The following is a 49,942-nucleotide window of genomic DNA, read 5'->3' on the forward strand; positions in this document are numbered from 1 at the left end:
TGTGTCAGCAGCTGACCGACACCGAGACGACCTATCCTGGCACGAACCTCAAGATCGTCTACACCGTCAAAGACCAGCCTGACAACTCATGAACGATCCCACCATGTCCAGACCCCTGGGCCCTTGCCAAGGAGTACACAGGCAAGATCACGGTGACTGGCTACACCGATATTGGGAATGACTGGTCGCTGAGCAAGTCGCTCAGCATCAGGCGGGCGGAAGCTGTCTCAAAATGGCTCACGGGACACAGCGTTCAGGGAAGTCGCCTCAACACAAATGGTGCCGGATGGGCGCATGCCGTATACCCGACCCCGGCGACCAACGCGGAGCACAGTGCGAACCGGCGGGTGACTGTCACGATCCGGACGTCGTGATGGACGTACGAGCGTTTGATTCACGCACGTAGTGGCACTAAGTGTTTGACGTAGTCGCGCACCTCATTGGGAAACAGGGCGATCGCTTCGGCCGCATCACGCACGCTGACGCTGGTCCCCCCGCCATACATCACCTTCCGAAGCAACTGTGACGTCTCGGGGACGATGCCGCCTGGCTCAGCGCGGTTGTAGCCACGCTCGTTGAGTGTGATGTATGCGGATCGATGCTGCCAGTCGCTGAGGAGCCCCAACTGGTGGAGCCGGTGGGTCATGGCCTTGGCTGAGACCTTCCAGTAGGAGCGTGCGACAAGGATTCGCTCGATGCTGGCCGCACGCATGGACTGGCTGAGCACGGCGCTGGCGGGCATCAGGAACGATGCCGCGAAAGCGTGAGCTTGTACCTCGCGCTCCTTGGAAGTGGCGGCTTCCATATCGACGTCACTATGTAGCACCAGGTGACCCAATTCATGTGCCAGATCGAAGCGCTGCCGTTCGGCTGTCTTCGAGGTGTTGAGGAAGATGTAGGGCACGTCATCGCGGTAGAAACAGAAGGCGTCAATGTCGATGTAGTCGTGGTTCAGGGAAGCGATTCTCACCCCCTTCGACTCCAGCAGATGCACAAGGTTCCCAATTGGCCGGTCCCCGAGGCTCCAAAGTTGTCGCAGCGTCTCTGCTGCCTCGGCGGGCCCAAGCTTGTCGTAGGTCGGGATGCTCGGTTCCGGCAGCCGGAAGCGTTCCTCGATGGCCGCGTAAAACTCCACCGTCAGGGCAGCTGTCGCCAGCACAGCGTCGCGCCGTCTCGCGCTGGTCTTACTGAGCTTGCGGAAGCTCGCCGCCTCGATCGGTACTGGATCGACAGGGTCGCGCTCGAAGAATGCTGGAGCCACCGCAAGTACCTCCGCCAACTTCCGCACGTTCTCATCGCTTGGCGGCTGGTGACCGTTCTCGTACGAGGTCAGGGAGCGCAGTGAGATGCCGCTCTCCTTGGACAGCCCCGTAAGGGAGAGGCCCTTGCGGAGGCGGGCAAGCCGAAGTCTGGCTGGAGTGAACATTAGGGAGCGATCCGGGTTGAGGGAGCGAAGTTGATGATTCAGCGCGGCTCGATCGGCACGTCGTAGTCGGCATCGTCCTCGGGCGGCTCGAATGCTGACAAGTCCCCATCAATGTCGAGAAACTGTACGGGGATGCGTTCGCGCCACTCGTTGACGCTGCCCCCATCGCTCATCTCCGCCGGCCGCGCAAACTCAAGGTATAGCCCACCGCCATGGCTCGCGCGCTCGTAGATCAGGAGCCACAGCTCGGAAGCTCGAGCTGTGGCGACGACCTCTTCACTCGTCTCGAAGTCTGTGCCCTCGAACAGCGTCGCGAGTGGCTGGGGCGCAGCAAGTGCCTTGCGGGTCGAGGGCCCCTTCCGTCCGGTGCGGGGGACGAGTCGGTTGGTGTGATCGACGTTCTTGGCCGCCGCAATCGTGAAAGAGATAGTCCCGTCCGGGTGGAGAAGACGAGGCTGCTGGTCGACAAGGACGGAACGCCACCCGGACGGCGCGAGCAGTCGACCGAAGTCTTCGATGCCGTCGTGATAGATGTCGGTGCCGGGAGAGGACTTGAGTGCGGTCGATGTTCGGTTGGCTGCTCGCGATGCGCCTCTACGGAGCGCGTTGTGGATCAGCTCCGACGAGAGTCCGAACGCATGCAAGCGGCCGTCGTCGTCGGACTCGGCAGCAGTGACGCTCATGGTAAACCTCCAGGCAGCAGACCAGACCAACTGCGTGAAACAGTACCACAAGTGTGGTCTTGTTATGCGCAGGGCACAAGCTAGGGGTCGTGTCCCTACTGGCGTGGCCAGGAACAAGCTTTGAACGCTGTAGTCATCGGGAGAGGCCAGCGCTGTCGCTATGGTCGCCGTCCCTCACATCTGGCGGCTCCAGACTCAGCTTGCGCAGCAGCCGTCAGACGCGCTGGGCATCATATCCGTCGTTGGGATGTCAGTGTTCCCCGATAGTCTCAGACGAGGTGCCAAGCCGCAACCGTGTTTGCTTCTAGTTGTTATAATAATTGGAGGGAAAACCAATGACACGTGCCAAGAATACATCCAAAGCTAAGCCATCCCTTATTAAAGTCGTCTACTTCGACGAAGAGTCCGCATCGGATTATTTGGATATCTCTGCTGGCGGTAGGGAAGCCTCGACCAGTGAGGAGGTCAAGGAACGTACAAAGAATATGCAGGCAAGGGTCGAGACTAGTGTGGCGGCAAAACTTAGTTGGCTGCCATTCATCGGAGCATCAGCCGAGACTGGCGCGGGAATCGATGTGTCGAGTGCTGGGCGAAGCCTGCTCAACAAGACTTTGTCTAACACCATCTTGACGGACTATCTCGTGCAAGTTGCCAAAGACGATCGAATTGTGCGCATGCAGGACTTGACTATGACCGCACCCACCGACTCCATGGCTTACGCGAAGATGTTCACGCCTTACATGGTTATTGCAAAAACTGAGGATCAGGGTGTTGATTTGGCACGCCTCGATGAAGCTTTGGCTAGCGCAAAGGGCTACTACGAACTTCTCGGCAGCAACAAGAACGGTTCGAAGCGCGTCCTACGTTTCAATATCAAGGCATTTCGAAACAATTACGGCCTCACCGACCTTGGACGGATGCGTCTCGTGTTCCACGGCGTTCTCGTTGGGCAGACCTTAGAGCGTAGTCTCGGCATAGAGGCCGAGATGTCCTCGGAGGTTAAGGATAAGCCGGTGACTGCAACCGAGCTCGTCGACGGCAAGCCATCGGAGAACAAGGACCTCCTGGATGTCTATGACGTGGTCCTTGCTGGGGTTGAGTATGTCGGATGACACGAAGGTAACGATCTACTACGGCCCGCTGTCGTGGTTTGAAGAGCAACTCGGGGATGATGAGCACGAGTACCTGCTCGATATTGTCAATGAGCATGACGAGGCCATGCGTCAGTTCGTCCATGTCGTGCCCGGGCAGGAGTCCGACATAGAACCGGAACCTGCGCAGAGACCTGAACGAGTGGTTGCTGAGTCGAGCGACTACGCCAGCATGCAGGAACACGCGATTATGAACTTCGTAGGACTGATACGCTCCATCAACCCCAAGCATCTTCTGCTACACAATCCGCCCGCCCATATTCACAGTCAACTTGAGCGAGAGTTTGGAACTGGGGTGGAGCGTTATTCGTATCCGGCCGTGACGCGAGACACGCTCATTAAGTTTCGCGACGGTTTCGCGAAGCATCTTGTCGGCCAGGAACGCGTGAAGGACTCACTGTTAGCCGCACTCTACCCACTGACAACTCCACAACGTACAAAGCCCATCGTTCTGATGTTCTATGGTCCGTCTGGTGTCGGAAAAACCGAGACGGCCCAGTTCGTCAATGGCCTCCTTGGCGGCACCCTGCTGCGGAAACAGTTCTCCATGTTCCACAGCGATAAGTTCGCCTCGTATCTGTTTGGTGGGGCGCACTCGGAGTCCTCATTTGCGCATGACCTGCTCGATCGTGAGTCCGGCGTGATCCTGATTGACGAGTTCGATAAGGCGAATACTGTCTTTCACAGCGCGTTCTATCAGCTCTTCGACGGTGGCGAGTTCGAGGATAAGAACTATACGGTCAGAGTCGGACCCTCGCTCATCATCTGCACGTCGAACTACAACTCCGAAAATGAAATCCGTGATGCGCTTGGTGATGCCCTCTATTCCAGATTTGATGCCGTTGTGCCATTCGCCCCGCTGTCGAGGGCCGAGATCTTGAAGGTCATCGAGCGTATCGTCGACGAACGCTTCTCACATCTCGCATCTGACGAGCTAGAGCGACTGAATATTGACGACGTCAAGTTGAGGCTACAACCTCTGGTCAATCAGCCCGGGAATGTGCGCAAAATCGGCAAGCTGATCAACGAGGCGATCTCTTTAATGCTCGTCCGGTCGATACTTGACGAATCCGCGATGCCAGATTTTTAATCGTGTATTGACTATATTTGCAAAGCGTGGTCTACTTAAAAACAGAAAACTAAATAGAGGAATTTGCGCATGTCAGAAAGAGAACGTGGGGTTGATCGGTCCATCTCAATCAATCGGGACGTAGTTGCTGCGGCCGAGGAGCTCGTTCCGCTATTGGCGACAGAAGGTACAGATGATGTCGAGGGCGTCGTGACACATGCTGTATCGGTCCTGCATCAGGCGATTGGATATCAGGTGATCTTGGTAGATCAAAGCGGTCAGGAATATTGTCTTCAGCTGTGGAATGAGTCTTAGTTGTTTTTATCTCGCGATTTGAAGTAATAGCCAACGACAAAACCCATGACCCCGACAAGACTGCCCATCGCGCTCGAGATTGCGACGATCAAGTCTTTGGTGTCAGATACGGTCACCGATTGGTGCGGGCGAAACGCGATATATAGCCCTAGTGGAACTCCGATGTTGATGACTAGCAGGGCAAGGTAGGCGCCCAGTACCCAATATGCGATATGTTGCCGCGCATCCTCCTGGCGGTGCTTAATGGGCTTTCGTGTTGCCGGGATCAGGCCTGCGACGACTGGCCTCGTCGTGTCAGGGCTGGCCACTGTCCCAAACGCCTTCAAGCTCAAACTCCTGGCCCGATCCATCGACCAGGATTAATTTGTACCCGATTGCTTGATGCATGATACTGATTGCACGGATAACTGCTTGCTCACGTGAGTCGATTCGCGCAAACGAAGTACGGAGGTCGTCTACTGCGTCAACGACCGCCTTGGGGCCGATAGTCATCTTGAATCCATGGTCACGTGGCACCATCGGGGCCGTCTCGAGTTCACCTTCGCTTGGTGCCACTGCTACCTCCAGCCTCATGAACGTACCCGCATAAGAGCGGCAACACACGTGACCAATGATGTACGAGAGTCCTATGTTGTGGTAACGGGAGTGTAGCAGCGCAGTCAGATCAGGTCTCGGCCGTGACTATCACGAGTCTGTACGCCTCGAGAGATGAGGTGGGCCCGAACAGTGGCGGCGTCGCAGCCGACCCGCTTACCAACCCTGACCAGTGACAGCCCAGACTCGTACAGCTGGACCATGTGATCAACCTCGGCCCTGCTCGGCGACTGTCTGCGCATAACGACGCCGTTGCGCTTGAGGTGCCGCGAGATGGTGCTCCGGTTGATTTTGAATTGGTCCGCCAGGTCGTAGATCGTGGCACCACGCTCGTAAGCGGTGACGAGTCGATCTAGTTGATCTTGTGTCAAGCGATACGCAGTGTTGGCAGGAGGTCGGCACGATGCACGCTGTTGTGCGGACGATAGGTCGAGTCGGTGGTAGGCGCGCAGTGCTCGGGCCAATAGCGATCCCGACGGAGAGTTCGACACGAGAGCGGTCAGGACCACCAAACGGCAGAGGACCGAGCATGCTTTTTCGCTCGGTCCTCTGCCGTTTATTGAACTCAGGGATTCGGGAGGAACCGGAGCGCAGCGGAGGCGACGGTTCTCCTATGCTTCACCAAATGAGTGAGGACCGGGCATGCTTTTCGCCCGGTCCTCTGTCGTTTATTGAGCAGGTGACCTGTCACGCCAACAGGAGTCGACGCGACGCGCTCGCCTGGTGCCGCGGATTCTGGCGTGGGTCGCGCCTCGACTCCTGTTGGTGGAGGTCACTGCGTGCAGGCTCAACCACGATGAACCACAACGGCATCCGCCCGCCCGACCCCGTGCGTAACGCCCAGCCAATCGAACCGAATCTTTGCGCACCACAGGGCGCCCGAAGGCGGCGCCGCCCTGCTCAAATCTGACGAGCCACTATTGCCCGTTGGGAAAAGCCGCGGTAACGTGCAACGTCTACCGATCACCTGGCAAAATCCTGCCGATGTACCGGCCAATGTGGATTGGCGGTGCCGTGTCATGCACGAGCATGATCGAATCTTGACTCCGCGGTGCGTCCTGAGGCGTCGGCCGCGCGGCTGTCACCCCTAGCGCTGCTCCAGTTCCGCCCGTTCGGCGGCGTTGCCGTCACTACGCCGTATCCCGCTCGCGTCCACCCGCATCCGTCTTGGCGACGGACCCCTGGGCGGCCGTTGAAGCTGACCAGACAACGCCTCCGGCTGTTCTCGTGGTCCCCCAACGTCGCAAGCCCCCGACCTCGTAGCACACCCCAAAGGAGCACCAACGATGAGGCGACACCGTACAGTCTTGATGACCGTGGCCGCAGCGGCGACCGCGGTACTGGCGGTTGGCGCGCTGTCCGCCGCGTCCGGCTATCCGGCGGCGGCCTTGCCGGCGGCGAGCTCGACAGCGTCCGGAGGGTCCGCGTGGCGTGGCGGGGGCAGCCAGCGGTTGGACCACGTGTTCATCATCATGGAGGAGAACCACTCCCAGGACCACACGATCGGTGATATCAATCCGGCCACGGGCAAGCTGAGCATGCCGTTCCTGACCAAGTTGTCCAGCGAGTACGGCCAGGCGACCAACTACTACGGCGTGACGCACACCAGCGAACCGAACTACATCGCGGCGACCAGCGGCAGTATCTGGGACGTGAACAACGACGACGAGTGGTACCCCGACGCCAGTTACAAGTTCGGTGTGAACCATTACGACCACACCAACATCGTCGACGAACTGGACGCGTCCCACATTCCGTGGGCGGCCTACATGCAGGCGATGCCGAAGGCCGGGTACCTGCCGGACAGCTGGCCCACCACGGGCTCTGCGTTGTATGTCACCAAGCACAACCCGTTCATCCTGTACAACGACATCCACGACAATCCGACTGTCGCACGCAATATCCAGCCCTACAGCAACATGGCGAGTGAGCTGAACAGTCGGCACGCTCCGAGGTACGTGTGGATCAGTCCGGATCTGTGCACCGACATGCACCTCGGCGTCTACAACGCAGTGAAGGGGTTTCCCGAAACGCCCTGCCAGTACTCGAATTCGATCAATGACCCGATCGATGAGCACTCCAAGACGGTGGCGGACAACTTCATCAAGCACGCCGTCACGACGATCACGCACAGCCGGGCCTGGACCGGAAACAGCGCAATCTTCATCACCGCCGACGAGACCGACTTCGACGCCGCCAACGGCTTCAACGGGCAGTACCTGTCCACCGCGGGATGCTGTGACTCGCCTTCACTGCCCGCGGGTGACCCGGAGATCAGCGCGAGCTGGCCCGGCGGCCTGTACGGCGGCGGCCTGGTCCCGATGGTGGTGATCAGCCGAAACGGTCCGCGCCACGTCACGGACACGACCGCCTACAACCACTACTCGATGCTGCTGACCATCGAGGAGGGCCTCGGACTGGGCAAGCTGGGCAACACTTCCGACGCCGCCCAGGTCAAACCGATGTGGTCGCTGATCACCGGCGGCCACCGTCGCTGAGTCACCCCCGGGCGACTCTGATCAGGAGGGTTTCATGTCACCGAGAACGATGTCACCCAGAGCATCGGCGCGCCGACTCGCCGGAGTCCTCGTGGCCGCGGCCACTGCATTGAGCGGGCTGGCGGCGTTCGCGCCGGTGGCCAGTGCCACCAGCCCTGCACACCGTTCCGGCGGTTCGGGCTGCCAGTTGGGCAACGGCATCCGGCACGTTGTCGACATCCAGTTCGACAACGTGCATCTGACCCGCGACGACCCCAACGTTCCCAGCGATCTGGAGCAGATGCCTGCGCTGTACGACTTCCTCAAGGACAACGGCGTGGTGATGGCCGACGACCATGACGTGCTGGTACACACCGCAACAAACTTCATCGCCAACCAGACCGGGTTGTACCCGGACCGCACGGCTGTCACCCAGTCGAACTCCTACAACTATTTCGACTCCTCGGGTCAGACACACTCGGGCGGGTCCTTCGGCTACTGGACCGACCCGGTCTCGAGCATCGACACGAACTACAACATGCAGTACACCGCCAACCGCGCAGACGTGCCGAACGCCAGCAATGTCAACGTTCCAGCGCCCTGGGTGCCGTTCACCCGCGCCGGCTGCAATGTGGGTGCGGTCGGCATGGCCAACGAGATGCTGGAAAACACCGGCAGCGACATCACCACCGTCTTCGGCGCGAACTCCCCGCAGGCCGCGGAGGCCAAGGCGGATCCGACCAAGGCGCAGGCGGACTACGTCGGCTTCGGCATCCATTGTGCGAGGACCTCGACCCTCTGCGCCACCGGCGAGAACGACGTGCTGCCCGACGAACCGGGCGGCTATCACGGCTACCAGGCGCTGTTCGGCAACGCCCAGATCCAACCGGTGATCAGCCCGTCCGGCCCGGTCAAGGCGCTCAATGGCAGCCCCATCGCAGACAGCTCCGGCAACCCCGGCTTTCCGGGTTTCGACTCCGAGACCCCCACCAACTCCCTCGGCTACGCCGCGCAGATGCTCGAACACGGCGTGCAGGACGTCAACGTGTACATCTCCGACGCGCACGGCGCACACCCGCCGTTCAGCGGCAACGACCTCGGTCCGGGCTCGCAGACCTACGAGCAGCAACTCGCTGCCTACAACACGGGGTTCGAGCGGTTCTTGGCCCGACTGCACAAGGACAACATCACACCGCAGAACACCGAGTTCGTGGTGACCACCGACGAGGGCGACCACTTCTCCGGCAGCGTGCCGACTCCGGCCGGCTGCACCGGACTGCACGGCAACTACTGCAACTACACGACACGGTCGGAGGTCAACGTCAACCTGGACGGGCTGTTGAGGCTCACGGACAACAACACCACGCCCTTCGCCATCCACTCCGATCCGGCACCGGCGCTGTCGGTACAGGGCCGGCCGGCGCGCACAGACCCGAAGGTGCGCCAACTGGAACGAAACATCGGGCGGCTGACGATCACCAACCCTCTGACCGGGGCGAGGGACAAGGTGGCCTACCAAATGGCCGACCCGGTGGAGGAGAAGATCCTGCACTTCGTCAGTTCGGATCCGGCCCGCACGCCCACGATGACGCTGTTCTCCGGCGAGGACGAGTACATCGGAAGCGGCTCGTGCAACTCTCCGGCCGACTGCGTCTACACCGTGAACGGCTACGCCTGGAACCACGGCGGCAGCTGGCCGGACATGCAAGACATCTGGTCGGCCTACGTCGGCCCCGGCATCTCCGCCCGCGGCGTCGACGACTCAGTGTGGACCGACCAGACGGACATGCGCCCCACCCTGATGGCGCTGACCGGGCTACGGGATGACTACCCGGTGGACGGCCGCGTGCTGGTGGAGATCGCCGCACCGAATGCGCTGCCGCGTTCGCTTCGCGCCCACTACCAAGCCGTAGTGGAACTCGGCCAGGTCTACAAGCAGATCCTCGGCTCCACCGGGCAGTTCGCCGAGGACACGCTGGCCATGTCCACCCGCGGGCTGGAGAGCGGCAACGCCGGCCATGACCTCAGGTACGCGATCACGGAAGCCGCCCTCAATCGGTTGGACGCCCGGCGAGATCGGATCGCCGGCCAGATCAGCAGCCAACTGCTGGGTGCCGCCTTCCACGGCACGCCCGTGAACCAGCGTCGAGCGTCGTCCCTGGTGACACAGGCCAAGCTACTGCTCGCGCTGACTCCGTGACCTGTCGGTGGAGGTCACTGCGGCGGATAGTGGCCTCAGTGGCTCGAGATGTTCAAGGTCAGGCCCTCGTGGCGCTTGCCGACGACGAGGTAGGTGAGGTCCTCGCCCGGCTCGGCGGCGAAAGCCTGTTGTGACCGGCGGGGGAGCCAGGCGAGCGCCCCCGGTGCGAGTTCGACCTCACCGAGCTCGGTGATGATCCGGCCGACGCCACGCAGCACGTGCACCAGCAGGTCGTGGTCCGGGCCTCGATGGGTGTCCTGCGTGGTCCCCGCGGGCACCGTCACGATCGCCGAGTCCAGGTCGCGCTGGGCGGCAGACAGACTCCATACGGCACCGGTCACGTCCGGCTCGGAGAGCGCCTTCGTCGAGGTTGTGTCGCAGGTGACACGGGGCAGTGCGGTCTCGGCGAGCTTGCCGATGCGGACCTTCCACTCCTTGGGCTCCTGCTGCTCGTAGTCCCAGCTGTAGCCTCCCGGGTAGTCGCGGTCGAACTCGTCGTGCAGATGCTTCGGGTCGTGGTTGTTGACCAGGACGAGTGACTCTCCTACGGCAAGCTTCTCGTAGGTGCCGAAGATGGCGGGGTGCTTGTCCGGCTTGCGCAGCGGTCGGACGTCGAGCTCTTGGTCGGGCATGAATGAACCTCTCATTTTTTTCAATGTGCCTTGGCAAAACTCTAGGGCATTCGCCGGTGATCCATTTCTGTGCCGGCCGCGAGGCGCTGGATTTATCTGGCTGATGGCCCATCGCCCGGACAGACTGTCGTGAGGGGGCCAGCCGGAAGGACGAAGCCGCATGACCACAGAGACACGACCACAGTCCACTTCCCTGCGCACCGACCTTGCCGCCGACGTCCGAGGGCGGCTACTCGACGTCGGTGATGCCGGATATGCCGAGGCGGTGACCGGCTTCAACCTGCTGGTTACCCATCGACCCGCTGTCGTGGTGGTGCCCGAACGGGCGGAGGACATTGCTGCGACCGTCCGGATCGCCGCCGAGCACGGCGTACCGGTGGCGGTGCAGGCCACGGGCCACGGAGCCCACGAGGCGGTGATCGAGGGTGTGCTGATCAACACGAGCCGGATGAACGGCGTGTCGATCGACGAGGTGCGCCGCACCGCCACGGTCGGCCCCGGCACGAAGTGGCGTGCGGTGTTCGATCGGGTGCCTTACGGGCTTGGTGGCCTGTGCGGGTCGACGAGCGACGTCGGCGTCGTCGGGTACACCCTCGGTGGAGGGCTGCCCGTGCTCGGCCGGGTCCACGGATTTGCTGCCGACCACGTGCGGTCGATGCAGGTGGTGACCGGGGACGGTGTGCTGCGCACTGTCGATGCGGAGCGCGAGCCCGAGCTGTTCTGGGGATTGCGCGGTGGGGGCGGGTCGCTGGGCATTGTGACGTCAATGACATTCGATCTCGTGCAGGTGGGAGACATTTACGGAGGTGGACTCTTCTTCAGCGGAGTGGATGCGGCCGACGTGTTCGGTGCGTACGCCCGATGGGTGGCAACCGTGCCGGACGACATGTGCAGCTCGATCGCGTTCCTGAGGCTGCCGCCGCTGCCGGAGATACCCGCTCCGTTGCGTGGGACGTTCACCATGCATGTGCGCATCGCGTGGTCCGGGTCGGCCGAGGACGGGGAGCGGTTGGTCGCTCCGCTGCGCGACTGCGCGCCGGTGCTGATGGATTCGGTGCAGATGATGCCGTATGCCGCGCTGGACTCCATCCACCTGGATCCGCCCGTGCCGACCCCGTTCCTCGAGGCCGGTGCCCTTCACCGTGCGTTGACCCCGCAGCTGGCACAGATGCTGCTCACCGAGGCAGGTCCGGGCTCGAACTGCCCGTTCCTGCTCGTCGAGCTGCGACACCTGGGCGGGCGACTCAAGTCCGCGGAACCGGCGAATGCCGTTGGGGGACGGCATGCCGAGTTTCACACGCTGGCGGTGCAGGTGCCGATGGGGCCCACGACGGGCGACGACCCGCTGGCCGGGTTCCGGCGATCGATCGAGCCGTTTACGGATGGCCACTTCGCAAACTTCGAACGCATCGGTGCCGATGACGTCGGGGCGCAGCAGTGCTGGTCCCCTGAGCAGTGCGCGCGGCTGCAACGTGCGCGGGCCGCCTACGACCCGCAGGGTGTGTTGGTCGGCTGAGACGGCCGGTCGGCCAATCTAGTTTTCACAATCGACATTGTGTAAACTAATTGCATGACGTACGTGATCGCCCAGCCCTGTGTTGATGTGATGGACCGGGCCTGCGTCGACGAGTGCCCGGTCGACTGTATCTATGAGGGCGCTCGCACGCTCTATATCCATCCGGACGAATGTGTCGACTGCGGTGCATGCGAACCGGTGTGCCCCGTCGAGGCGATCTACTACGAGGATGATCTGCCCGACGAGTTCATGCCCTACCTGAAGGACAACGAGGCCTTCTTCACCGACGCCCTCCCCGAACGGGACGAACCCCTCGGTTCACCCGGGGGAGCGGCCAAGCTGGGTGCCCTCATGGTCGACACCCCGCTGGTCGCCGGGCTGCCCGTGCAGGTCACCACCTCGTAGGCGGAGCGGTCGGGTCCGCCGGGCTCAGTGCCGGGTGCTGAGGTCGTGGGCAAGGCGATCGACGGTGACCGCGACGAAGGGGTCGTCCATCTCCAGGTACGCCAATACCGTGGCCACGGCGTGTTCGAGCGAACTCGCCCGGACCGTCCGAACCAGCCGGTCGGCACCCTTGTCGTCAACGGGCGCCCCCAATCCTCGCAGGTGGCACACCCACGCGGCGACGATCCGCGCGGCGCCCTCACCGGAGCGCCGCTCAGTTCGCTCGCGACGCAGAGTCTCACTGACCCGCACTGGGACCTTCTGGGAACCATCCATCGCAATCTGCGCCAGCCGGTGAGACATTCGCGGGTTCTCCCACCGGCGAAGCAATGCCTCCCGGTAGGCCGTGATCTCCCCGCCGGGAAGCGTGAGCCCACGGGCGGCCTCGTCCCACCACTGCTCGACCCACCCGCGGCAGAGCGGGTCACCGGCGGCCTGGTCCACGGTCTCGAGTCCGAGGATGCTGCCGGCATAGGCGAGGAGGCTGTGTGCGCCGTTGAGCAGCCAGAGCTTGCGCTGCTCGTAGGGCGTCACATCGTCGACGACTCGGGCACCAGCGCGGGTCCACTCCGGCCGTCCGGCCGGGAACCTCCCTTGCAGAGTCCATTCGGAGAACGGTTCGCTGACCACTACCGCCGGATCCGCCACACCGGTGTCGTGGAGCACCTGCGCGCGGTCCGCCGCGGTCGGCCTCGGCGTGATGCGGTCAACCATGCTGGTCACCCAGGAGACCTCTCGTTCGATCCATCTGGCGAGATCGCCGTCGACCTGCTCCGCGACGGAGGTCACGACGTTGGCGGCGACACGCCCGTTGGACGGAAGGTTGTCGCACGGGACCACGGCCAGAGGTCCGGCGGCTGCAGCACGGCGGGCGGCAAGGCCGGCCACCAGCCTGGCCGGCACCGTGCCTACCGGGGCACGAACATCGCGGCGCAAGGCTCGAATATCCTGCTGCACAGCGGTATTGGTCAGGTCTGTGCCGGTCGACGTGTGTAGGTACGCGGCCTCGGTGACGGTGAGGGTGACCAGGGCCAGGTCGGGTGAGGCGAAGTAGCGCAGCCACGCATCGTGCTCGCCGGCGCCGTGCACCGCCACGACACTGGAGATGACGTCGGCGGTGAGCCGATCGGGATACTTGGTGACCAGGGTGTAGAGGCAGTCCTGGCCGGACATCGCTTCCACGATCTCACCGCGGCCGTCTTCGTGGGAGCGGCCGGCGAAGGCCGCGATACCCCATTCACCTGCGTCATCGACCCGGTCGGTGTACCACGCCTGATGTGCGCGAAAGAAGTTCCCGAGACCGACATGGAGGATGCGCACGGGCGCAGGTGGCCGACCGTCTCCGATGCTGCGAGACAGACGTCGTGGCAACTCGTTCGGCAGCATCGGGTGCGCTTAGATGACCCCGAGTGCGAGCATCGCATCGGCGACGCGGATGAAGCCGGAGATGTTGGCACCGACGATGTAGTTGCCCGGCGCGCCGTACTCATCGGCGGTCTCCGCGCATCGCGCATGAATGCCCTGCATGATCTCGCCCAGACGGGTCTCGGTGTATTCGGCGCTCCAGGAGTCCCGCGAGGCGTTCTGCTGCATCTCGAGACCGCTGGTGGCGACGCCGCCCGCATTGGCGGCCTTACCGGGAGCGAAGAGCACCTTGGCGTCACTGAAGACCTTGACCGCGTCCGGTGTCGTCGGCATGTTGGCACCCTCGGCGACGGCACGGCAGCCGTTCTTGACCAGGGTGACGGCGTGGTCGGCAGCGAGCTCGTTCTGAGTCGCGCAAGGCAGCGCGATATCGCAGGGCACGTCCCAGATCGTCCCGCCGTCAACGTAGGTTGCGCAGTTGCCGCGGGCGGTGGCGTACTCGTGGATCCGTGCTCGGCGAACCTCCTTGACTTCCTTGAGGAGATCGAGGTCGATGCCGGACTCGTCAACCACGTAGCCGCCGGAGTCGGAGCACGCGACCACGGTTCCACCCAGCTGGTGGACCTTCTCGACTGCGTAGATGGCCACGTTGCCCGACCCCGAGACCACGACCCTCTTTCCGTCGAATGAGTCGCCCTGAGCCTTCAGCATCTCGTCGGTGAAGAAGGCCGCGCCGTAGCCGGTTGCCTCCTTGCGCACCTGGGAGCCGCCCCAGGTGAGCCCCTTGCCGGTGAGCACACCCGACTCGTACCGGTTGGTCAGGCGCTTGTACTGCCCGAAGAGATAACCGATCTCGCGTCCGCCGACACCGATGTCGCCGGCGGGCACGTCGGTGTACTCGCCGATGTGCCGGTGCAGCTCGGTCATCATGCTCTGGCAGAACCGCATGATCTCGGCGTCGGAGCAGCCCTTCGGGTCGAAGTCCGAGCCGCCCTTGCCGCCGCCCATCGGGAGCCCGGTCAAGGAGTTCTTGAAGATCTGCTCGAAGCCGAGGAACTTGACGATGCCGAGGTAGACGCTTGGGTGGAACCGCATACCGCCCTTGAACGGCCCGAGCGCGGAGTTGAACTCCACCCGGAACCCGCGGTTGACCTGCACCTGCCCGGCATCATCCACCCACGGGACACGGAAGATGATCTGGCGTTCCGGCTCGCAGAGTCGTCGGAAGACGGCCTCGTCCGCGTACTCCGGGCGCTTGTCGATGACGGGCGCGAGGCTGTCGAGCACCTCATGGACCGCCTGGTGAAACTCTCCCTCACCGGGGTTTCGGTGCAGGACCTCCGCGTAGATGTCGTGCAGCCTGTCGTCCAGGTTCGGCATCGGGCAACCTCCACGCGTCGTCGGGGCGCTCCTCGGGGTCACCGTGACGGGTGACGGGGGAGCGCGGCCAGTCCAGCGGACGGCGGCAGTCGCCGACCACTGTCAGGCTAACGGACACCCGGATCCCGGTGAGATGACAACCATCATTCAGACGAGTTGGGCCGGTTGGCGCGACAGCCCGGCGGAGTCCGGGCGGTGCGTGGCAAGATCGGAAGGGTTCGTTGGCGTCGCCGCGACATGGTCTGCGACGCCGCACCTGCAAGGAGAGGATGCTTCCGATGGCTACAGATCGAGGATGCGTTGTGGTCGGAGCCGGGCTGGCTGCGGCAAATGTTGTACAGACGCTGCGCGAAGGGGGCTTCTCCTCGCCGATCGTGATGGTGGGTGAGGAGATCCATCGTCCGTATGAGCGCCCGGGCCTGTCCAAGGAGTATCTGCAAGGCAGCGCGGAGGCCGGTTCGCTCTATGTGCACGAGGACGGCTGGTATGCCGAGCACGACGTGCAGACCCGCTTTGGCACTCTGGTCAAGGGGCTTTCGACATCCGACCACGAGGTGACGCTGGCCGGCGGCGAGGCCCTGGCCTACGAGCACCTCGTGCTGGCCACCGGCGCCAGCCCGCGAACCCTGCCGATTCCCGGACTGGATGCCCCGGGTGTGCACACCCTCCGCCGGCTGGAGGACAGCACGGCCCTCAAGGCGGTCCTGACCGAGAACGCACGCGTGGTAATCATCGGGGCCGGCTGGATCGGGCTCGAGGTGGCGGCGGCGGCGCGGAAGGCCGGCGGCCGGGTGACGGTGCTCGAGCAGGCGCAGCGGCCTCTGCAACCGGTGCTCGGCGACCGGATGGCCGACTACTTCGCCCGGCTGCACCGAGACCAGGGTGTCGACCTGCGCACCGGCGTGTCCGTGAGCGAGGTCGTCGTGAGCGGGGGCAAGGCAACCGGTGTGCTCGTCGACGGTGAGACGGTCCCGGCGGATGTTGTGGTCGTAGGCGTGGGCGCCGCGCCGAACGTGGAGCTCGCAAGGGCCGCCGGTCTGGAGGTTGAGAACGGCATCCTCACCGACGAACACCTGGTCACCTCGGACCCGGCCGTACTCGCCGTCGGTGACGTCGCCGAGTCCCACAACACGGCGCTTGGTCACCGCATTCGGGTTGAGCACTGGGACAATGCAATTCGCCAGGGTCAGCTCGCCGCGAAGTCGATCCTCGGCAAGGAGGACGTCTACGACTGGCAGCCCTACTTCTTCACCGACCAGTTCGACCTGGGCATGGAGTACGTCGGACATGCGGACGCGAGCGCGGAGGTCGTGGTGCGAGGAGATGAGAGCACCGGTGAGTTCATTGCCTTCTGGCTGGCTGACGGCATTGTGCGTGCCGGGATGAACGTCAATATCTGGGACGTCAACGACGACCTTCGGGCACTGATCGGCCGAAAGGTGGCGGCCGACCGTCTGGCCGATGAGTCGGTTGCGCTCGGTGACCTCTGAGCGCGGAAGGAGAACATCGACATGGCACGGATCAAGGACATCCGGGCGAAGCGCGCCTACGATGACGCCGACCAGGGCGACGGGGTGCGAGTGCTTGTCGACCGGCTGTGGCCGCGCGGGCTGAAGAAGGACGACGCTCGGCTCGACGAGTGGTGCAAGGAGATCGCGCCGTCGCAGGAGCTGCGCAAGTGGTACGGCCACGAGCCGGAGCGCTACGACGAGTTCGTCAAGAAGTATGCCGATGAGCTTCAGGACAAGGAGCACCGTGAGGCGCTCGAGCACCTGCGGCAGATTGGCGACGGCAAGGTCGTGACCCTGCTCAGCGCGACCAAGGACCTCGAGCTGAGCCAGGTGCCCACGATCGTCGCAGCGCTGCGGGAGTGACCATTTGCGTCGGAGGTATCCTGAAGAGAGTTGGAAGAACGCCTCGAGCTCGTTGGGCCTGCCGCTCCATGCGATCCGCTGTTCCAGCCGTAGAAGGTGGTCGACATGGTTGCACTGGGTGCGGTGTTGGTGCTGGTCGGTTTGGGTGTGCTGGTCATTGAGGCACACGTCTCGACCGCCGGCGTCCTGGCTGTCGCCGGCGTGATGGCGGCGGCGGCGGGGGTCGGGGTGATTGTCGCCGGGTCGGGCGCGGCCCTTTTCGTGGCCATTCCCGTCTCGGTGGTGCTGGCGCTCGTCGGACTCGTCGCGATTCTGATGGTGGCGCGCGAGGTCGTCGTCGCCCGCCGTCAGGAGATCCGCACCGGCCCGACCGCGCTGGTCGGCTCGGTGGCGAAGGTGAGCACCTGGTCCGGCGAGGAAGGCCAGGTCGCCACCGACGGTGCCCTTTGGCATGCGCTGCTGGCGTACGGATGGGAGGATCCGCGGCCGAAGCCGGGCGACACGGTCATCGTCGACCAGCTCGAGGGACTGACCGTGTCGGTCCGCCGACCGCACGCCTGGGAGGTGACTCCGGTATGGAAGCCGTCATCGTTGTCGTTGTAGTCGTTGCCGTCATCTGCCTGGCGCTGCTCAGCTCGTCGGTTCGAGTGCTGCGCGAGTACGAACGAGGGGTGGTCTTTCGCCTCGGCCGGCTGGTGGACCTGAAGAAGCCCGGTCTGGTTCTGTTGATCCCGGTCATCGACAAGATGGAACGGGTCGGACTTCGGACCGTCACCCTCAATGTGCCCGCCCAGGACGTGATCACCCGGGACAACGTACCGGTCCGAGTGACCGCGGTCGCCTACTTCCGCGTCATCGACGCCAACCGCGCGATCGTCGAGATCGAGAACTTCCTCGCGGCCACCACCCAGATTGCTCAGACATCGCTGCGGGCCGTCCTCGGCAAGGCCGAGCTCGACACCCTCCTGTCCGAGCGCGAGCGCCTCAACGAGGACCTGCAGAAGGTCATCGATCAGCAGACCGAACCGTGGGGCGTGAAGGTGTCGATCGTCGAGATCAAGGACGTCGACGTCCCCGAGAACATGCAGCGGGCGATCGCCCGGCAGGCCGAGGCCGAACGCGAACGCCGCGCGAAGGTGATCAACGCCGAGGGCGAGTTCCAGGCATCGGCGAAGCTGGCCGACGCCGCCGACGTGATGAGTCGGAACCCGACCACGTTGCAGCTGCGCTACCTGCAGACCCTCATGGAGATCGGCGGCACCAGCAAGTCCTCCGTCGTCATCCCGTTGCCGATCGACCTGATTCGGCCGCTGCTGGACCACGCCGCGACCCCGGCCCAGGACTCGACTGCGGACCACCCCGCGCTGTCGGGAGAAGACCCGCAGTAGCGTCCGGCCCGTCCGAGCGGTCAGTCGTCGCTGGAGCGCCGCGAGCCGAGGAACTCCAGCAGCGCCGGGTCGTCGGACGACAGCCGCTCGACCTCCTCGCCGCCGTCGCATCGACACATTGAGACGACGACGCCGTGCTCGTCTCGAGACAGCACCTGCCACGTTGCGCCGAAGGACTCCCAACGACGTAGCCTCTCGGCGGCGTCGTCGGAGGCGGATGAGGATGAGGCGTTCATGATCTCAGCATGCACCAGTAGTCCTGTTGACGTCGTGCCAGTACCCGGACATGCTGTGCTCATAGCCGGAGAGGGAAGCCATGCCCTACGAACAGATTCTTGTGGAGGTCGCCGAACGCATCGCGACGATCACGCTGAACCGCCCGCAGGCCCGTAACGGCTTCACCACCCGGATGGCCGACGAGATCGCGGGAGCACTGCGGGAGGCCGGCACTCGCACCGATGTGCAGGTGGTGGTGCTGACCGGCGCCGGGGACGACTTCTGTGTGGGGGCCGACCTGAGTGGGGGCCGCCTGAACGTCGGCGAGGATGGTGGCCCCACGCCGGGGTGGGTGGAACCTGCCAGCCGAGTGACCGGCCCGCTGTTTGTGCTCGACAAGCCGGTCATTGCCGCGGTGCACGGCGCCGCCGTCGGTGTCGGCTCGACGATGATCCTGCCGGCGGACTACCGGATCGCCGCGCAGGACAGTCGGTTCGGCTTTGTCTTCTCCCGTCGCGGGATCTATCCCGAGGGTGGCTCGACCTGGTTCCTGCCACGCCTGGTCGGCATGACCCGCGCCTCCGACTGGATGATCTCCGGCCGTCTGGTCTCCGCGCAGGAGGCGCTCGACGCCGGACTGCTGACGTCGGTGCATCCTGCCGAATCCGTGCTGGAGGCGGCGTATGCGGTGGCACACGACCTCATCGAGCACACTGCGCCGGTCTCGACCGCCGTGATACGTCGCGCGATGTGGTGGGGCATGAGCCAGCCGAGTCCCGACCCGGTGTTCGCGCTGGACACCCGGCTGATTGCGAGCACTGCCAACAGTGCCGACGCGACCGAGGGTGTCAGGTCCTTCCTGGAGCACCGGGCTCCCGACTTTCCCGGGTGCCTGGCGACCGACCTGCCCGACTTTGTCCCCTGGGAACAAAGTGACTGAAAAACGTTCGCGCAGAATGGATCCGGACGAGCGTCGTCGGCAGATCCTGGCTTGCGCAGTGCGAATGTTCGGTGAGCGTCCCTACTCGGAGGTCTCGACGACCGCGCTGGCGAGGGAGGCCGGCGTCACGCGCGGACTGCTGCACCACTACTTCGGCACCAAGAGGGGGCTTTATCTCGAGGTGGTGCGCCGCACCGTGTTTCTGCCGGACCCGACGGACGCGGCGATCTGCCAGGGGACCCTGCAGGAGCGGGTCGGGGAGTGCGTGGACTGGTTCCTGGACGCGGTGTCGCAGCATCGCAAGACCTTTGTCGCGGTTGCCGGTGCCGAGGGCATTGGTGATGATCCCGAGATCGAGGCGCTGCTGGCCGATGCCGACGACCTGGCCGCTCGGCGGCTGCTCGAGATGCTCGGGGTCCGGCAGGGCGGCCGGGCGCAAAGCTCGGAGCGCGCGGTGATGCGGGCCTACGCCGGTCTGGTCAAGGCCGCGGTGCGCGAGTGGGTCCGTGGGGGAGCGCTGACGAGGAGCCAGGTGCGGGCGCTGCTGGTCCCCGCGCTCGTCGTCATCGTGCGAGAGGTGCTCCCGGCACTTGTTACTGGTGAGTTAAACTAGGACTGTTGACAGGCTGGCAACACCTGATGGCGGTTCGGGGTCACCCGCCGGCGGGCGACCCTCCAGATCGCGCGTCGCCCGACTGCTTGTCCGAAGGCCCGACTCTTGAAGGGACGCTCTCGTGAGCACCGAAGCATTCATCTACGACGCCATCCGCACCCCGCGTGGACGCGGCAAGAAGGGCGCGCTGCACGGCACCAAGCCGGTGTCGCTCGTCGTCGGCCTGATCGACGAGATGCGCAAGCGGAACCCCAGTCTCGAGGTCGACCGCATCGACGACGTGGTGCTGGGGGTCGTCTCCCCGGTGGGCGACCAGGGCGCGGTCATCGCTCGGACCGCCGCGCTTGCGGCCGGGCTGCCGCCCACGGTCGCGGGTGTGCAGCTCAACCGCTTCTGCGCCTCCGGCCTGGAAGCCGTGAACACCGCCGCCCAGAAGGTGCGCTCCGGCTGGGACTCTCTGCTGCTCGCCGGCGGCGTCGAGTCGATGTCCCGTGTCCCGATCGGTTCCGACGGTGGCGCCTGGGCGATGGACCCGGCCACCAACTTCGATACCTACTTCGTGCCGCAGGGCGTCTCCGCCGACCTCATCGCCACCATGGAGGGCTTCAGCCGCACCGATGTCGACACGTATGCCGTGCGCTCGCAGCGGGCCGCTGCGAACGCCTGGGAGAAGGGCTACTTCAAGGACTCGGTGATCCCGGTCGTCGACCAGAACGGCCTGATCGTGCTCGACCATGATGAGCACATGCGGCCCGAGTCCACGGTGGAGGGCCTGGCCGCGCTGAAGCCGTCCTTCGCGGGGATGGGTGAGGCCGGCGGCTTCGACGCCGTGGCACTGCAGAAGTTCCACAGCGTGGAGCGCATCAACCACGTGCACACCGCCGCGAACAGCTCGGGCATCGTCGACGGGGCCTCCCTGGTGCTGGTGGGTTCAGGACGGGTCGGCAAGGAGCTCGGTCTCACGGCACGGGCCCGCGTCGTCGCGACCGCGACCAGTGGCGCCGACCCCACGATCATGCTCACCGGGCCGACGCCGGCCACGCAGAAGCTGCTCAAGACCGCGGGACTGACGGTCGACGACATCGACCTCTTCGAGATCAACGAGGCCTTCGCCGCGGTCGTGCTGAAGTACCAGCGGGATATGGGCATTCCGGACGAGAAGCTGAACGTCAACGGCGGTGCCATCGCCATGGGCCACCCACTCGGGGCCACCGGCGCGATGATCCTCGGCACCATGGTCGATGAGTTGGAGCGCCGTGACCTGCAGCGCGCGGTCATCACCCTCTGCATCGGCGGCGGCATGGGTGTCGCCACCCTCATCGAGCGCATCTGACCCCCACGAAGTTCTGCGGTCGCAAGCTCCCTCCGATACTTCGCGGGGACCCCGACCCGTCACGGGATTCAGGCCTGTCGTCCAACCGAACTTCGATCCGCCACCTCGTAGAAGGACGCAATTCATGACTGACATCATCCGCTGGGAGAAGGACGCCGACGGCGTGGTCGTCCTCACCATGGACGACCCGAACCAGGGCGCCAACACGATGAATGCGGACTACCGCACCTCCATGCGGTCCGCAGTCGACCGACTGGTCGCCGAGCAGGACGCCATCACCGGTGTGGTCATCACCTCGGCGAAGAAGACCTTCTTCGCCGGTGGCGACCTGCACGATCTGCTGGCCGCCGGCAAGGAGGACGCCCAGCAGGTCTTCGACCAGATCACCGAGGTCAAGGCTCAGCTGCGCACGCTGGAGACGCTCGGGAAGCCGGTGGTCGCCGCGATCAACGGTGCGGCCCTCGGGGGCGGCCTGGAGATCGCGCTCGCCTGCCACCACCGGATTGCCGCCGACGTGAAGGGATCCCAGCTCGGCCTACCCGAGGTCACCCTCGGTTTGCTGCCCGGTGGCGGTGGGGTGACCCGCACCGTCCGGCTGCTCGGCATCGCCGACGCGCTGCTGAAGGTGCTCCTGCAAGGACAGCGCCTCACGCCGGCAAAGGCGCTGGAGACCGGCCTCGTGCACGAGGTTGTCGACAGCGTTGATGCACTGCTGCCGGCCGCCAAGGCCTGGATCAAGGACAATGCAGAAGCCCAGCAGCCCTGGGACGTCAAGGGATACAAGATCCCGGGTGGCACACCCATCAACCCGGGATTTGCCGCGAACCTGCCTGCGTTCCCAGCGAATCTGCGCAAGCAGATCAAGGGAGCCAACTTTCCGGCGCCGCGCGCGATCCTGTCTGCAGCGGTCGAGGGCGCTCAGGTCGACCTCGACACCGCGCTGGAGATCGAGTCGCGCTACCTGGTGCAGCTGGTCACCGGGCAGGTCTCGAAGAACATGATCACCGCGTTCTTCTTCAACCTGCAGCACATCAACTCCGGTGGCAGCCGCCCCGAGGGCTTCGACCGGTTCGTCGCCAAGAAGGTCGCCGTTCTCGGAGCCGGCATGATGGGCGCCGGCATCGCCTACGTCTGCGCCCGTGGCGGGATGGATGTCGTGCTCAAGGACGTCTCGGCCGAGGCCGCCGAGCGGGGCAAGGGCTACTCGAAGAACCTTGTCGACAAGGCGATCTCGCGGGGAAAGTCCACCCAACAGCAGGCGGACGCGTTGCTGGCGAAGATCCACCCGAGCGCCGATGTCGCCGACCTGGCAGGGTGCGACCTGGTGGTCGAGGCGGTCTTCGAGAGCGTCGCGCTCAAGCACAAGGTCTTCCAGGAGCTCGAGGACGTCGTACAGCCGGGGGCCGTGCTCGGCTCGAACACCTCGACCCTGCCGATCACCGGGCTGGCCGAGGGAGTCAAGCAGCAGGACAACTTCATCGGCCTGCACTTCTTCTCGCCGGTCGACAAGATGCCGCTGCTGGAGATCATCGCCGGTGACAAGACCAGCGACGAGACCCTCGCGAAGGCTTTCGACATCGCGCAGCAGATCAAGAAGACACCGATCGTCGTGAACGACAGCCGTGGCTTCTTCACCAGCCGCGTCATCGGGACCTTCCTCAACGAGGCAATCGCCATGGTGGGCGAGGGCGTCCACCCGGCGTCGATCGAGCAGGCCGGTCTGCAGGCGGGCTACCCCGCGGCTCCGCTGCAGCTCTGCGACGAGCTGAACCTCACGCTGATGAGCAAGATCGCCAAGGAGACCAAGGAGGGGCTGGTCGCCGACGGCAAGGGCGACCGGTACTACGAGCACCCGGCGACGGCTATCGTCGACCGGATGATCGAGGAGTTCGACCGGCAGGGCAAGCTCGGTGGCGCCGGCTTCTACGACTACGCCGAAGGCAGGCGGACCGGTCTGTGGCCGGGCCTGGTCGACAACTTCGGCGGCACGAAGGAGCTGCCATTCGAGGACATGAAGGAGCGGATGCTCTTCGCCGAGGCGCTCGAGACGGTCAAGTGCTTCGACGAGGACGTACTGCGCAGTGTGGCGGACGCGAACATCGGGTCGATCTTCGGCATCGGCTTCCCGGCGTGGACCGGTGGCGTCGTGCAGTACATGAACGGCTACGAGGGTGGCCTGGCCGGGTTCGTGGCTCGGTCACGTGAGCTCGCCGTCGCCTACGGCCCGCAGTTCAACCCGCCGGAATCGTTGGTCGCCAAGGCCGACGCCGGCGACACCTACCGGTAGCCTCGACCCCACCACCCCCTTGGATAATGCACTTTCGCCCCAAAGGCGCAGCTGCAGCTGCGCCTTTGAGGCGAGAGTGCATTATTGGGCGAGGTTGCGTGGGGCAGGATGGTGGCCATGATCGCCATCGACCAGGACTCGTCAAAGCCGCCGTTCGAGCAGATCTGCGACCAGATCGCCGGCCAGATCCACTCGGGTGACCTGTCGGTGGGTGAGCGACTGCCGAGTGTCCGCGCCATGGCCGCCCAGTTGGGCATCGCACCGGGCACGGTCGCCAAGGCCTACACGCACCTCGAACAGTCCGGGCTCGTCGAGGGGCGAGGCCGCTCAGGCACCCATGTGAGTGCCGGGCAGGACTCGGCCAGGGGGTATGCCGCACGCGCGGCGGCCGACTTCGCCGGCCAGGTGCGCACGCTCGGCCTCGACATCGACGAGCTGCTGTCGATCGTGCGCGCCGCACTCGCACGCACCCGCTAGCCCGTGGTGCCGGCCATCTCGATGGCCTTGTCGGTGTAGACGCGGTAGCCGGCCAGCGGGTCGTAGCCGTGGATCTCCGGAGTGTCCAGACTGCGCATGAACGACAGGATCTCGCGGCTGAAGATCTGTCCCGGCACGAGCACGGGGAAACCCGGCGGGTAGGGCGTGACGAACGTTGCGGACACGACCTGCTGCCCGGACTCCATCCGTTCCTCGATCTCCTCCGCGAGCAGGTATTCGCAGTAGGAGTCCTCGTAGGACAGGAAGAACGCGCGGCGCACGTCGCCCTCCGGGGTGGGGTCGTCGCCGTCGTCGAGGAAGACCGGGTGGAAGCCGCTGAAGTCGGGCAGCGGAGCGCTCGGATTGGTCTGACGCAGCACGGCGCGGGCGTGCGCGGCCTCCTGGACGGGGCTCATCTCCACGATCTGGTTGTCGATGTCGCGCGCAATGCTCACCAGCACCTCGATGAGGTAGGCGACCGAGCTGCGGGTCGTCCCGATGTTGGTCATGAACAGCACGGTGTTGCGCGACGTCTTGTTGATCTGGATGCCGAATCGGTCCATCAACTGGGCCTGTTTGAAGGTGGCACCGTCGATGCCGGTTGCGCCGATATACAGCGTGACGCGGGTGGGATCCAAGACGAACTCGTCCTGCCTCCACGCCGTCGTCATGTTGTCCAGTCCGCTGCGCAGGGGCTGGTCGATCGCCGATGCGCGAAACTCGGTGGGGATCAGCTCGGCCGTGGACAGACAGTGCATGTACTTGCTGAGCAACGGATGGTTGTCGATCGCGTCGCGCAGGCGCATCGCGTATTCCAGCTGCTTCTGCACCAGCTCGTAACCCTCCAGAGCCGCCTGCCGACGCCCCAGGTCCAAGGAGGCCAGGATCTGGTAGTTGGGTGAGGTGGACGTATGCGCCATGTAGGCCTCGTGGAAGCTCTCCGAGGCCTTCTGCGCGAAGTCCTGGTCGAAGACATGAATCATCGACCCCTGGCGCAGCGACGTCAGCGTCTTGTGCGTCGACTGGGTGCTGTAGACCCGCACCCGGGTGCGAGAGGGGTCGGGCATCAGACGCTCACCGATCAGTGAGTCGTGATCCGCGGGCTGCTCCTCGACGTACTGCGCGTACTGGGCGCGGTACTCGGGCCGGCGCAGCCGCTCGGCGAGACTTCGTGCGGCGCGCATCGCCGTCCGCGGCCGGTAGACCGGGTGGAACCGGGCGAACGCGAACCATGCCTCGTCCCAGAGGAAGATCAGATCCGGCTTGATGGCCAGGCACTCCGCCATGATCCGTTCGACGTCATATACGACGCCGTCGAACGTGCAGTTGGTCAGCATGAGCATCTTGACCCGGCCCAGCTTGCCGGCTTCCTTCAGCGCCAGTAGGTTTGCCTTGATCTCCCGCAGCGGCACTGCGCCATACATCGAGTACTCGTTCAGCGGGTAGGCGTCGAGGTAGCAGACGCGGGCGCCGGCAAGCATGAGTCCGTAGTGGTGCGACTGGTGGCAGTTGCGGTCGACGAGCACGATGTCACCCGGCGCGACGAGTGCCTGAGCCACGATCTTGTTGGCCGTGGAGGTGCCATTGGTGACGAAGAAGGTCTGTCGCGCGCCGAAGGTGTCCGCGGCGAGCCGTTGCGCCTGGCGCAGCGGGCCGGTCGGCTCGAGCAGCGAGTCCAGGCCACCACCGGTCGCCGACGTCTCGGCCATGAAGATGTCCAGGCCATAGAAGTCGGTCATGTCGCGGATCCAGTGCGAGTTGACGATGGACTTTCCCTGCGAGATCGGTAGGGCGTGGAAGACGCCCGTCGGGCGCCGGCTGTAGTGCCGCAACGCGGCGAAGAACGGTGTGTGGTAACGCTCCTGGACCCCGGCGAGAATACTCAGGTGGAGCTCCAGTGAGCCCTCGCGCGCGTGGAACACCCGGCGGAAGTGATGGCTGAGGCGACCCGCCATCTCTTCGACGGAGATCTCCGTCATGAGGTAGAGGTCGAGCTCGGGACGCACCAGCGCGATCTGCCGAGCAAGGATCTGTGCTCGCTCGTCCGGCGCGTGGTCGGCCAGCTCATCGGCGATGGTGGTGTCGATGAAGTGCGACAGCGCGGACAGGTCCTGGCTCGCGGCATGGGCGAAACGTCGCCGGATGACACAGGCCTGCAGGTTGGCGTTGAGGCGGGTGGCGACCACGGCCTCCTCGCCGCTGCCGACGATGACCAGTTCATAGACGAACTCGTCGTCGGGTCGGCGCCAGCTGCGCACCTCGTCGCGCAAGGCGCGTTTCTCGGCTGCGGAAAGGGTCTCCACGACGAGCACTTCGAAGTACGGGCGAGTGTGGATGCCCGGCTGGGCGACCACCGCCGTGCTGGACTCGTCGTTCTCGTGCTCGGCCTCGGTGGAGGTCCAGCCGATGCCATCGCGGTAGGACTCGGTGACCAGCCCCCGGTTGATGCGCGCGACCAGTCGCGAGCACCGGTCGAAGGTGCCGGCGTGAAAATGGTCTTGAACCCGGCGGAATCCGTCGTCACCCGGATACGCCCAGTACTGCTCGATCGGTGCGAGATCATCGAGCATCGCCGAGGTCGCCTCGGCTATCTTATCGGTCGGCCGGCCCTGGGCGTCGGCCGTCGCCAGACGCATACTGGCTTCCTCCAGCCGGGACCAGGTGTCCGACCGGAACTGCCACCAGCTGTTGTAGGCCCGTTCACCCAGCACGTCGGCCACGAGTTCGCTCCTCGTCATCCAAGGGCTGCCACGTCGATGTGGTCGGCCTTAGATGTGATCCTCCCGCTGCGTGGGTGAGAACACAACGACCGCGGAGCGAGCTCGTGGCGCGCTCGGCGCTACTTCAGCTGGCTGGAGGACAAGCCGAGTAGACGCCGCGCGACGACGAGCAGCTGGATCTGCTGCGTCCCCTCGAAGATGTCGAGGATCTTGGCGTCGCGAGCCCACTTTTCCAGCAGTTCGGTCTCGGCGTATCCCGCCGCGCCACAGAGCTCGACACAGGCCAGGGCGACGTTCACGCAGGTGCGGCCGGCCTTCGCCTTCGCCATCGACGCCTGCATGGAGTTGGGTTTGCCGTTGTCGGCCATCCAGGCAGCGCGCAGCGTCAACAGGTAGGCCGCCTCGTAGTCGGCCTCCATCTGCAGCAGCCGTGCGGCGGCGTGCTGCTGGGTGCGGAGCGGCCGATCCGGGTCGGCGATGACCCCGGCCTTCTCGAGGAGCTCGCTGGTCAGGTCGAGGCAGGCGCGGGTGAGCCCGACGGCCATGGAGGCGACCAGCGGCCGGGTGTTGTCGAAGGTCTGCATCGCGCCACCGAAGCCGCCTTCGGTGCGAATCTCCGGGTCGCCCAGCAGATCCCGTGCGGGCACGCGGCAGTCCTGCAGACTGAAGGCAGCAGTGTCGGAGGCGCGGATGCCGAGCTTGTGCTCCAGCCGGTCCAGCCTGAGGCCGGGATTGGACTTCTCGACCACGAACGACTTGATCGCCTTCTTGCCGAGCGCCCGGTCGAGTGTGGCCCAGACGACGACCAGCTCCGCGCGGTCACCGGCGGTGACGAAGATCTTCTCGCCGTTGAGGACGTACTCGTCGCCGTCCTTGGTGGCCGTGGTGCGAATGGCGCCGGAGTCGGACCCGACGTCCGGCTCGGTGATGGCCATGGCCGCCCAACGGGTCCCGTAGCGCCGTTTCTGCTCATCGTTCGCGACCGCGGAGATGGCCGCGTTCCCGAGGCCCTGCCGCGGAATGCTGAGTGTGAGGCCCACGTCGCCACGGCAGGTCTGCATGATCGACAGGACGGACGAGAGGTTGGCGCCGTTCTTGTTGGCAGCGGCCCTCTTGCCCTTGTGGCCGGAGCCGACGCCGGCCGGCTCGTCGGCGGCCCGCGTGGAGCCGGTCGCTCCGGCGCCCTGGCTTGCACCAGAGTCCGACAGGCCGTCGATCACGGCGGACATCAGGTCGAGCTCGGTGGGGTACTCGTGCTCGGCGAGGTCGTACTTGCGGCTGATGGGCCGGAATACCTCGTCCGCCATCCCGGCCGCCTGCTTGACCAGCGGGACGAACTTCCTGGGAACTTCGAGATCGATCATCGTGACTGTCCTTCCGCTCAGACGAGCAGGGTGCCTTCGAGCAGACCTGCACCGCGTAGATCGCGGTACCAGCGCTCGTTGTCGAATTCCTTGACGAAGCCGTGACCGCCCAGCATCTGAACGGCCTGCGAGCCCGTCTCGGTCGCGTAGGTGGACGTGAGGCTTCGGGCGTGCGCGATGGAGGCGCCGGCGTCCTTGGCGGCGTCCAGCTGGGCGGCGGCGCGCCAGACGACCAGTCGTAGTGCGTCCAGCTCAATGGCGATGTCGGCCACGGTGAACGCCACCGCCTGCCGGTGGGCGATGGGTTCGCCGAATGCCTTGCGTTCCTTGGTGTACTCGGACAGCTGGTCCAAGACGGCCTGGCTGGCGCCAACGGCCGCGGCCGACCAGGCGAGGCGCCCGCGTCGGACCGCATCCAGGTGGTCCGTGGTGGTGCCGAGCAGGTGCGACCGAGGCACCCGGACGCCATCCAGATGGAGCGCGCCGGTGTGCGCGGCGCGGATGCCCATGGCGGGGTCGTCCGTCGTTGTGAGCCCCGGGGACCCCGGCTCGACGATCACCAGGCGAGGCTGCCCGTCGAGCATGGCCGAGACGATGAACAGATCGGCGCAGTCGGCGCCGACGACCAAGGTCTTGGTGCCGTTGAGGACAATCGCCTCGCCCTCCGAGCGCGCGGTCGTGCTGGGCGCCAGCGGGTCGAAGAGCGGCTGCGGCTCCATGAGTGCGAGTGCGCCGGTGGCGGGTGACTGCTCGTCGGTGAACGGCGGCAGGAAGGAGGCCTGCTGGCCCGAGTCTCCGTAGTTGACAATCGCATTCGCGACCGCGGCGGGGGACATCACCGCGACCGCCAGGCCCATGTCGCCGCGTGCGAGCTCCTCCATGACCAGAACGCCCGTGACGGCCGAGCGCTCCTCGGCGACCCCGCCGAGCTCGGTCGGTATGCCGAGGAGCGTCATACCCATCTGGGCCGCCTGGTGGCGCACGGTCTCGGGCAGGGCGCGTGCGGTGTCGGCGTCGGCCCCGGCCGGTCGCAGGACCTCGTCCGCGAGCTCGCGTGCCGCCTCCCGGATCATCTGCTGGTCGTCGGTCGGCGTGAGGTCGAACTCGCGGCGGGGGCGGCTGGCGGCGGAGCGCGTCGCGGTGCCGGCACCAGCGCGCTTCTCGAACTTCTTGCCGGCGACGGTCTGGACCTTGAACCCTTGCCTGGCGCCGAGGTAGAGCGCCTTTTCGACCCGCGCCCGCAGCTGGGGGTTCTTCATTGCCTCGAGACCACCCGCGCGGGTGATGAGGCGCATACCGAGGGCCTGACCCCTGTCCGCGAGGGTCGGCCGGCCATGCAGGTTGCTCATCTCTAGCCTTTCGACGACGCCGTGGCACTACTGCCTGGTAATGCCTCGTATCGAGCCTACCCGATAGTAAGTACGCGCGGTACCGGAAACCTCCCGTATCGGGTAACTGGGCGACATATGACGAGTGGTCACTGATGCACGGTTCGAGCGGTCGCACACCGTGCACCAGTGACCACTCGACGCGGCGACCCGCGGCCCGGTATCGACGGGCGGGGACGGTAGCCGATGATCCTGGGGTACGTACCCAAGGGAGCCGCCTACGCTGTAGAAGTGCCGTCCCGCCGATCCGCTGGGCAAAAGGAGAACTTCGATGGGCAAACCGAGCGGCACACCGCCGCCTTGGAGATCCAAGGCGATCCTGGTGGGGATCGGTGTGCTGATCTGTCTCATGATCGTCGCCTGGGTGGCGTTCTCACCGCCCGGTGGTGGCAGCTGATCCGTTCAGCCCGACAATATCCTTCAGAGCCCCTCGTGCTGATTGATGATGACGACGGGGCAGGGCGCGGCAGCCGCGCAGCCTTGGCTGACCGCCCCCAGGAGTAGTCCGCGGAAGGCGGAGCGGCCCCGGGTGCCGACAACGAGCATCGACGCGTCCGCGCAGGCGGCGAGCAGGCACTCGGTCGGGTCACCTTGGGCGGTGGACATCTCCAGGGGAACTGCAGGGTTCGGCGACACCTGGGCGACGTTGCGTACGAGCTCAGTACCAGCCAGCTGCTGCATCTGTGCCTGGTCGAAGGCACCGGGGATCGAGATCATCGGGAGCTGCCAGGAGTAGACGGCCCGAACCTGCCAGCCGAGGGATTCCGCGTGCTGCAACGCCCATCGGAGGGCCGCCATGGAGTGAGCCGAGCCGTCAACTCCGACAACGATGCGGTTGGGGCTCATGCCGCCACCAATTGCGGCGCGGCGCCTTCCAGGGCGAGTTCGGTCAGATCCTCCAGGCTGCGACCCTTCGGTTCGGGAAGACAGACGGCAGTGACGATCAGGCCGACGATCGACACGACGCCCGCGACCAGTTCAGCGCCTCGGATGCCCATCGAGGAGGCCAGCATCTGGGGGAACAGATAGGCACCGGCGAAGGCTCCGAGTTTGCCCGCGGCGGCGGAGATGCCGTGTCCGGTGGTTCGCACCTGGACCGGGAAGACCTCCGCCGGGAACACGAACGTCGTCGTGTTCGGCCCGAACTCGCTGAACAGGTAGCTCATGCCGTAGAGCAGTACGAACGGGCCCGCGGTGTGGGCCACTGAGGGCACTGCCGCGATCAGCAGGAACGCGAGCGCCATCATCCCGAATCCGAACAGCTGGATCGTCTTTCGTCCCAGCCGGTCCATCAGCAAGACCGCCAAGGCGTAGCCCGGTAGCGCGAAGAGGGCAAAGATCCCCAACTGCAGGAGGGTGTTCTGCAGCAGGCTCGCGTTCGGGCTGAGCAGCTTCAGCACGGCCGGGCTGGAGATCGAGTTTCCGTAGTAGGCAAAGTCCAGCAGCATCCAACCGACGGCGGTCCCGAACAGCCACCGCATCATCCGTCGACTGCTGAACAACACCCGGACGCCGCTCACCGCACCACCCGTGATGCGGACGGACGACTCCCGCGTGGGCACCGGAGCGGGCACCTGTCCGGTCGCGAGGGCGATCGCGGCCTCGGCCTCCTCGACCACCCCTCCCGCCATCGCGAACCGGGGTGTCTCCTGGATCTGGCGTCGCAGATAGAAGACCGCCAGTCCCGGGATCGCGCCGAACGCCAGCAGCAGCCGCCAGATCAGGTTGCTCGAAAGGCCCGACGCCAGAAGGGTCGAGGCCAGCATCGGACCGAACACCAGGCCGGCTCCCTGCATCGCAAAAACCAGGCCGACCATCCGTCCCCGACTCGCCTTACCCGAATACTCGCTCATGATCGTCGCCGACACCGGGTAGTCGCCACCGATTCCGATGCCCAGAACGATGCGGAATACCAGCAGCAGCGCGTAGGTCGGGGCGAAGGCCGAGGCGAGCGCCCCGGCGGCCAGCACCAGGACCTCGTAGCCGTAGATCTTCTTGCGGCCGACCATATCGGCGACTCGGCCGAAGACGATCGCGCCGACGGCGGATGCGACCAGGGTGGCCGAGTTGAGCAGGGACACCTGGTCGGTGCTCAGGTGCCACTGGGTCTTGAGCAGGCTGACGACGACACCGATGATGAAGAGGTCGTAGGCGTCGGTGAAGAAGCCCATGCCCGACACGAACATGATCTTGAGTTGAAACCGATTCGGACGGGCATCATCGAGAGCGGCCAGCTGCCGGGACGTGACGTCTGACATTGAGGTGGACACAACAGTCACGATCCAGGCCGACTCTGGGAGCCACCTTCGCATACCGTGGAATCCGCGCGACGGCAACGTGAACTCTGCGTGAATGGGTGCTGGCCAAACGGTCCGGCCCCTTCGCTGGAGCCCTAGATGAGGGCCGCAGGGTCGGCGGCGCGCAGGGAGGCGTCCAGCACGGTGACGGTGTGCGCGGTCGGGAGGTGGCCGCCCTGGCGTGTCACGGCGCTGGAGATCTGCATCAGACAGCCGGGATTCGCGGTCACCAGCAGTTCGGCGCCGGTGGACAGGACATTGCGCGCCTTGGTGTCGCCGAGCTCTCGTGCCGGTTCGGGGTTGAGCAGGTTGTAGACACCGGCCGATCCACAGCAGATCGCGCCATCGGGGATCTCCTTGATCGTGAGCCCCGGTATGCCGCCCAGCAGTTCTCGGGGCTGGCTTCGGATACCTTGCGCGTGGGCCAGGTGACACGCGTCGTGGTAAGCGATCGTGATGGGCAGCGGGTGACGTTCGGCGACCGGGCCGAGCTCGACCAGCAACTCACTGATGTCGCGCACCTTGGCGCGGAACGCCTCGGCCCGCGACCTACCCGTGTCGCCGACCTCCGCCGCGAACGCGGGATCGTCGGCGAGCAGGAACTCGTACTCCTTCATGGCACTTCCGCAGCCGGCCGAGTTGATCGCGATGTAGTCGACTCCGGCCTGTTCGAATGTCTCGATGGTGCTGCGGGCAAAGGCCTGCGCCTCCTCCTCGCGGCCCGAGTGACTGCTGAGGGCGCCGCAGCAGCCCTGCTCGGCCGGCACGATCACCTCGCAGCCCTCAGCGGCCAGCACCCGTGCGGTTGCGGCATTCACGTCACCGAAGAACTCACGTTGCACGCAGCCGGTGAGCAGGCCGACGGTCGCGCGCTTCGTGCCCTCGGCCGGTATGACGCTCGGAAGGTCGACGTGCGGACCGAGCGGTGGCGCGATCTCCTGCATCATCGCCAGGTTGGGCGATAGCCGACGCAGCACACCGCTACGGCGCAGCCCGGCGTCGAGGCCGGTGCGCTGTGCGAAACGCAGCGGCCCACGGATCGCACGAAGTCTCTTGGGGTAGGGAAACAGTGCGAAGATCGCTGCGCGCAAGGCCTTTTCGCCGCGCGTTCGCGTGTAGTTGCGCTCGACCTGGGCCCGTGTCTGCTCCAGGAGCCGGTCATACTGCACACCGCTCGGGCAGGAACTGACACAGGCCATGCAGCCGAGGCAGGCGTCGATGTGCTCGGCGATCGGCTCGATCGGTGCACCGTCCAGACCCGCCTGCATGAGCTGAATACGGCCGCGGGGGGAGTCCATCTCCTCGCCCCACAGTGAGTAGGTCGGGCAGGTCGTCAGGCAGAAGCCGCAGTGCACGCAGTCCGAGATCAGTTCGCGTGACGGCGGGTTGTGGTCATCGAACGCGCCGGATGAGTGCGCTGGTGCGGTCGGCCGGTCGCGCTGGATGTCGGTCATCAGATGCCTCCCACGAAGCGCCCGGGCTGGAGACGGTGGTCCGGGTCGAACTCGTCCTTGATGCGATGCATGATCCGCAGGCCGCTGACCGGGCCCCACACGTCGAGCGCGGCACGGACCGCACGCGGTCCATCGACGATCGTGACGCTGCCGCCGGCGCGTGCTGCTTCGGCGCGAAGTGTCTGCAGGTGAGCACTAGTCAGGTCCGCCTCGTCCGCCACCGCTGCATACAGGACGCCCGTGCCGGCCGAACCGCGCACGTGCAGACCGAGGTCGCGTGCCCGTCTGGCAACGCCCGTGACAGCGCCGATCGCGCAGGTGATCTTGAGCCCGATCTGAGTGCCGCCGAGCCGGAACGGGTAGTGCGTGGTCCAGCCGGCGTCGCCTTGGTCCGCGCCATGCGCGAGCAGCCGAGTCATCTCCCGGGCTCGGGCGTCCACGCCGCCGGGCGTGCCCTCCAGGAGCACTGCCACCTGGGTGTGACCGTCTGACGAGTCGTTCGTGTCGACCTCTACGGCGCTCGGGGTCAGCTGGGAGTGCATCACGGACTTCAGGAGGTCGGGGAGGTCGTGATCGGGCACGTGCGCGGTCAGCCAGCGGGTGGCCGCAGGGACGGGGTGCAGGCGGAAGGTGGCCTCCGTGATGACACCGAGCGTCCCCCAGGACCCGGTCAGGAGCTTGCACAGGTCATACCCCGCAACGTTTTTCACGACCTTGCCGCCCGCTCGGGCGATCGTGCCGTCCGGTCGCACCAGGGTGAGGCCGATCAGCAGGTCGCGCACCGTACCCGCGTGCAGGCGTCGTGGACCGCTGGGATTGGTGGCGATGAGACCGCCGACCGTCGTGCCCGGCACCATTTCGTCGAGTGCGAGCCGCTGGGTTGATGCGCCGAGCGACGCCTGCAGGGCGGCGAGCGGCACCCCCGCCTGGGCTGTGACGATCAGGTCCCCGGGCTGGTGCTCGACAATCTGGTCGATCCGGCTCAGGTTGACGACCACGTCGACCGCGCCGGTCGGCGTGCCCCAGGTCTGCTTGGTGCCGTGGCCCGCGACGGCAACGGTTGCGCCGTCGGCCGCGGCGGTGCGCAGGATCGTGCTGACCTGCTGGGTGTCTGCCGGGAGAGTGATCAGCCGTGGTAGCGAGCCGTCGATCTCGTCGCCCGGCACGGCAGCGCGCGCATCGATGTCGTGCTCGCGCAGGGCGTCGAACAGTGCCATTAGAAGATGTCCGCCTGTCCGGTCTGCTGTAGGGGGTGCGCGGCCTTCCGTTTGCCCGGGACCTCGCCGCACAGGCGTGGAGTCGGGTAGATCTTGCCCGGGTTCGAGATGCCACCGGGGTCGAACGCACAGCGCACCAGCTGCATCGTGTCCAGGTCGTCCGCGCTGAACATCTTCGGCATGTGCGGGGCCTTGTCGAAGCCGACGCCGTGCTCACCGGTGATCGATCCACCGTGACTCAGACACAGATCGAGGATCGCGCCGGACAGCTCCTCGGCCAGCTCGCCCTGACCCGGGATGGTCTCGTCGAAGAGCACGAGCGGGTGCAGGTTGCCATCGCCGGCGTGGAATACGTTCGCCACCCGGATCCCGCGTTCGTCGGCCAGCTGCTTCATCTCGTGAAGCACTTCGGACAGTGCGGTCCGGGGGATCACCCCGTCCTGCACGATGTAGTCGGGACTGATGCGACCGACCGCGGCGAACGCCGACTTGCGACCGCGCCAGATTGCCTGTCGTTCCGCGTCATCGGCCGCGACCCTGATCTCAAAGGCGCCGTTGTCTCGGCACAGGCGTTCGACCTGGGACGCCTCGTGCTCGACCTCGGCATCCGGCCCGTCCAGCTCGACGACGAGGACTGCCCCGGCGCCAGCCGGGTAGTTGCACGCGACCGCGGCCTCCGCGGCCTCGATCGCCAGCGCATCCATCATCTCGATGGCCGCCGGCAGGATGCCGGCACCGATGACCGCGGAGACCGCGGCGCCGGCCTCGTCGGTCGATCTGAAACCGGCCAGGAGAGTGTGCACGGAGGCCGGCCGGCGCAGCAGCCGGACGGTCACGGAGGTGGCGATGCCGAGGGTGCCTTCGGACCCGACGAACGCGCCCATCACGTCATACCCAGGGGCGTCCGGGGCGCGCTGGCCCAGTGTCACGGCCTCGCCGTCCGGGGTGATCACGTCGATGGACAGGACATGGTTGGCGGTGAAGCCGTACTTCAGGCAGTGCGCGCCGCCCGAGTTCTCGGCGACGTTGCCGCCGATGGTGCAGATCTGCTGACTGGAGGGGTCCGGCGCGTAGTAGTAGCCCACGGGTGCGGCCGCCTGGGACACCTGCAGGTTGATGACGCCCGGGTCGACGACCGCCCGCTGATCGTCGGCGCTGACCTCGTGGATCGTGCGGAAGCCGCTCATGACGATGAGCACACCATCGGCATGGGGCAGTGCTCCACCAGACAGCCCGGTGCCGGATCCGCGCGCCACAAAAGGGACTCCGGCGTCGGAGCAGCACCGCACCGCCAGCTGCACCTGCTCAGCATCTGTCGCGAGCACGACCACCGCCGGGGTGACGCGGTAGTGCAGCAGGCCGTCGCAGTCGTAGGTCGCAAGGCGGGTCGGGTCGGTGATGACGGCGGCATGCGGCAGGGCCGACTGCAGCCGTGAGATCACGGCTGCAGTCGGCCCTGGAGTGTGCGGCATTGATCAGGGCATCCGCTCGTAGGCCGGGAGGGTGAGGAAGTTGGCGTAGTCGTCCGCCACGGCGACCTCGAGGAAGGTGGCCTTCGCGTCGTCGTAGTCGGATGACTCACCCGGCAGACCGGCAATGACCTTGTCGACGAGCCCGAGCACGAGCTCCTTGGTGACCTTCTCACCGGTGTCGGCCAGCGTGACGTCGTTCTTCAGCTGCTGCCAGATCTGGGAACGCGAGATCTCCGCCGTAGCGGCGTCTTCCATGAGGTTGTGGATGCCCACGGCGCCGCGGCCCTGCAGCCAGGAACGCAGGTACTGCATGGCCACATCGATGTTGTTGCGCAGCCCCTCCTCGGTCACCTGACCGGGAGTGGACTTCACGTCGAGCAGCTGCGCGGCCGTGACCTTGACGCCCTCGCGCTTTTTGTCGATCTGGTTCGGCTGCTCGCCGAGGGTCTTGGTGAAGGTCTCCCGGCAGGCCTCGACCATGCCGGGGTGGGCGACCCAGGAGCCGTCGAATCCGTCGCCCGCCTCGCGGGACTTGTCGTCCCGGACCTTCTGGAAGGCGGCCTCGTTGACGGCCTCGTCCTTGCTCGGGATGAACGCGGCCATGCCGCCGATCGCGGACGCGCCGCGCTTGTGGCAGGTGCGCACCAGCAGCTCGGTGTAGGCCCGCATGAACGGCACGGTCATGTTGACCGAGTTGCGGTCGGGGACGATGAAGTCCGCGCCACGGGTGCGATAGGTCTTGATGACCGAGAAGAGGTAGTCCCAGCGGCCGGCGTTCAGACCCGAGGAGTGGTCGCGCAGCTCGTAGAGGATCTCCTCCATCTCGAAGGCGGCCGGCAGGGTCTCGATCAGGCAGGTCGCGCGGATCGTGCCCTGGGGGATACCGAGGAAGTCCTGCGCGATCGTGAAGGCGTCGTTCCAGAGCCGGGCCTCCAGGTGGGACTCCATCTTGGCCAGGTAGAAGTAGGGGCCCTTGCCCTTGTCGATCTGCTTCTGGCCGTTGGCCGTGATGTAGAGAGCGAAGTCGACCAGTGAGCCGGAGGTGCGCTCGCCGTCCACGGTGATGTGCTTCTCGGGCAGGTGCCAGCCGCGCGGCCGGACGATGACCGTCGGCAGCTCATTATCGGGCCGCAGCGTGTAGGCCTTGCCCTCGGCGCTGGTGAAGTCGATGGTGCGGTCGAGTGCGTCGCCGAGGTTGAGCGGGCCCTCGATGACGTTCTCCCACAGCGGCGTGTTGGCGTCCTCCTGGTCCGCGAGCCAGGCCTTCGCGCCGGAGTTGAGAGCGTTGATCGTCATCTTGCGGTCGGTCGGACCGGTCATCTCGACGCGGCGGTCCTCCAGACCCGGCGCCAGCGGCGCGACCTGCCAGGAGTCGTCCTCGCGGATGCTTCTGGTCTCCTCGAGGAAGTCGAGGTCGTGGCCGTCGGCAACCTGCTGAACACGCTTCTCTCGTGCCTCGAGTGCCTCGAGTCGACGAGCGTTCAGCGTGCGGTGCAAGGTGGCGATGAGCTCGAGCGCCTGGGGCGACAGAATCTCGTCATACCGTTCCTTGACAGGTCCGGTGACGGCTAGACCGTCGGGGAGCGTCAGGGATGGTGCGTCGGTCATCGGGGCCTCCAAGTAACGAGTTTTCATTATGCGGAAAGTTTGACTCACTCCGTGGAAAACACTAGCACTACCGACGGGTTTGCCGCGCGTCGTGTGACCAGTATCGCGCCCGGACGGATTGCGTGGGTGGCATTGGGGTCCGGACAATGGTGACGGTGACCGAATCCGCCGCTCTGCACGACATCTGTGACGACCGCGCGCTCGACGCGCGGCCGGCCCGCAGGTTGCGGCGTCCGTCTCATCTGCACCTGGCGCTGATCGCGCTCGCACTCGGCGGGTTTGCCATCGGCACGACGGAGTTCGTCACCATGGGTCTGTTGCCGCAGATCGCGCAGGGCGTGGGCATCTCGATCCCCACCGCGGGCCACGTCGTGTCCGCCTACGCACTTGGGGTGGTCGTGGGTGCGCCGACGATTGCGACCCTTGCGGCGAAGGTGCCTCGCAAGAAGCTGCTGCTGTGGCTGATGGTGGCCTTTGCGCTGGGCAACATCGGATCGGCCCTCTCACCGTCCTACCCGGTGCTGCTGGTCGCGCGCTTCATCTCCGGAGTGCCGCACGGCGCCTATTTCGGGATCGGCTCACTCGTGGCGGCATCGATGGTCGACAAATCGCGCAGGACGTGGGCCGTCTCGATCATGCTGGCCGGGCTGACCGTCGCGAACATCATCGGCGTCCCGGTGGCGACGCTCATCGGGCAGCGCGCCGGCTGGGAGTGGGCGTATGCGGTGGTCGGCGTCGTCGCGCTCGTCACCGTCGTGGCCGTCCTCGCGTGGGTGCCCACGCAGTCGGGTGACCTATACGCGTCGGCGCGCAACGAGCTGCGCAGTCTTCGCCGGCTGCAGGTCTGGCTGGCCCTTGGCATCGGCACCGTCGGGTTCGGTGGCATGTTTGCGACCTTCTCCTACATCGCGCCGACGATGACCCACCTGGCCGGCTTCTCGGACGCCGTGATCCCGCTGGTCCTCATGGTCTATGGCATCGGGATGACGCTCGGCACGCTCACGTCGGGTCGTCTCGTGGCCTACGGCATGATGCGCGGCATCACCGGTGCGCTGCTGGCGATCGCGGTGGTGCTTGCCCTCTTCGGATTTGCAGCGCACTCGCCCTGGACGGCGATCCCGGCGGTGCTGGCCCTGGGGTTCGTGCCTTCGCTGCTCGTGCCGATGTTGCAGACCCGGCTGATGGATGTCGCGCACGAGGGGCAGTCCCTTGCCGCCGCGTTGAACCACGCGACCCTCAACATCGCCAACGCCTTCGGGGCCTGGCTCGGGGGAGCGGTCCTGGCCTCGGGGCTGGGGTATGAGTGGCCGAGTCGGGTCGGCGCCGTGCTCGCGCTGCTCGGGTTGGCGATCGCGGGGGTCTCCGCCTGGGTTGGGCGGCGCGCTCCGATGACGCCGACGGCGGCGTAGGGCGGCGCGTTGACCCGCCCGGTTCGCCGGCGTCGGTCACCCGGCATACCGGCGTAGGGGTCCCTGGCCCGTAGAATCAGTGCGACCCCGCCCCCAGACTTGAGGTATTCCGTTGTCACCGAAGTCCCGCACGGCGCTACCGCCTGCCGCGACGCCGCCGGACCTGATCCGCAACTTCTGCATCATCGCGCACATCGACCACGGCAAGTCGACCCTCGCGGACCGGATGCTGCAGATCACCGGGGTGGTCGACGAGCGCGCAATGCGCGCGCAGTACCTCGACCGCATGGACATCGAGCGCGAGCGCGGCATCACGATCAAGTCGCAGGCCGTCCGCATGCCCTGGGACTTCGACGGGCAGACCCACTGCCTCAACATGATCGATACCCCTGGGCACGTGGACTTCACCTACGAGGTGTCGCGATCGCTTGCTGCTTGCGAGGGCGCCGTCCTGCTGGTGGATGCCGCGCAGGGCATCGAGGCCCAGACTCTCGCCAACCTCTATCTGGCGATGGAGAACGACCTCACCATCATCCCGGTGCTCAACAAGATCGATCTGCCGGCCGCGCAGCCGGAGAAGTATGCGGAGGAGCTGGCCGGCCTGATCGGCTGCGAGCCGGCCGACTGCCTCCAGGTGTCCGGGAAGACCGGCGCCGGCGTGGAAGAGCTGCTCGACCAGATCGTGCAACAGCTCCCCGGCCCGGTCGGTGATCCGGATGCTGCCCCACGCGCCATGATCTTCGACTCGGTCTACGACACCTACCGCGGTGTAGTCACCTATGTGCGGGTGATCGACGGGTCGCTCAAACCGCGCGAGAAGATCGTGATGATGTCGACGAAGGCCACCCACGAGCTGCTCGAGATCGGTGTCAGCGACCCGGAGCCCCGCCCGAGCAAGGGGCTGGGGGTCGGCGAGGTCGGCTACCTCATCACCGGCGTGAAGGACGTGCGGCAGTCTCGCGTCGGCGACACGGTCACCAATGCCGGCAAGCCTGCGACGGACGCACTGGGCGGCTATCGGGACCCGAAGCCGATGGTCTTCTCCGGGCTCTACCCGATCGACGGATCCGATTACCCGCTGCTGCGCGATGCCCTCGACAAGCTCAAGCTGAATGACGCGGCCCTAGTCTACGAGCCGGAGACGTCAGTCGCGCTCGGCTTCGGCTTCCGGGTCGGCTTCCTCGGGATGCTGCACCTGGAGATCGTCCGTGAGCGACTCGAGCGCGAGTTCGACCTCGGCCTGATCTCGACGCTTCCCAGCGTGGTCTACGAGGTGACCCTCGATGACGGAACGACCGTCACCGTGACCAACCCCAGCGAGTTCCCGGAGGGGAAGGTCTCGCAGATCAGCGAACCCATCGTGCGGGCGACGGTGCTCGCGCCGAGCGAGTTCATCGGCGCGATCATGGAGCTGTGCCAGTCGAGGCGCGGCTCACTGCGTGGGATGGACTACCTGTCGCAGGAGCGCGTCGAGATGCGCTACACCCTGCCGTTGGCCGAGATCGTCTTCGACTTCTTCGACGCGCTGAAGTCGAAGACTCGCGGGTACGCCTCGTTCGACTACGAGCCGGACGGAGAGCAGACCGCGGACCTGGTCAAGGTCGACGTGCTCCTGCAAGGGGACCGGGTCGACGCGTTCAGCAACATCGTGCACCGCGACAAGGCCTACGCCTACGGCGTGTCCATGGCGAGCAAGCTCAAGGAACTCATCCCCAGGCAGCAGTTCGAGGTGCCGATCCAGGCCGCGATCGGTGCACGGGTCATCGCCCGAGAAACCATCCGTGCCATCCGCAAGGACGTCCTTGCCAAGTGCTATGGCGGTGACATCAGCCGCAAGCGCAAGCTGCTCGAGAAACAGAAAGAGGGCAAGAAGCGGATGAAGATGGTCGGCTCCGTCGAGGTGCCTCAGGAGGCGTTCATCGCCGCGCTGTCTCAGGACGACCCCAAGAACGCCAAGAAGTAGTGACCGCAGAACACGCCCAGCGCGAGGTCGACTCGCGCCCCGTCGCACGAACCCGCTCCTTCACCCGCCGTGGGGGCCGGATGCCGGAGCGGCACGTGCGCGCGCTGGCGGAGCACGGTCCGCGCTATCTGCTGGACGTCCCCATGGAGGGGGCCGGCACGATGGTCGACCCCGGATACCGCCTCGACCCGGTCGTGGCCTTCGGGCGGAACGCGCCGCTGGTCGTCGAAATCGGCTCGGGTGGCGGCGACTGCGTCGTGCACGCCGCGCAGGAGCATCCCGACTGGGACTTCCTGGCGATCGAGGTCTGGGGGCCCGGCGTCGCCCACACCATCGCCAAGGCAGGACCGCTGGGCCTGAGCAATATTCGCCTCATCCAGGCCGACGCGGCGCAGGCGCTGGACTTCATCCTGCCCCCCGCTTCAGCGCACGAGGTGTGGACGTTCTTCCCGGACCCCTGGCCGAAGCTGAAGCACCACAAGCGCCGCCTGGTCCAACCGGCCTTCGCCGCCACGGTCGCCCGGCTGCTCGAGGCAGGTGGCGCGTGGCGGATCGCCACCGACTGGGCCGACTACGCGTGGCACATTCGCACCATCGTCGAGCAGGCGCCGGGATTCACCAATCCGTATGCCGGGCGGGCGGCCCACCCGGGCGACGCGGCGCACGACCCGGAAGGCAGGCGTGGCGGGTTCGCACCGCGCTTCGACGGGCGGGTGCCCACGCGGTTCGAGCGCAAGGGCGAGCGCAACGGCCGACCGGTGTGGGACGTCCTCGTCACCCGTAATTCTACTGATGGGTAACCTCGGGGGATGACCTCCACCCTCCAGCTGTATCGCACGCTCGCCGACCGCCCGCTGGGCAGGCGGGTCTTCTCGGTCGGCTACATGCTCAAGGCGCCGTATTTCGCGAGCGTGCGCCCGTGGGTGGTCGAGATGGGTCCGCACCGGGCCGTGGTGCAGCTGCACAAGCGCCGCAGGGTGCAGAACCACCTGGGCACCATGCACGCGATCGCCGTGGCCAACGGGATGGAGGCCGCGATGGGCCTGCTCGCCGAGGCCACCATCGACCCCGGGAAACGCTGGATTCCGAGGGGGATTCAGCTCGACTACGTTGCAAAGGCGCGAGGCGACGTTCGGTGTGTCGCGCAGACCGATGCGGACGACTGGGATCGGCTGAGCCCGCACGAGGTGCGGGTGCGCGTCAGCGGGGCGCTGCCCGACGGCACCGAGGTGGTGCGCGGCTTCATACCCCTGTGGATCACCGACGCACGCTGAATCAGGTCAGCGGCTCGCGATCGTGACCAGCTCGGCCGCCAGGCCGCGTAGCCGTCGCGGACCGCTCCAGATCGCGCGCAGCGGGCGGGCCAGGTCGAGCTCGTCGATCGGCACCTCGCACAGCGTCTTGGCGCTGAGTGCGTCCTGCACCGCGAGCCTGCTGAGGACCGCGGGTGCAGTGCCCGACGTGACACTGACGCGGACGGCGGCATTGCTCGACATCTCCAGCGCGGGGTTGACCGGGCCGAGATCGCCGAGGGCCTCGTCGAGCGCCACTCGGGTCCCGGAACCCTTCTCTCGGGTGATCAACGGGGTGCCGACCAGCTCTTCGACCCGGACCGGCGTGCGACGTCTCGTCCACGGGTGGCCGGGGGCGGCGACCAGGATGAGCTCGTCGTGCGCGACCACCGTGTGATGCACCCCACGTGGTGCATTCGGCCCCTCGATGAAGCCGATACTGCACCGTCCGTGCAGCACGTCGTCGATCACGGCCGTCGTGTTGTGCACCTGGATGGTGACGGTTGCCTCGGGCAGTTCGGTGCGCAACGTCGACAACCAGGCCGGCAGCAGGTGTTCGGCCACCGTCTGGCTCGCCGAGACGGTGATCGACCCTGCACCCGGCTGGCGGATCGCCGCAGCACCCTGGGTCAGTGCCGTGGCCGTCTGCAGGACGTCGCGTGCCCAGTCGACGACCAGGATGCCGGCGGGGGTGAGCCGTGACCCGGTGGTCGCGCGGATGACCAGCGGGAGCCCGAGGCTGCGTTCCAGGCGCGCGATAGAACGGCTCGCATTGGGCTGAGCCATTCCGATCGCACGGGCACCCGAGCTCAGGCCGCCGTGGTCGGCCACGGCGACCAGGAGCTCGAGCGCAGTGAGGTCCGGCCATGTTCTCATGTGCAGAGGATATATCCCTATGGGGAACTGGCGGCTACCGGGATGCGTGCGGCGCGGGCAACCTGTACTCATGACGACGACAGAGGCTGTGAGCCCGGCTGCGGCTCCGCGAGATCACGACTTGGGCTCCGGCGGTCGGGGCCGAGCGCAGACCATTGTGCCCGGCCTGGCGGTGGCCTTCGTGGTTGCGGTCGCAGCGACGCTGCTCGGCCGTCAGGTGCCCGTCATCGGCGGCCCGGTCTTCGGCATACTCATCGGAATGGCCGTGGCCACCGCAATCCCTGTCCTGCGTCACGACCGGTGGACTCCTGGTTATGGGTTCGCCGCGAAGCCGGTCCTGCAGCTGTCGATCGTGGTGCTCGGCACCGGACTGTCCCTGCAGCAGGTGGTCAAGGTGGGCACCAGCTCCCTCCCGATCATGTTCGGCACGCTGGCTGTGGCTCTTGGCGGTGCGTGGATCATCGGTCGTCTGCTCGGTCTCGACAGCGATACGCGCACCCTGATCGGCGTGGGCACCGGCATCTGCGGTGCATCGGCGATTGCCGCGGTCACGGCCGTCATCAAGCCCAAGGAACGCGATGTCGCCTATGCCATCGGGACCATCTTCACCTTCAACATCGCGGCCGTCCTGCTGTTTCCACCGATCGGGCACCTCATCGGACTGACCGGTCAGTCCTTCGGTCTGTGGAGCGGCACCGCGATCAACGACACTTCCTCGGTGGTCGCCGCGGCCTACAGCTTCGGCTCGAACGCCGGCCCATACGCCATCGTCGTCAAGCTGACCCGGTCGCTCATGATCATTCCCATCGTGATGGGTCTGGCGCTGCTGAAGGCGCGCCACGAGCGCAAGCAGGGCGCGGACACCGGTTCTTTGAAGTGGAAGCAGGTGGTGCCGCTCTTCCTGATCGGGTTCGTGCTCGCTGCAGCGGCGGACACCGTAGGCCTCATCCCGGGTTCTTGGCACCCGCACCTGTCCGACCTCGGCACCTTCCTGATCACGTTCGCGCTGGCCGGGATCGGCCTCGGCCTTCGCTTCGCGCAGATGCGCAAGGCCGGACCACGGCCGCTGATCATGGGCGGCATCCTGTGGATCTGCGTAGCAACAACCAGCCTCGGGCTGCAGGCCCTCACCGGCAAGCTCTGAAACCACTGCACGACTGGCCCGCCGGATGACCGGCGGGCCAGTTTGGTCTGGCTGAGGCCTCCAGAGGACACTGGAGGACATGCCCAGTGCTCTCCCCGACGGGGAACCGGTGCCGCCGGACGGCGCACTCCCATCGACAGCGTTGGACCGGCTGGGGACCACACCCTTCGGCGTCTACGTGCACGTGCCGTTCTGCTCGGTGCGCTGCGGTTATTGCGACTTCAACACCTACACGCTGACCGAGCTCGGACCACACGGTGCGGGAGTCAGCACGTATGCCGATGCCGCCCTCGCCGAGGTCGAGCTCGCCGCGCAGGTGCTCGCGAGAGACGGTGCGCCACTGCCGGCGGTCGACACGGTGTTCGTCGGGGGCGGAACCCCCACGATGCTCGCGGCGAGTGATCTCGTGCGGGTGCTGCACGGCATACGGGACAGGTTCGGCCTCGCCGAGAACGTCGAGGTGACCACCGAAGCGAACCCCGACTCGGTGACTCCGCAGGTCCTGCAGACCCTGCGCGCCGGCGGGTTCACCCGAGTCAGCATCGGCATGCAGTCGGCGGTGCCACATGTGCTGAAGACCCTTGAGCGCACACATGATCCGCGCAACGTCGAGGCTGCAGTGCATGCGGCCAAGGCGGCCGGACTGCAGGTCAGCGTGGACCTCATCTACGGGACACCGGGGGAGAGCCTGGCCGACTGGCGCACCAGCCTCGAGCACGCGGTCGGGCTGGAGCCGGACCACATCAGTGCCTATGCGCTGGTGGTCGAGACCGGCACGAAACTGGCCGCGCAGGTGAGACGTGGCCTGGTCACGATGCCCGATGACGACGACGAGGCGGATAAGTACGAGCTCGCCGACGAGGTGCTGTCAGCGGCCGGTTTCGGCTGGTACGAAGTGAGCAACTGGGCAACTCGAGCCTCCGCCCGGTGCCGGCACAACGAGGGTTACTGGCGCGACGGCGACTGGTGGGGGATCGGTCCCGGCGCGCACAGCCACGTCGGCGGGGTGCGCTGGTGGAACGTCAAGCACCCCTCGGCATACGCCGGGCGGCTTGCGGACGGCCGGTCGCCGGGAGCCGGTCGTGAGCTGCTCACCGACGGGCAGCGGTATGACGAGCGCGTGCTGCTCGGGAGTCGCCTGGTCGGCGGTCTGCCGATCGAGGTGCTGCGCGACGAGGGCCGCCGCGCGGTGGCCGGGCTGATCGCGGACGGGCTGGTCGAGGCTGCGCCGGCGCTGGGTGGCGGCGGGCGTCGGGTGGTGCTGACGCTGCGCGGTCGGCTGCTCGCCGACACGGTCGTCCGCCGACTCCTCGCCTACTGACCCACCGAGAGGTGAGCTATCGCTGGCTTCGACGGGTGGGGAGGTGGCAGTCCCACCCGTCGAAGAGCCGCAGGGTGGCGCGCCGGTTGCCTGGCAGAACTGGTCGACGGGAAGCAGTGGATCGTGCTCAGGTGAGAGCAGTTTGGCGACTGCTGGGCGCGGTCGTATGGCGCGGGGTTAGGCTGGTCGAGTGAAGTACGTTGCACCTCGGCCAGACCCCGAACCCTATGACGCACAGAACGGTTCGGGCGCACCGACTGTGTCTGCCGATGGAGTGCACGATGCGCTGAATCGCCCGTTGCGCGACCTGCGCATCTCGGTCACGGACCGCTGCAACTTCCGCTGCGTCTACTGCATGCCGAAGGAGGTCTTCGGCCGCGACTACGCGTTCGTTCCGCGAGAGGACCTGCTTACTTTCGAGGAGATCACCAGGCTGGCGCGGGCCGCGGTGGCGTGCGGCGTCGAGAAGATCCGGTTGACCGGCGGCGAGCCGCTGCTGAGGAAGGGCATCGACGAACTGATCGGCAGGCTCAGTGCGATCAGCACGCCGGCCGGCCGACCCCTCGACCTCGCGCTGACGACGAACGGATCAGCCCTCACGCACTTGGCACCCGCACTCAAGGCCGCCGGCCTGGTCCGCGTGACGGTGTCGCTCGACTCGCTGGATGACACGACGTTCCGTGCCATGAATGACGTGCGCTTCCCGGTCCGTAAGGTCCTCGATGGGATCCAGGCCGCTCATGACGCAGGCCTGGGGCCGATCAAGATCAACATGGTCGTCAAGCGTGGCCTCAACGATCACGATGTCGTCAAGATGGCGCGGCACTTCAAGGAGACGCCGTTCGTCCTCCGCTTCATCGAATACATGGATGTCGGGTCGACCAACGGGTGGCGCCTGGATGAGGTGGTCCCGTCCGGCGAGGTCATCAGGCGCATCAATGCCGAGCTCCCACTCGAACCCGTCGAGCCGCGCTACGTGGGCGAGACGGCAACTCGCTGGCGGTACCGCGATGGTGGTGGGGAGATCGGCGCGATCTCCAGCGTGACGAACGCGTTCTGCGGCGACTGCACTCGTGCCCGAGTGTCCGTGGAGGGCCGGCTGTTCACCTGCTTGTTTGCCACCAAGGGCCATGATCTGCGTGCCCTGATGCGCGGGGGATGCTCCGATGAAGAGCTCGCGTCGAAGCTCTCCGGAGTCTGGCGGGTCCGCGCCGACCGCTACTCCGAGCTGCGCTCGACGCAGACCCCAGACCTTCCCGTGTCGCGGGCGCACCGGATCGAGATGTCGTATATCGGTGGCTGACTGGGTGCCGAGACCGGGGTTGTCGTTGACGATTGGCGGTGTTAAACCTAAATGGTGGGTCGAATTACTGCTCGCCGCAGAGTCACCAGGATGACGGTTGGTCATGGCGCCAGCGTGCGCGAGGACTATCTGACGGTCGAGGAACCACTGGAGATCCGCGTCGCCGGACGACCACTGGCGATCACGATGCGCACACCAGGTCATGACGTCGAGCTCGTGGCCGGATTCCTGGTTTCCGAAGGCGTGATCAGCCGTGCGGACCATTTGAGCAGCGCCCGGTACTGCGCCGGTGCCACGGTCGATCACCTCAACACCTACAACGTCATCGACGCCACGTTGGCACCGGACGTCAAGGCGCCGGATCCCAACCTGGAGCGGGCGTTCTACACCACGAGCTCATGCGGCCTGTGCGGCAAGGCAAGCATCGATGCGGTGCGCACCGCATCGGCATACGATGTGGCCGATGACCCGCTGTGCCTCGATGCGGCGCTGCTGGCGAGCCTGCCCGATGCACTGCGGGACCAGCAGAAGGTCTTCGACCGGACCGGAGGGCTGCACGCTGCGGCGCTCTTCGACGGCAGGACCGGCGACATGCTCGTGCTGCGTGAAGATGTGGGTCGGCACAACGCAGTCGACAAGGTCGTCGGGTGGGCGCTGACCGCCGATCGACTGCCGCTGCGTGAGACCGTGCTGATGGTGTCGGGGCGCGCCAGCTTCGAGCTGACCCAGAAGGCGTCCATGGCGGGCATACCTCTGCTGGCCGCCGTGTCCGCACCCTCGTCTCTCGCGGCCGAGCTGGCAGCCGAGATCGGCATGACGCTCGTCGGATTCCTGCGCGGAGACTCGATGGTCATCTATTCGGGCGCCGAGCGGGTGCGGGGCAAAACAGCTGATGAAGCGTCGGCCGTGTCGAGCGACAGGCCGGTCAAGGAATCGAAAGCGGGCGTGGCATGACGAAGAAGCCTCCGACACAGGACGTTTCCGACGACGGCTTGACAGTGAGCGAGCCCAAGGACTGGGCGGCGGGCGTGCCCGGCGTGACGCACTCGATGGGTCCGGCGTTGACCGAGATGGGGATGCGTCGTGGTGTGAAGGGCCTGCTGGCTCTGAACCAGAAGGATGGGTTCGACTGCATGAGCTGTGCGTGGCCGGATCCGGACCATCGCAAGACTGCCGAGTTCTGCGAGAACGGTGCGAAGGCCCTGACGTGGGAGGCGACCCCGCTCGTGGTGCCGGAGTCGTTCTGGGCGGAGCACTCCATCGAGGATCTGCTGGGCAAGAGCGACTACTGGTTGGGTCAGCAGGGGAGGTTGACCGATCCGGTATACAAGCCGGTCGGCAAGGACCACTACGAGCCGATCAGCTGGGAGAAGGCATTCGAAGTGATCGCCGACGAGCTGAACGCTCTGGAGAGTCCGAACGAGGCGGCGTTCTACACCAGTGGCCGCACAGCGAATGAGACGGCGTTCGTGTACCAGCTGTTTGTGCGGGCGTTCGGCACGAACAACCTGCCGGACTGCTCGAACATGTGCCACGAGTCCACGGGTGCGGCGATGGGCGAGACGATCGGGGTGGGCAAGTCCACGATCCGCTACAACGATTTCGAGCAGGCGGATCTGATCATCATCATGGGTCAGAACCCGGGGACGAATCACCCCCGGATGCTGACCGCTTTGGAGGACGCCAAGAGGGCGGGGGCGCAGATCGTGGCGATCAACCCGTTGCCGGAGGCGGGGTTGAAGCGGTACAAGAACCCGCAGCGGCCGCGGGGGATCGTCGGTCATGGCACGGACCTGGCCGATCAGTTTCTGCAGATCCGGATGGCGGGTGACATGGCGTTGCTGCAGGCGGTGTCCAAGCGGGTGCTGGATGCGGAGACAGCGCGGCCGGGCAAGGTGCTGGACCACGATTTCCTCAACCAGTACTGCCAGGGGCTGGACGAGTTCCGCGAGCACCTCTCACACCTGGACGAGAGGCAGGTGCAGCTGGCGACTGGCCTGACCAGCGTGCAGATCGACGAGCTGGCGCAGCGCTACATCGCCGCCGATCGGGTGATCATCACCTGGGCGATGGGCCTGACACAGCACAAGAAGGCTGTGCCGACGATCAAGGAGATCATCAACTTGTTGCTGCTGCGTGGCAACATGGGCCGACCGGGTGCGGGCGCGTCGCCGATCCGTGGGCACAGCAACGTGCAGGGAGACCGCACGATGGGCATCTGGGAGAAGATGCCGCCGAAGTTCCTGGATGCGATCCAGGCGGAGTTCGGTTTTGACCCGCCCCGCGAGGAGGGGGTGGACGCAGTCAACGCGATCCGGGGGATGCGTGATGGCGAGTTGAAGGTGTGGATCGCGTTGGGCGGCAACCTGGTGGCCGCGATCTCGGACACGGCCGTCGCCGAGGCTGCGCTGCAGAATACTCGGCTGACGGTGCAGATCTCCACCAAGCTGAACCGTTCGCATGCGGTGGTGGGTCGGGCTGCGATGATCCTGCCGACGATGGGGCGCAGCGAGGTGGATCTGCAGGCCTCCGGTGAGCAGTTCGTCACCGTCGAGGACACGGTCGCCGCAGTGCACGCCTCGACGGGCAAGCTGGCCCCGGTGTCGCCGCGTCTGTTGTCGGAGATCTCGATCGTCACGCGGATGGCTCGCGCGGTGCTCGGCTCGAAGGTGCCGGTGGACTGGGCGCGGTTCGAGCACGACTACGACAGCATCCGGGACCACATCTCGCGCGT

Annotated in this window: 44 protein-coding genes; 26 read left to right on the top strand and 18 right to left on the bottom strand. The window is 65.9% G+C overall.

From position 1 onward, the window contains the following. Window positions 1-152: 152 nt before the first annotated feature. Entirely contained in the window at window positions 153-374 is a 222-nt protein-coding gene (locus FGL98_RS27235) for an OmpA family protein (protein ID WP_186526285.1), read from the top strand. 20 nt (window positions 375-394) lie between these two features. Here FGL98_RS27235 and FGL98_RS20450 read toward each other — a convergent pair whose 3' ends face one another. Both FGL98_RS20450 and FGL98_RS20455 read right to left on the bottom strand, forming a co-directional pair. Continuing rightward, window positions 395-1,426, bottom strand: coding sequence for an XRE family transcriptional regulator (locus FGL98_RS20450; RefSeq protein WP_146319965.1), 1,032 nt, complete (start codon window positions 1,424-1,426; stop codon window positions 395-397). Window positions 1,427-1,464: 38 nt separating this feature from the next. After that, window positions 1,465-2,109, bottom strand: a complete 645-nt coding sequence (locus tag FGL98_RS20455; protein ID WP_146319967.1) for a hypothetical protein — start codon at window positions 2,107-2,109, stop codon at window positions 1,465-1,467. Between the two features lie 335 nt (window positions 2,110-2,444). Between FGL98_RS20455 and FGL98_RS25930 the strand changes: the two genes are divergently transcribed. Together FGL98_RS25930 and FGL98_RS20465 are read left to right on the top strand one after the other, a co-directional pair. Further along, a complete protein-coding gene (locus FGL98_RS25930; protein ID WP_222432302.1) occupies window positions 2,445-3,221 on the top strand; it encodes a DUF6414 family protein in 777 nt (258 codons plus the stop codon). Beyond that, the gene (locus FGL98_RS20465) at window positions 3,211-4,350 is read left to right on the top strand and encodes an AAA family ATPase (RefSeq protein WP_146319969.1); all 1,140 of its coding nucleotides are present in this window, start codon (window positions 3,211-3,213) and stop codon (window positions 4,348-4,350) included. The genes FGL98_RS25930 and FGL98_RS20465 overlap by 11 nt, the downstream gene beginning before the upstream one ends. 290 nt (window positions 4,351-4,640) lie before the next feature. Here FGL98_RS20465 and FGL98_RS20470 read toward each other — a convergent pair whose 3' ends face one another. Continuing rightward, on the bottom strand, window positions 4,641-4,970 hold the full coding sequence (locus FGL98_RS20470; RefSeq protein WP_146319971.1) for a hypothetical protein: 330 nt from the start codon (window positions 4,968-4,970) through the stop codon (window positions 4,641-4,643). Between the two features lie 333 nt (window positions 4,971-5,303). After that, the gene (locus FGL98_RS27240; protein ID WP_425461014.1) at window positions 5,304-5,747 is read right to left on the bottom strand and encodes an ArsR family transcriptional regulator; all 444 of its coding nucleotides are present in this window, start codon (window positions 5,745-5,747) and stop codon (window positions 5,304-5,306) included. Window positions 5,748-6,524: 777 nt separating this feature from the next. Here FGL98_RS27240 and FGL98_RS20480 point away from each other — a divergent pair. Next, window positions 6,525-7,736 (top strand): alkaline phosphatase family protein, encoded by a 1,212-nt coding sequence (locus tag FGL98_RS20480; RefSeq protein ID WP_146319975.1) that lies wholly within the window; start codon window positions 6,525-6,527, stop codon window positions 7,734-7,736. Between the two features lie 34 nt (window positions 7,737-7,770). After that, window positions 7,771-9,915: a hypothetical protein gene (locus FGL98_RS20485; protein WP_146319977.1), complete on the top strand. Its 2,145-nt coding sequence runs from the start codon at window positions 7,771-7,773 to the stop codon at window positions 9,913-9,915. A 35-nt stretch (window positions 9,916-9,950) separates the two neighbouring features. Here FGL98_RS20485 and FGL98_RS20490 read toward each other — a convergent pair whose 3' ends face one another. Continuing rightward, complete coding sequence (locus tag FGL98_RS20490) at window positions 9,951-10,547, bottom strand: DUF2249 domain-containing protein (RefSeq protein ID WP_146319979.1); 597 nt, start codon at window positions 10,545-10,547, stop codon at window positions 9,951-9,953. A gap of 160 nt (window positions 10,548-10,707) precedes the next feature. On the opposite strand from FGL98_RS20490, the gene FGL98_RS20495 reads away from it, so the two are divergent. Together FGL98_RS20495 and fdxA are read left to right on the top strand one after the other, a co-directional pair. Next, the gene (locus FGL98_RS20495; protein ID WP_146319981.1) at window positions 10,708-12,063 is read left to right on the top strand and encodes an FAD-binding oxidoreductase; all 1,356 of its coding nucleotides are present in this window, start codon (window positions 10,708-10,710) and stop codon (window positions 12,061-12,063) included. A gap of 54 nt (window positions 12,064-12,117) precedes the next feature. Beyond that, window positions 12,118-12,468, top strand: a complete 351-nt coding sequence (gene fdxA, locus FGL98_RS20500) for a ferredoxin (protein WP_146319983.1) — start codon at window positions 12,118-12,120, stop codon at window positions 12,466-12,468. A 24-nt stretch (window positions 12,469-12,492) separates the two neighbouring features. On the opposite strand, the gene FGL98_RS20505 is transcribed toward fdxA, so the two are convergent. Both FGL98_RS20505 and gdhA read right to left on the bottom strand, forming a co-directional pair. Continuing rightward, window positions 12,493-13,827, bottom strand: a complete 1,335-nt coding sequence (locus FGL98_RS20505; protein WP_222432303.1) for a mannitol dehydrogenase family protein — start codon at window positions 13,825-13,827, stop codon at window positions 12,493-12,495. A 75-nt stretch (window positions 13,828-13,902) separates the two neighbouring features. Further along, window positions 13,903-15,252 carry an NADP-specific glutamate dehydrogenase gene (gene gdhA / locus FGL98_RS20510; RefSeq protein ID WP_146319984.1) on the bottom strand — a complete coding sequence of 450 codons (1,350 nt, stop codon included), beginning with the start codon at window positions 15,250-15,252 and terminating at the stop codon, window positions 13,903-13,905. Window positions 15,253-15,530: 278 nt separating this feature from the next. Between gdhA and FGL98_RS20515 the strand changes: the two genes are divergently transcribed. From FGL98_RS20515 to FGL98_RS20530, 4 genes are all read left to right on the top strand, one after another. Continuing rightward, complete coding sequence (locus FGL98_RS20515; RefSeq protein WP_146319986.1) at window positions 15,531-16,742, top strand: NAD(P)/FAD-dependent oxidoreductase; 1,212 nt, start codon at window positions 15,531-15,533, stop codon at window positions 16,740-16,742. Between the two features lie 21 nt (window positions 16,743-16,763). Next, complete coding sequence (locus FGL98_RS20520; protein ID WP_146319988.1) at window positions 16,764-17,126, top strand: DUF488 domain-containing protein; 363 nt, start codon at window positions 16,764-16,766, stop codon at window positions 17,124-17,126. Window positions 17,127-17,231: 105 nt separating this feature from the next. Further along, window positions 17,232-17,729: an NfeD family protein gene (locus FGL98_RS20525; RefSeq protein ID WP_146319990.1), complete on the top strand. Its 498-nt coding sequence runs from the start codon at window positions 17,232-17,234 to the stop codon at window positions 17,727-17,729. After that, window positions 17,702-18,514: a slipin family protein gene (locus tag FGL98_RS20530; RefSeq protein WP_146319992.1), complete on the top strand. Its 813-nt coding sequence runs from the start codon at window positions 17,702-17,704 to the stop codon at window positions 18,512-18,514. The genes FGL98_RS20525 and FGL98_RS20530 overlap by 28 nt, the downstream gene beginning before the upstream one ends. Window positions 18,515-18,534: 20 nt before the next feature. Here the strand turns inward: FGL98_RS20530 and FGL98_RS20535 are convergent, their stop codons facing one another. Beyond that, on the bottom strand, window positions 18,535-18,750 hold the full coding sequence (locus FGL98_RS20535; RefSeq protein ID WP_146319994.1) for a hypothetical protein: 216 nt from the start codon (window positions 18,748-18,750) through the stop codon (window positions 18,535-18,537). An 80-nt stretch (window positions 18,751-18,830) separates the two neighbouring features. On the opposite strand from FGL98_RS20535, the gene FGL98_RS20540 reads away from it, so the two are divergent. From FGL98_RS20540 to FGL98_RS20560, 5 genes are all read left to right on the top strand, one after another. After that, window positions 18,831-19,670, top strand: a complete 840-nt coding sequence (locus tag FGL98_RS20540; protein WP_146319996.1) for an enoyl-CoA hydratase-related protein — start codon at window positions 18,831-18,833, stop codon at window positions 19,668-19,670. Window positions 19,671-19,686: 16 nt separating this feature from the next. Continuing rightward, window positions 19,687-20,283, top strand: a complete 597-nt coding sequence (locus FGL98_RS20545; RefSeq protein ID WP_146319998.1) for a TetR/AcrR family transcriptional regulator — start codon at window positions 19,687-19,689, stop codon at window positions 20,281-20,283. Window positions 20,284-20,404: 121 nt separating this feature from the next. Next, window positions 20,405-21,616 carry an acetyl-CoA C-acetyltransferase gene (locus tag FGL98_RS20550; RefSeq protein WP_146320000.1) on the top strand — a complete coding sequence of 404 codons (1,212 nt, stop codon included), beginning with the start codon at window positions 20,405-20,407 and terminating at the stop codon, window positions 21,614-21,616. Between the two features lie 124 nt (window positions 21,617-21,740). Continuing rightward, the gene (locus tag FGL98_RS20555) at window positions 21,741-23,903 is read left to right on the top strand and encodes a 3-hydroxyacyl-CoA dehydrogenase NAD-binding domain-containing protein (protein ID WP_146320002.1); all 2,163 of its coding nucleotides are present in this window, start codon (window positions 21,741-21,743) and stop codon (window positions 23,901-23,903) included. A gap of 117 nt (window positions 23,904-24,020) precedes the next feature. Continuing rightward, entirely contained in the window at window positions 24,021-24,380 is a 360-nt protein-coding gene (locus FGL98_RS20560) for a GntR family transcriptional regulator (protein ID WP_146320005.1), read from the top strand. Here the strand turns inward: FGL98_RS20560 and FGL98_RS20565 are convergent. The 3 genes from FGL98_RS20565 to FGL98_RS20575 form a co-directional block, all read right to left on the bottom strand. Continuing rightward, window positions 24,377-27,100 (bottom strand): aminotransferase class I/II-fold pyridoxal phosphate-dependent enzyme, encoded by a 2,724-nt coding sequence (locus FGL98_RS20565; protein ID WP_246136669.1) that lies wholly within the window; start codon window positions 27,098-27,100, stop codon window positions 24,377-24,379. The genes FGL98_RS20560 and FGL98_RS20565 overlap by 4 nt on opposite strands. 119 nt (window positions 27,101-27,219) lie before the next feature. Then, the gene (locus FGL98_RS20570; RefSeq protein WP_146320009.1) at window positions 27,220-28,464 is read right to left on the bottom strand and encodes an acyl-CoA dehydrogenase family protein; all 1,245 of its coding nucleotides are present in this window, start codon (window positions 28,462-28,464) and stop codon (window positions 27,220-27,222) included. A gap of 17 nt (window positions 28,465-28,481) precedes the next feature. After that, window positions 28,482-29,813 carry an acyl-CoA dehydrogenase family protein gene (locus FGL98_RS20575; RefSeq protein ID WP_146320011.1) on the bottom strand — a complete coding sequence of 444 codons (1,332 nt, stop codon included), beginning with the start codon at window positions 29,811-29,813 and terminating at the stop codon, window positions 28,482-28,484. A 310-nt stretch (window positions 29,814-30,123) separates the two neighbouring features. On the opposite strand from FGL98_RS20575, the gene FGL98_RS26830 reads away from it, so the two are divergent. After that, the gene (locus FGL98_RS26830; protein ID WP_281289199.1) at window positions 30,124-30,249 is read left to right on the top strand and encodes a hypothetical protein; all 126 of its coding nucleotides are present in this window, start codon (window positions 30,124-30,126) and stop codon (window positions 30,247-30,249) included. Between the two features lie 23 nt (window positions 30,250-30,272). On the opposite strand, the gene FGL98_RS20580 is transcribed toward FGL98_RS26830, so the two are convergent. From FGL98_RS20580 to aceB, 6 genes are all read right to left on the bottom strand, one after another. Next, a complete protein-coding gene (locus FGL98_RS20580) occupies window positions 30,273-30,698 on the bottom strand; it encodes a universal stress protein (RefSeq protein WP_146320013.1) in 426 nt (141 codons plus the stop codon). After that, window positions 30,695-32,110: an MFS transporter gene (locus FGL98_RS20585; protein ID WP_146320015.1), complete on the bottom strand. Its 1,416-nt coding sequence runs from the start codon at window positions 32,108-32,110 to the stop codon at window positions 30,695-30,697. The genes FGL98_RS20580 and FGL98_RS20585 overlap by 4 nt, the downstream gene beginning before the upstream one ends. Window positions 32,111-32,244: 134 nt before the next feature. Then, window positions 32,245-33,603, bottom strand: coding sequence for a (Fe-S)-binding protein (locus FGL98_RS20590; protein ID WP_146320017.1), 1,359 nt, complete (start codon window positions 33,601-33,603; stop codon window positions 32,245-32,247). Continuing rightward, window positions 33,603-34,820, bottom strand: a complete 1,218-nt coding sequence (locus tag FGL98_RS20595; protein WP_146320019.1) for an FAD-binding oxidoreductase — start codon at window positions 34,818-34,820, stop codon at window positions 33,603-33,605. Before FGL98_RS20595 ends, FGL98_RS20590 begins: the two co-directional genes overlap by 1 nt. Further along, window positions 34,820-36,292, bottom strand: a complete 1,473-nt coding sequence (locus FGL98_RS20600) for an FAD-linked oxidase C-terminal domain-containing protein (protein WP_146320021.1) — start codon at window positions 36,290-36,292, stop codon at window positions 34,820-34,822. Before FGL98_RS20600 ends, FGL98_RS20595 begins: the two co-directional genes overlap by 1 nt. A 3-nt stretch (window positions 36,293-36,295) precedes the next feature. Then, entirely contained in the window at window positions 36,296-37,900 is a 1,605-nt protein-coding gene (gene aceB / locus FGL98_RS20605) for a malate synthase A (RefSeq protein ID WP_146320023.1), read from the bottom strand. Between the two features lie 155 nt (window positions 37,901-38,055). On the opposite strand from aceB, the gene FGL98_RS20610 reads away from it, so the two are divergent. The 4 genes from FGL98_RS20610 to FGL98_RS20625 all read left to right on the top strand — a co-directional run bounded on the left by FGL98_RS20610 (window position 38,056) and on the right by FGL98_RS20625 (window position 42,546). After that, window positions 38,056-39,309 (top strand): MFS transporter, encoded by a 1,254-nt coding sequence (locus FGL98_RS20610; RefSeq protein WP_246136670.1) that lies wholly within the window; start codon window positions 38,056-38,058, stop codon window positions 39,307-39,309. 112 nt (window positions 39,310-39,421) lie between these two features. Beyond that, window positions 39,422-41,272, top strand: coding sequence for a translation elongation factor 4 (gene lepA / locus FGL98_RS20615; RefSeq protein WP_146320028.1), 1,851 nt, complete (start codon window positions 39,422-39,424; stop codon window positions 41,270-41,272). Continuing rightward, window positions 41,272-42,072 carry a tRNA (guanosine(46)-N7)-methyltransferase TrmB gene (gene trmB, locus FGL98_RS20620; RefSeq protein WP_246136671.1) on the top strand — a complete coding sequence of 267 codons (801 nt, stop codon included), beginning with the start codon at window positions 41,272-41,274 and terminating at the stop codon, window positions 42,070-42,072. Before lepA ends, trmB begins: the two co-directional genes overlap by 1 nt. A 9-nt stretch (window positions 42,073-42,081) precedes the next feature. Then, window positions 42,082-42,546 carry a hotdog fold domain-containing protein gene (locus FGL98_RS20625; RefSeq protein WP_146320030.1) on the top strand — a complete coding sequence of 155 codons (465 nt, stop codon included), beginning with the start codon at window positions 42,082-42,084 and terminating at the stop codon, window positions 42,544-42,546. Window positions 42,547-42,552: 6 nt separating this feature from the next. On the opposite strand, the gene FGL98_RS20630 is transcribed toward FGL98_RS20625, so the two are convergent. Continuing rightward, complete coding sequence (locus FGL98_RS20630) at window positions 42,553-43,440, bottom strand: LysR family transcriptional regulator (protein ID WP_186526286.1); 888 nt, start codon at window positions 43,438-43,440, stop codon at window positions 42,553-42,555. A 70-nt stretch (window positions 43,441-43,510) separates the two neighbouring features. Between FGL98_RS20630 and FGL98_RS20635 the strand changes: the two genes are divergently transcribed. From FGL98_RS20635 to FGL98_RS20655, 5 genes are all read left to right on the top strand, one after another. Further along, on the top strand, window positions 43,511-44,584 hold the full coding sequence (locus FGL98_RS20635) for a YeiH family protein (protein WP_146320038.1): 1,074 nt from the start codon (window positions 43,511-43,513) through the stop codon (window positions 44,582-44,584). Between the two features lie 79 nt (window positions 44,585-44,663). Then, a complete protein-coding gene (gene hemW, locus FGL98_RS20640) occupies window positions 44,664-45,905 on the top strand; it encodes a radical SAM family heme chaperone HemW (RefSeq protein WP_146320040.1) in 1,242 nt (413 codons plus the stop codon). Window positions 45,906-46,095: 190 nt separating this feature from the next. Beyond that, window positions 46,096-47,208, top strand: coding sequence for a GTP 3',8-cyclase MoaA (moaA, locus tag FGL98_RS20645; protein WP_146320042.1), 1,113 nt, complete (start codon window positions 46,096-46,098; stop codon window positions 47,206-47,208). Window positions 47,209-47,262: 54 nt separating this feature from the next. Then, entirely contained in the window at window positions 47,263-48,162 is a 900-nt protein-coding gene (fdhD, locus tag FGL98_RS20650) for a formate dehydrogenase accessory sulfurtransferase FdhD (RefSeq protein WP_146320044.1), read from the top strand. After that, window positions 48,159-49,942: FdhF/YdeP family oxidoreductase (locus FGL98_RS20655; RefSeq protein WP_146320046.1), on the top strand; the 1,784-nt coding region annotated here is incomplete at its 3' end. The genes fdhD and FGL98_RS20655, both read left to right, overlap by 4 nt.

The sequence above is a fragment of the Leekyejoonella antrihumi genome (assembly GCF_007845645.1).
GTDB lineage: Bacteria > Actinomycetota > Actinomycetes > Actinomycetales > Dermatophilaceae > Leekyejoonella > Leekyejoonella antrihumi.

Excerpts from the sequence above, each read along its gene's own strand:
- FGL98_RS20485 (WP_146319977.1), top strand. The coding sequence starts at position 7,771 with ATGTCACCGAGAACGATGTCACCCAGAGCATCGGCGCGCCGACTCGCC.
- FGL98_RS20625 (WP_146320030.1), top strand. The coding sequence starts at position 42,082 with ATGACCTCCACCCTCCAGCTGTATCGCACGCTCGCCGACCGCCCGCTG.
- FGL98_RS20555 (WP_146320002.1), top strand. The coding sequence starts at position 21,741 with ATGACTGACATCATCCGCTGGGAGAAGGACGCCGACGGCGTGGTCGTC.
- FGL98_RS20465 (WP_146319969.1), top strand. The coding sequence starts at position 3,211 with ATGTCGGATGACACGAAGGTAACGATCTACTACGGCCCGCTGTCGTGG.
- FGL98_RS20535 (WP_146319994.1), bottom strand. The coding sequence starts at position 18,750 with ATGAACGCCTCATCCTCATCCGCCTCCGACGACGCCGCCGAGAGGCTA.
- FGL98_RS20515 (WP_146319986.1), top strand. The coding sequence starts at position 15,531 with ATGGCTACAGATCGAGGATGCGTTGTGGTCGGAGCCGGGCTGGCTGCG.
- FGL98_RS20540 (WP_146319996.1), top strand. The coding sequence starts at position 18,831 with ATGCCCTACGAACAGATTCTTGTGGAGGTCGCCGAACGCATCGCGACG.
- FGL98_RS20525 (WP_146319990.1), top strand. The coding sequence starts at position 17,232 with ATGGTTGCACTGGGTGCGGTGTTGGTGCTGGTCGGTTTGGGTGTGCTG.
- hemW (WP_146320040.1), top strand. The coding sequence starts at position 44,664 with ATGCCCAGTGCTCTCCCCGACGGGGAACCGGTGCCGCCGGACGGCGCA.
- FGL98_RS20560 (WP_146320005.1), top strand. The coding sequence starts at position 24,021 with ATGATCGCCATCGACCAGGACTCGTCAAAGCCGCCGTTCGAGCAGATC.
- FGL98_RS20545 (WP_146319998.1), top strand. The coding sequence starts at position 19,687 with ATGGATCCGGACGAGCGTCGTCGGCAGATCCTGGCTTGCGCAGTGCGA.
- FGL98_RS20480 (WP_146319975.1), top strand. The coding sequence starts at position 6,525 with ATGAGGCGACACCGTACAGTCTTGATGACCGTGGCCGCAGCGGCGACC.
- FGL98_RS20595 (WP_146320019.1), bottom strand. The coding sequence starts at position 34,820 with ATGGCACTGTTCGACGCCCTGCGCGAGCACGACATCGATGCGCGCGCT.
- FGL98_RS20450 (WP_146319965.1), bottom strand. The coding sequence starts at position 1,426 with ATGTTCACTCCAGCCAGACTTCGGCTTGCCCGCCTCCGCAAGGGCCTC.
- FGL98_RS20575 (WP_146320011.1), bottom strand. The coding sequence starts at position 29,813 with ATGAGCAACCTGCATGGCCGGCCGACCCTCGCGGACAGGGGTCAGGCC.
- FGL98_RS20635 (WP_146320038.1), top strand. The coding sequence starts at position 43,511 with ATGACGACGACAGAGGCTGTGAGCCCGGCTGCGGCTCCGCGAGATCAC.
- FGL98_RS20630 (WP_186526286.1), bottom strand. The coding sequence starts at position 43,440 with ATGAGAACATGGCCGGACCTCACTGCGCTCGAGCTCCTGGTCGCCGTG.
- FGL98_RS20580 (WP_146320013.1), bottom strand. The coding sequence starts at position 30,698 with ATGAGCCCCAACCGCATCGTTGTCGGAGTTGACGGCTCGGCTCACTCC.
- FGL98_RS20590 (WP_146320017.1), bottom strand. The coding sequence starts at position 33,603 with ATGACCGACATCCAGCGCGACCGGCCGACCGCACCAGCGCACTCATCC.
- FGL98_RS20495 (WP_146319981.1), top strand. The coding sequence starts at position 10,708 with ATGACCACAGAGACACGACCACAGTCCACTTCCCTGCGCACCGACCTT.
- fdxA (WP_146319983.1), top strand. The coding sequence starts at position 12,118 with ATGACGTACGTGATCGCCCAGCCCTGTGTTGATGTGATGGACCGGGCC.
- aceB (WP_146320023.1), bottom strand. The coding sequence starts at position 37,900 with ATGACCGACGCACCATCCCTGACGCTCCCCGACGGTCTAGCCGTCACC.
- FGL98_RS25930 (WP_222432302.1), top strand. The coding sequence starts at position 2,445 with ATGACACGTGCCAAGAATACATCCAAAGCTAAGCCATCCCTTATTAAA.
- FGL98_RS20570 (WP_146320009.1), bottom strand. The coding sequence starts at position 28,464 with ATGATCGATCTCGAAGTTCCCAGGAAGTTCGTCCCGCTGGTCAAGCAG.
- FGL98_RS20455 (WP_146319967.1), bottom strand. The coding sequence starts at position 2,109 with ATGAGCGTCACTGCTGCCGAGTCCGACGACGACGGCCGCTTGCATGCG.
- FGL98_RS20585 (WP_146320015.1), bottom strand. The coding sequence starts at position 32,110 with ATGTCAGACGTCACGTCCCGGCAGCTGGCCGCTCTCGATGATGCCCGT.
- FGL98_RS20490 (WP_146319979.1), bottom strand. The coding sequence starts at position 10,547 with ATGCCCGACCAAGAGCTCGACGTCCGACCGCTGCGCAAGCCGGACAAG.
- FGL98_RS20600 (WP_146320021.1), bottom strand. The coding sequence starts at position 36,292 with ATGCCGCACACTCCAGGGCCGACTGCAGCCGTGATCTCACGGCTGCAG.
- FGL98_RS26830 (WP_281289199.1), top strand. The coding sequence starts at position 30,124 with ATGGGCAAACCGAGCGGCACACCGCCGCCTTGGAGATCCAAGGCGATC.
- FGL98_RS20530 (WP_146319992.1), top strand. The coding sequence starts at position 17,702 with ATGGAAGCCGTCATCGTTGTCGTTGTAGTCGTTGCCGTCATCTGCCTG.
- gdhA (WP_146319984.1), bottom strand. The coding sequence starts at position 15,252 with ATGCCGAACCTGGACGACAGGCTGCACGACATCTACGCGGAGGTCCTG.
- FGL98_RS20520 (WP_146319988.1), top strand. The coding sequence starts at position 16,764 with ATGGCACGGATCAAGGACATCCGGGCGAAGCGCGCCTACGATGACGCC.